Here is a 48,660-nt window from a genome sequence, read left to right as displayed (position 1 = left end):
CCCTGCGGGTTCCCCGAGCCGGGGAGTCGGCCCGGCCCCTGCGGGTTCACTGCACCTGGGCGCCGGTCCGGCTCGCGCGGGTTCACCGCACCGGGTCGTCGGCCCGGAACATGCCGAGAGCCCCGGCGCGGAACGTGCCGGGGCTCTCCGTGTGTGAACGGGGGTGCGTAAGGCTCAGTGACCGTACCCGTAGCCGCCGTGGTGGCCCTTGTGGTCGTCCTTGTTCTCGCACTCGTTGCCGAATGCGGGGTTCAGCAGGCCGATGACGTTGACCGTGTTGCCGCACAGGTTGATCGGGATGTGGACCGGCACCTGCAGGACGTTGCCCGACAGGACGCCCGGCGACCCGACGGCCTTGGCCTGGGCGCCCGCGTCGGCCAGGGCCAGACCGGCCCCGCTGACCACCACGGCCCCCGTGCCCAGCGCGACACCGGCTGCCTTCGCGATGCGAGACATCACGTTCTCCTTCTGACTCGGTGAGCAGGCGGCAGGTGGAGCCGCCGTGCTTCCCGTTCAACGCGCCCGCTCACGCCGGGTCACGGCGATCATGGCCGGATCACCCGTCCTGAAGGCACGTCAGGGCAGCCGGCGCACCGGAGAGCCGTCCAGGAACGCCCGGATGTCCTCGACGGCATGGCCGTAGTAGGTCGCGTAGTTGGCCTGCGAGACGTAGCCCAGGTGCGGGGTGGCGAGCAGACGCGGAGCGGTGCGCACGGGGTGGTCGTCGGGCAGGGGTTCGATGTCGAAGACGTCGACGCCGGCGCCCGCGATCCGGCCGCTGCGCAGGGCGTCGAGGAGGGCGTCCTGGTCGACGATCGCCGCGCGGGATGTGTTGACCAGGTAGGCGGTCGGCTTGAGCAGGGCGAGTTCCGCGGGGCCGAGCAGGCCGCGGGTGCGGTCGCTCAGCGCGAGGTGGACCGAGACGAAGTCGCTGCCGGCGAGCAGTTCCTCCTTGGACGAGGCGAGTTCCACGCCCACCTCCTCGGCCCGCTCCCGGGTGAGGTTCTGGCTCCAGGCACTCACCCGCATGCCGAAGGCGAGACCCACCTGGGCGACCCGGCTGCCGATCTTCCCCAGGCCGAGGAGCCCGAGCCGGCGGCCGTGCAGGTCGGCGCCGACCGTGCTCTGCCAGGGGCCGCCCGAGCGCAGGGCGTTGTTCTCCTCGACGATGCCGCGGGCGAGGCCGAGCAGCAGCGCCCAGGTCAGTTCGACGGGCGGGGTGGAGGAGCTGGCCGTGCCGCACACCGTGACGCCGTGGGCCTCGGCGGCTGCGTAGTCGATGACGGAGTTGCGCATGCCGGAGGCGACGAGCAGTTTCAGCCGGGGCAGCCGGGCGATCAGCGAGCCGGGGAACGGCACGCGCTCGCGCAGCGTCACGACGATGTCGAAGTCGGCCAGGGCGGCGGCCAGGGCGTCCTCGCCGTCGAAGTGCCGGTCGAACGAGACGACCTCCACGTCGTCGGCGACGGCCGACCAGTCGGCGACCTCGGTCGCCACCTTCTGGAAGTCGTCAAGCACAGCACAGCGCAGCCGCACGGCATGCCCCTTTCATGAACCGTGGTCAGGACTCCCATGATCGCGCCTCACAGGCGGCAGGGGAAAGCCTCGGCCCGATGCCCGGCCTGGCACCGGCTCGACGTGCGGCTCGCGCCCTCGCCAAGAACGACCGCGGCTGCTGAACTTGTGGCATGCAGGCCGTGTTGGTTGCGCTCATCGCAGTCCTGGGCACGCTCGGCGGCTCCGTCGTCACAGGGCTGCTTCAACGCCGTCATGCCGATCGGGCTGCCGAGCTCGCCCGTCGTGATCGTCAGCAACAAGAGCAGCGAGCGGCCATCTGCGGCCTGGCGGAGGCGCTTGTGGAGCTGCGCCGTCGGCAGATCTGGCGGTGGTCCACCAGACGCGATTACGGGACCGAGAACGACACGTACCGAGAGGCCAAGGACGCCTGCTTCGAGGCTCGCACGACGAGCAGGGCCTGCCTGCTCAGGCTCAGGCTCGCAGGTGTCCCGGAACAAGTCGTACTCCTGGCTGGTGATGCCTTCGAGGCTTCCATCGTCATCGAGGAGGCAGCAAGCCATGCGGAGCTGACGGCGAGGGCGGAAGTGTCGATGGCGGCCATGGACGCCTTCGTGGCCGCCGCAGCCGGCCATTGCGCTGCCATGTAGTCGGCCGTCCCTCCTGGGGAGACGAACATCAAAGGGAACCGGCCCGGAACGGCGCCCGGGGCTGGAGGGCGGCGCCCGGGGCTGGAGGGCGGCGCCCGGGGTTAGAGGGCGCCGCGGGGGCCGTTGCCGCGGGGGTCGTTCTCCTCGTACCAGCGTTCCTCCTCGCGTCGGCCCTCCTCGCTCATGGAGTACTTGAACGTGCCGACGAGCACGGCCAGCGTGAAGCCGCCGAAGGCCAGCATCAGCAGGAACGACACGATCGCGCTGACGACGGTGGTGATGACGCCCCAGGAGACGTAGAGGAGCGCGGTGACCGTCACCAGTTTGGCGATGAAGTGCCAGGGCTGTGGGATCCGGCGGTAGGGCTGGGGCAGCCTGGCCAGGAAGGACAGGCAGGCCGCCAGCACCTTGTCGTCGACCGGGCCCGGCCGCGGCTGTGCCGGCCGGGGGCGGCCCTGTGCGCGCGGGCCGCCTGGTCGTCGGTTGCGTCGGCGGGATGTCATGGCCTGCCTTCCCGGGCGTGACGGACGTCGCCGCCTTCGCGGAGGCCCGGGACCGCACGCCCCCGGAGCGAGGGAACGGGAGAGCGATCGTAGGGAAGGCCTGGTCCGGCCATGACCCGATGACCGGTCCACCCCACCACTTGCCCGAAACCGACCGGGACGGAGCCCATCGGGGCGAACCCGTGGCGTCTGCCGGGCAACGGTGGCCGGGTCGGAGGGCCGCGGGTCGTGTGCGGAACGGACCCGTCCCGCGCACTCGGCGAGGCGGGATCGGGTACCGGTCCGCCGGGAACCACGGGCTCGGAAGCCGTGCCCCCGGGCCTACCGGTCCGCCAGGAACCACGGGCTCGGAAGCCGTGCCCCCCCGGGTCAGTCCCCGGCCGGTGTCTCCCTGCGCCGGAGCACGATCAGGGTCGCCCCGCCGATCAGCACCAGGCCGATGGCGATGCCACCGATCAGGGGCGTCAGGCCCGAGCCGCCGGTCTCGGCGAGGTTGGTGTCCGTGGTCGAGCCCAGCGCGGCCGGGCTCGGTTCGGTCAGGGTCCGGGTGCCGGTGTCCGGCTCGGCGCCCTGGGTCTGGCAGTCCAGCATGCCGGTGAAGCGCCGGGTGAGACCGCCGGGGCCGTGGACGGTGAAGTCGTAGGCCTGGTCCTCCTGGAGGGGGACCGTGATCGTCCTGGTCTCGCCGGGGGCGATCGTGTGCTCCAGGCCGACCAGGTCGAACGTGAACGGCTCGTCGCCCTTGTTCGCCGCGATGACGTCGACGCCGCCCTCGACGCAGTTCCTCGCCGCGGACAGGGCCGGGATCGCGCCCTCCTTCGCCCAGGTCGCCCCGGCCGTCGCCGAGACCGTCGACTCGCTGGAGCCGGCCAGGATCTGCGTCTGGCTGCGGCTCTCGGAGGCGAAGGCGCGGCCGACCGGCACGGTCGTCGAGGCCTGCACGGTCAGTTCCGCCGAACCGGCCGCCGCGTCCTCGGGCACCTCGAAGAACACCTGCCCGCCGTCGGACGCGGAGGTGACCTCCTTGCCGCGCCCGTCGACGATGCGCACCCCGGTCGTGGCGGCGTCCGCGGGCGGGGTGAGCGTCGCGCCGGCCGCGTTGGTGCGCACCGTCACCGGGCCGATCCGCTCACCCGGACGGCCGGAGACCGCCGGCGGGTCGAGGACCAGCGAGGCCTGCGGCTCGGGCAGCGCGCGGGCGCTCTTGTGCAGGTAGTCGGCGAGTTGCTCGGCCTGCGGGTCGAGCGCGTCGACGGCCACGTCGTCCGAGTAGCGCCAGATCGCCACCTGCGTGCCGGCCGCCGCGTCCTGCTCGGTCAGCGCGCCGCGGACCCCCGCCTTGCGGGCGAGCGCCGCGAGGTCGTTGACCTGCGGGTAGGAGTTCTGCAGGATCCAGCGGATCTTGCCGGCGTCCTTGTTGACGCCCAGGGACGTGCCGCTCCAGGGCGTCTCGTGGTACTTGGCGTCCCGCTGCGTGGGGTTGTGGAGGTCGACGCAGTACGTCTGCAGGGTGCCGCCGCCGTCGACGGACATCTCGAACAGGCCCGCCGACACCTGCTGCTCGCCGGTGGCGCCGTGTATGACGGCGGTGCCGTACGTCTTGAGCCCGGCTATCGTCGCGGTCGCTCCGCCCTGGCCCGGCGTCGTCTCGTCGGCGGCCGCCCGGCCGGCACCGGCCAGCGCGCCCGCGGCGGCGAGCCCGGTCACCAGCGTCGTGGCGGCGACGCGGGCCGCCCCTCGCCTGCGTGTGAACACCGCCGACAGCGAAGCAAACACCACATCTCCTTCGAGCAGGACCCGGGTCGTGGGGGGACGGTCCCACCTGCAGATTTCGGAAGCCTCTCTGGCCCCGAGAGCCTCAAGAGCCATTCCGGCATCCTAGGGAGGCGGCGGAGCCCGCCCGCCGGTCAGACGGTCCGATGAGTATTCCGACTCGGAATCGTTATCGCCGAGACCCCTTGTGAGCAGGGGTTATCGACAGTTCCGCGCCGGTCGTTCGGGGGCGCACCCGTAGAAAGGCCGCAGTTCGGGCAGGGGTGCGGTGATTGACGTCACGTCAAGACAGGTGCGTTGTCCGTCTGTTGCGGGGCTCCGGGCCGAGCTTCGTCCGAATCGCTCGGCGGGGACTCCCAGTTGGGCTCCGGCTGGGAGGGCGACGCCGTCGTCTCCTGCTTGCCTCCGCGCCGGAAGGCGGAGGTGCCCCACGCCAGGTCGTGGCCGATCGCGACCGCGTCGATGTCCGCCGAGGTCCAGCTCTGCCCCTCGCGCACATCGGTGCGCACCTTGAGCCTCCCCTGCACGATCACGGGCTCGCCGACCGTCAGCGACGCCGCCGTGTTCGTCGCGAGCTGGCGGTTGGCCCACACCGTGAAGAAGTTGGTGTGCCCGTCCGTCCACGAGTTCTTCTCGCGGTCCCAGTAGCGCGCGGTGACCGCCAGCCGGAACCTCGCCGACGGCCCGGACGCCATCTCCCGGTACACCGGCTGCGTCGCCACCCTGCCGACCGCGCACACCATCGTCTCGTTCATCGCGTACCCCTCCCTCGCCCGGACTCGGCGCCGGGCCGACACGCGTACGGGCCCGCCCCGTACGGCTGTGTCTGCCAGACTGCCGCCGCCGGGCCGGGCCCGCTGAGCGCTGTGGACCACCCTCAGCCTGTGGACAACTCCGTCACCGGCACGGGTGACGCCGAGCGGCCGAAGACGGAGCCAGGGGTGTCCACCAGGCCCTCAAGCCCCCACCACCCTCCCGTACTGCTCCCGTACCTCCTGGTATCGCAGCAGTTCCGCCGCCACCGGATCCAGCACCCGTGCACGGCCGCACCCGGCCGCCGCCTCGCGCAACCGCCGCTCCGCCTCCAGGCCGTAGCGCCGGCCCGGGCCACGGGCCGCCATCCGGCAGCTCCACTCGATGAGCGGACCGCCGACGATGCCGATCACCATCAGCAGCACCGGCACGCCCAGGTTCGGCGCCATGAACCCGATGATCTGCCCCAGCAGCCACAGCCCGCCGAGGAACTGCAGGATCGTCATGGACGCCTGGGACAGCACGGCCACCGGCCACCACCCCGGCCGCGGCGGACGCCCGGCCGGCACCCCCGCGCGCACGGACAGCTCGTCCAGCGCCTCCGGCAGCCCCTGCGCGCCGCGGGCGGCCGCCTCGCGCACCGCCTGGGCCCACGGCGCGGGCAGTCCGGCCGAGGCCCGGTCGGCCACGGTCCGCACCGCCTGTTCGACCCGCTGCCGCGCGGTGGCCTCCTCGTCGGCCTGTGCGCGGGCGGGGATCCGGCCGGTGGCGGGCTCGCCGCGGTCCTGGTACCAGCGCCACAGCCGCAGCCAGGGCGTGCCGCAGGCGCGGTTGGCGTTGCGCAGCCAGGCGCGTTCGGCCGCCTCGCCCGCCGCCGTGGCCCCGACCGCGTCCGCGAGCCGGTCGGCGAACTCCTCCCGGGCCTGTTCGCTGAGCCCGGTCCGCCGCCGGGTGGCGTAGACGGGCCGGAGCCGGGCCGCGGCGAGGTCGACGTCGGCCGAGACGCGCCGGGCCGGGGCGCCGCGCTCGGAGACGAACTGGCCGAGCGCCTCGCGCAGTTCGCCGACGCCGTCACCGGTGAGCGCGGAGAGCGCCAGGACCGTCGTACCCGGCTCGCCGTACTCGCCGAGGGCGATGCCGTCCTCGTCGAGGAGTCGCCGCAGGTCGTCGAGGACCTGCTCGGCCGCCTCCCCGGGCAGCCGGTCGATCTGGTTGAGGACCACGAACATGACCTCGGCGTGGGCCGCCATCGGCCGCAGATAGCGCTCGTGGAGGAGGGCGTCGGCGTACTTCTCCGGGTCGACGACCCAGATGACCGCGTCGACCAGCGCCAGGATGCGGTCGACGTGCTCGCGGTGCTGTACGGCCGCGGAGTCGTGGTCGGGCAGGTCGACCAGGACGAGTCCGCGCAGCGGAGAATCGCCGTCCCCGGAGGGCAGGGGCCGCCGCCGCAGCCGGGGCGGGATGCCGAGCCGTTCGATGAGGCTCGCGGCCCCGTCGCTCCAACTGCACGCGATCGGCGCTGCGGTGGTGGGACGGCGTACTCCGGTCTCCGAGATGGTCACCCCGGCGAGCGCGTTGAACAGCTGGGACTTGCCGCTGCCGGTGGCGCCCGCGATGGCGACGACGGTGTGCTGCCCGGAGAGCCTGCGCCGGGCGGACGCCTCGTCGAGGACCCGGCCGGCCTCGGACAGGGTGCGGCTGTCCAGCCGGGTGCGGGAGAGGCCCACGAGCTCGCGCAGGGCTTCGAGCCGGGTGCGCAGGGGCGCGTCGTAGACCAGCGGGGTCACCGTGGCCGGGGCGATGGAACGGCTGTCCAGGGCGGGCAGCGCGGGTGCGTCGGCGGGTTCCGTGACCCGGCGGGCGATGAGCCCGTCGTCCCAGGGCTCCGGGGAGTCGGTACGGGCCGCGCGCTCGCCCTGCGAGGCGCCCGGGGACGGACGGGCGCCGGAGCGTGCCCGGTTCGCGCCGTCGTCGGGCTGGTCGGCGTGCTCGGTGGAGTCCCGGTCCGTGATGGCGGTCACCGGTCACCTCTCCTTCTGCAGTACGGACAGCGCGGCGATGAGTTCGGCCTGCGGCTCGGGGTGGACGTCGAGGGCGTCGAGGGGGGCGAGCCGGCGCTCGCGTTCGGTGTGCAGGACCCGGTCGACGTGCTCGGTGAGCAGCCGTCCGGCCCGGTCGCGCAGCCGCAGCGCGCCGTGGGCGCCGATCCGTTCGGCGAGCCCCTCCCCGGCCATGCGGCCCCGGCGGCCGCCGAGCAGGGAGGTGGCGACCAGGGCGGCGACCAGCTCGGGATCGGGCGCGAGGGCGCGGTCCAGTTCACGCACCTCCTCCTCGGCGTGCTCCTCCAGCTCGCGCCGCCAGCGCCGGACGGCGAGCCCGATGCGGTGCTCGGCGCTGTCCGCGGCCGGTTCGCGTGCGGCGAGTTCCGGGGCGGCCGAGGCCGGTTCGCGCCGCCAGGCGTCGTCCACGCGCTCGTCGGCGGCCGTGACGGCGCACAGCAGCAGCGCGCTGAGGCTCTCGACAAGGGCGTCGAGGAGTTCGGCGGCCGTGCAGTCCAGGGGGAAGGCCCGCCACCGCTTGAGCGCGTCCCCGGCGAGCACGGCACCGGACTGCAACCGGCCCCGCACGCGCGCGTGCTCGCTGTCGTACGCGCCCTCGACGGCCGAGGTGAGGCGGAGTGCGGCGGCGTACTGGGCGGCGGCGGCACCGGCCAGCTCGGGCATCCGCGACTTCAGCGAGTCGAGGACGCCGTACGCCGTTCGGGCCAGGACGTGCTGCCGGGCGGCTGGGTCCTGGGCCTGGTGGATGAGCCAGTTGCGCAGCTGCGCGACGGCCGTGGCCGGCAACAGCCCGCCGCCCCAGGCGGACTCGGGCAGCTCGGGCACGGTGAAGCGCGGCACCTCGCCGAGCCCCGCCTTGGTGAGCAGGGCCCCGTACTGCCGCGACACCTCGTTGACCACCTGGTGGGGCACCCGGTCGAGCACGGTCACGAGGGTGACGTCGTACTCCTTGGCGGTGCGCAGCATGTGCCAGGGGACGGCGTCGGCGTAGCGGGCGGCCGTGGTGACCATCACCCAGATGTCGGCGGCGCAGATGAGTTCGGCGGCCAGGACGCGGTTGTCGGCGACCAGGGAGTCGATGTCGGGCGCGTCGAGCAGGGCGAGGCCGGGCGGGAGGGTCTCGGCGGTCTCGACGCGGAGCACGCGCGCGGGGTTCTCGCCGGGGAGCAGCAGGTCGTCCGTGGCGTCCTGCTGGGGCACCCACACGCGGGTGAGGTCGGGCAGCACTCGCATCCCGCTGAACCAGTGGTGGTCCTCCGGATGGCAGACCAGCACGGGGGTCCGGGTCGTCGGCCGCAGCACGCCCGCCTCGCTGACGCGGCGCCCCACGAGGGAGTTCACGAGGGTGGACTTCCCGGCGCCGGTGGAGCCGCCGACGACGGCCAGAATCGGCGCTTCGGGCTCCCGCAGCCGGGGCACCAAGTAGTCGTCGAGCTGCGCGAGCAGTTCGTCGCGGTTGGCACGCGCGCGTGGGGCCCCCGCCAGGGGCAGCGGGAAGCGTGCGGCGGCGACACGGTCGCGCAGGGCGGAGAGTGCGTCGAGCAGCTGAGGCCGTACGTCCAAGGTCACCACATGTGAAGAATGCCCAATTTTAGGGGAATTCTGAAGCATATGAGCATGTCTGCGCGCCGACAGGACGTAAGGGACGGAAGGGACGAGTGGGGCGCGGGCACAGTCCAGGCATAACGAGTGCACAACACCCGATGCGCCGGACGCCAAAAGCGATGCACGATTCGTACCTGCCTGCGATTATCAGGACCGCTTCACCGAACCTCCACATCGAGCCACGGAGGCGAAGCAACAGGGACCAGGACGCGGGAGCCCTATCCTTGTCCCCGGCAACGTCACGGATCGGCCCACACCCGGGCACCCAGACAGAGGCCACCACACCCGGCCCCCGTAGCTCAGTGGATAGAGCAGGCGCCTTCTAAGCGCTTGGCCGCAGGTTCGAGTCCTGCCGGGGGCGCAAGTCTCCGCCCTCCCTTTGGGGAGGGCTTTTTGCTGGTCAGGGTGGGTGCCGGTTGACCCGTTGACCCGTCGAGGTGTTCGCAGGCCGCGAGGTCAGCCGGTGGACGGCCACTCGGGGTGTCGCGCCACGCCCGGCGGTGTCGCAGGGGCGGCCGGTCGCACGGGTTCGGAACCGGTGCTGAGCAGCGAGGGCGCACCCAGACATGTGTCAGGACCCGCGGAGGCGGATCTTCACTACGCTCGCGCTCGATTTCGGCTGCAGAGCGGTCGCGGCGCCGACCCGCGACCAAACGGACCTGCGCCCTTCCCACAGAGGTGACGATGATGACTTCCAAGGTGCTCCGCCAGGCCGCCGCCGCGGCCTCCGCTGCCGCGGCCCTCCTCATGCTCGGGGCCGTCGAGACCCAGGCCGCCACGGCGGCCGGCTCCTACGGCTGCCCGGACGGCGCCTTCTGTATCTATCCGCAGAACGCGGGCTTCAACAACAACGTCCCGTCGCACGTGTACTGGGCCCAGGGCGTGCACCGGCTGTACGACCAGTACGGCACCCACATGATCTACAACAACCAGACCGATGGGTGGAAGGTCGACATCTGCGCCAACTCCAACGGCACCGACTGCTGGACGATCAACCAGGGCTACGCCAATGAGATCGACCTGGGACCGGTCAACTCGGTGGTGCTCCACCCGTAACGCGGGTGCCCGCGGTCCCGGAGGCCCCGAGGGGGCCCTCCGGGACCATGGCTGACCTTGTCTGTTCCGTCAGCGTTCCGAGCAGACGGATGCCCCTGAATCATCGGGGAGGTAGGCCGCGCGTTCCTCGGCGGTGAGGTCGCGGCCGAAGACTCGGCAGATCTGCTCGATGGCCCGGGCGGGTTCAGGGGAGGTGGCCACGTCCCACTGACGCGCGGTTCCGTCTGAGCCGGCGGTGATGAGTGTGCGGCCGTCGGGACTGAGCGCCAGGGCATTCATGATGGTGTTGCCGTTGAGCGTGGTGCGGGTCTTGCCGGTGGCCGCCTCCCAGACGCGGACGGTTCCGTCGTCGCCGGTGGTGGCGAGTGTGTGGCCGTCAGGGCTGAAGGCCACACCGCTCACCCCCGCCGTGTGCTCAGTCAGAGTGATTCTGGATTCTCCTGTGGTTGCGTCCCACAGCAGAACGGTCGCATCGCCACTGCCCGTGGCGAGTGTGCGGCCGTCGGGGCTGAAGGCCACTGCCCGGACTGCGGCGTTGTGACCGGAGAGTGTGATGCGGGTCTTGCCGGTTTCTGCGTTCCACAGTCGTGTGGTGGAGTCGTCGCTGACGGTGGCTACGGTGCGGCTGTCGGGGCTGAAGGCCACCGCATTCACCTCGTCTCCGTGCCCTTTGAGTATGGTGCGGGTCTTTCCCGTGGCCGGGTTCCACAGGCGAGTGGTGGTGTCTGCGCCGGTGGTGGCGAGTGTGCGGCCGTCGGGACTGAAGGCCACCCCCCAGACTTGTCCGTCATGTCCCTTCAAGGTTCTGAGGGTCTCGCCGGTCTCTGTGTTCCACAGGCGTGTGGTGGAGTCGTCGCTGACGGTGGCTACGGTGCGGCTGTCGGGGCTGAAGGCCACCGCATTCACCTCGTTTCCGTGCCCTTTGAGTGTGGTGCGGGTCTTTCCTGTCGCCGTGCTCCACAGGCGGACGGTCTTGTCCGCGCCGGCGGTGGCGACTGTGCGGCCGTCCTGACTGAAGGCCAGGGCGAGAATGGCGTTGGCATGCCCTTCGAGGAAGGCACGGGACGAACCGGTGGTCGGGTTCCACAGTGCTACGTAGCGGTCGGTCGCGGTGGCGAGGGTCTTGCTGTCCGGGCTGAAGGCCAGCAGAAGTGCTGAACCATCGAGAGTCTTGCGAATTTCGCCGGTGCTCGCGTCCCGCAGGCGCACGTCCCAGTCATCGGCGGTGGCGAGTGTGCGGCCGTCCGGGCTGAAGACCACGGATGTCACCGCCTGGTCGTGTCCTTCGAGCGTGCCGCGAGCTTCGGCGGTGACCGGATGCCACAGGCGAACCGTGTTGTCGGCACCACCGGTGGCGATGGTGTCGCCCTCCGGGTGAAAGGCCACCGACGTCACTGCCTGTGTGTGCCCTTTGAGTGTGCCGCGCGCTTCGCCGGTGTCCGCATCCCAGAGCCGTGCGATGGAGTCGGCACCACCAGTGGCGATCGTGTCGCCGTCCGGGGAGAAGGCCACCGACCTCACCTGGTCCGTGTGTCCGTTCAGCGTGGTGCGCGTCTTGCCGGTGTTCAGGTCCCATATGCGGACCGTCTTGTCGGCGCTCGCCGTGGCGAGTGTGCGGCGGTCGGGACTGAAGGCCACCGCATTGACCGCATCACTGTGTCCTTCGAGTGTGGTGCGGACTTTGTTGGTGGCGGTGTCCCAGAGACGCACGGTTCGGTCGGCGCCGGCGCTGGCGAAGGTGCGGCGGTCCGGGCTGTATGCCACTGAGCGCACCTCGTTGGTGTGCCCGGACAGGCGACGATGAACGGGCAAGGCCCCGGCATACCGCAGGCTCTCCATGGCCTCGGACGTGTGGCTGGTGCGGTACGCCTTCACCGCCAGCAGCGCGGCAAGTTCGGGGTTCGTGCCGCTGAGCTCGAGGGACTGGTCGGCAAGCTGCCGCGACATCGCCGCTTCCCGCTCCGCGGCCACCGTCTGCCACTGCCAGATCGCACCCCCCGCTGCCACGAGCGCGAGCACCAGCAGACCGCCGAGCACCGCGTTGAGCCGCCTGCTCCGCCGAATGGCGGCCCTCTGCCGCTCCTTGCTGGCGGTGAGGAACTCGGCGATGTCCGCCGGAAGCCGCCGCTGATGGGACCACTCGACTCCTTCCGCCAGCGCGCTCCCGCCGAGCAGGTCCCCGGGATCCTTCTGGGCGGCCCAGCGGACCTGCCGCTCGCGGGTGAGGTCGAGCCACTCCTGGAAGCGGTGGTCCTGGTCGACCCACTGACGCAGTGCTCCCCAGTCGCGGATCAGCGCCTCGTGGATCAACTCGGCCACCGGTTCCCCCGGAAGGGCGCCGGGGTGTTGCGGAGCCTGGAGTGTCTGCGTCGTGATGATGCGTCGACGGGCGAGCGCGGCGATGACGGAGTCGACGGCCGCCTGCTCCCCGGTGTCACCCGGGTCGGCCGCCAAGTCGCGCAGCTCGTCGAGGGGGACCTGGGTGCGTACGGCGTAGATGTTGTGGCGCGGGTCAGCGGGATGCACCAAAGAGGTCAGAGCCCGGCGGGCGATGACCTGTTGCTCGGCGGACAGTTCGTCCAGGGCGCTGTCGCACCACGTGGTGACGCTGCCACTGACCCCTCCGATACGCCGGTACGCCTCGTGAGTGAGATAGCCGTCCTGCCGCCGGTGCCATAGCTGGCTGAGCGTCATCTCCAGCAGAGGCAGTACCGTGACCGGCGCCTCGCGGGTGACGGTCGCTTCAGGTGTGATGTCCAGGACGTCGCCGATGATCCGTTCGGGCAGTCCCGGCTGGAAGCGCAGTCCCACGTCCAGCGCGGGCAGGACGACGATGTCGTTCAGATCCTGCTGGCTGAGGGTGCCCGGCACGTTGAGCAGGCCGGGCGTCGCGGCTTCCAGCAGTCTGGGCGCCAGTGCCGCCAGCTGCGGATAGAAGTCGTCGCGCATGATCAGGATCATGGTGATCTTCGTGTACGCGTCGGCGGCCGAGGTGACCTCGTCGACGACGGCGAGCAGGTCCCGCAGCCGGCCGTCGGTGTTCTGCACCAGGAGCTCTTCGAACTGGTCGATGACGAGCACGACGCGCTCGCAGGACGGCTCCGCCGCCAGTCTGCGGTTGACCGCCGCGACGATGCCGTCCTGGCTCGCCCCGGTCAGCCCGGCCCGCTCGATCGCGGCGAGCATGTCCTGGCGAGGCCGGGCGAGCACCGGCAGCCACTGGTCGCTGCCGGGCAGTTCCCCCGCCGCCAGGGCGCGCAGCACACCCGCCTGGATCAACGAGGACTTGCCCGACCCGGACGGCCCGAGCAGCAGTGTGAGCCGCCGTCGCTGGGCCAGGTTCGTCAGGACCTGCCGTACCGCCTCCGACCGGCCCTGGAACCACCGGGCATGCTCGGCGGTGAACGGCTCCAGGCCCCGGTACGGGCACACTTCGCGCTCCGCCAGCTCCGGCAGGATCTCCCGCAGTACACGGGTGGGGGTCGCGTAGGCGATGCCCAGCCCCCGTTCGTACGCGTCGGGTGCGGTGATCTCGGTGAGCATGCCGATGACCAGGCCGGTCACCTCGTCGAGGACGGGTCCGCCGCTGAACCCGGTGGTGAGGTCGTTGGCGTCGGTCAGTTGGAGATGTGTTCCCCGGCCGTCGACGGCGGGCAGTAGATCGCCGGTCACACCGAAGCCGAAGTGTCCTTCCGGTGGGGCCTGCGCGGGGAACCCGAACGAGCGCACGTTGTGGCCCCGGCAGCCTTCAGCGGCTCCCAGCGGCAGGATCCGCACCCCGTCCGGCGGGTCGCCGAGCCGGATGAAGGCCACGTCCTCGTCGTCGACGGAACGCCACCACTCGGCCGGGACCGTGCCCTCCAGCCGGTCGGCGTCCGCCACATGCGGGACCGAGAGCCGGACCGTGCTGCCGGGACCGCCCCCGGCCGCTTCGACGACATGCGCACAAGTGACCAGCACCCCTTCGGCCACCCTGAAGCCTGTCCCGGCCACCCTGCCGTCGGGCCCGAGGATCCGGGCGACGGCGGTCGGCAGGTCCGAGGCCATGCCGCTATGGGGCGCACTGTCCGTACTGGTCATGAGGATCAAGCCTCACTTGCATCCTGGGGCGGGTGACCCGAGCCGTCGCCCTTCCAGGCCACCGTCACGTTCAGGTGGCAGCCGGCCTGGCTCTTGGTGATCACGGCCCCGGCCTCGCACGCGAGGTCGACACCGAACTCGATGGTGATCTCGTCGGGGCGGGCCTTACGCAGCTGTGCGAGGGCTGCGCGGGCGGCCTGGGTGACCGGCTCCAGGGCATCGCCCAGGGCGACCGGAAGGTCCCGCACGGCGTCACCGACCCGGCCGGCCTTCACCGGCCCACCGTCCGGCAGCCCCGGTTGCTCCACCAGTACGGAACCCCCGCCGTCCAGTGGTATCCGAGTCAGAGGTGCCACAACGCCTCCTCCACGGCTGACGTGCTTGCGTCGGCGTGTGCGCTACGCCTTGTTCGGCACCGCCCGCAACGCCCCGTTTCGGTTCTTGGCCGCGCCGGAGCCGCGCCCGGCGAATCCGGCGCCGTGACCGTGGTGGGTTCTACGCATGGTGCAGTTCCGCCGCGGAGCGGCCGATGCGCACATGGCCTTCCGGCGGACGCAGAGCGCTGACCTCCGTCCAGTCCTTGGCGAAGCTGCCCGGGGGTATGACGGTGACGTCTTCGATGGTGTTGTGGTCGTCGATGGAGCAGACGACTCCGCGTCCTTTGGACTTGCCGTAGAAGAGGATGCGATCGCCGCTCACGGCGGTGATCTGCGTCCAGTCGTTGGCGAAGCTGCCCGGGGGTATGACGGTGACGTCTTCGATGGTGTTGTCGTCGTCGATGGAGCAGACGACTCCGCCGGCCCTGGTGGCGCTGTAGAACAGAATGCGATCGCCGCTCAGACCGGCGATCTCCGTCCAGTCCTTGGCGAAGCTGCCCGGTGGGATGACGGTGACGTCTTCGATGTTGTTGCCGTCGTCGATCGAGCAGACGACTCCGCGTCCTTTGGACTTGCCGTAGAAGAGGATGCGATCGCCGCTCAGCGCGGTGACCTCTGTCCAGTCGTTGGCGAAGCTGCCCGGGGGTATGACGGTGACGTCTTCGATGGTGTTGTCGTCGTCGACGGAGCAGACGACTCCGCCGCCCCTGGTCGCGCTGTAGAACAGAATGCGATCGCCGCTCAGACCCGTGAAGGCCGTCCAGTCCTTGGCGAAGCTGCCCGCGGGTATGACCGTCACGTCCCCCAGATGGTTTGTTTCGTCAATAGCGGCGACAACTCCGCGTCCTTTGGCCGCGCCGTAGAAGAGTATGCGATCCGACATTGTCGGTCCTCCGTTCCGCTTCTTTCAATAGTGATTCGACCCGGGCGTCGAATTCCTGATTCCGCCGCCCGAGATGCTGGTGCAATTCCTCTCACGACGTTACTCTCACCCCGCCTGACCTGCACTCTGTGCGTGGTGTAATCGACAGGATTCCGACTCGTATCCGAATCAATTGTTGAGGGGGAAATGAATATCCGGTCGACTTCAGGGCCAGTGGGGGCGGGGTAAAGCCCCGTACGGAACACCGGCGAGCGGTCTTTTGCCTTACGGTTCACCGCAGGGACCGTCGTCGTTCTCCCCGGGGGAGGTCCGCACGCGGGGCCCTCGTCGAGGCGTCGGGATCACCACTGGGCCGTCCCTGAGTCGTGCGACGCTGCCCGAGGTCGGGCGAAGGCGGCCGACGGCGGCGGCCGTCCGGCCGTCGGCATCCGGGAAACACCAGGTCACAGCCCCGGGCCCAGACGCGTTTCCGCCCAGGGGTAGCGGTACGGCAAGATGGGGTGTATCTGCCCACTGCCAGTTTCAAGCTGCCGGACGGTTTCTCTTGGCTGAGTTCATTTACACCATGCGCAAGGCGCGCAAAGCGCACGGCGACAAGGTGATCCTCGACGACGTGACGACGAGCTTCCTGCCGGGGGCGAAGATCGGCGTCGTCGGCCCGAACGGCGCCGGCAAGTCGACGATCCTGAAGATCATGGCCGGCATCGAGCAGCCGTCCAACGGTGACGCCTTCCTCACGCCCGGTTACACGGTCGGCATCCTGCTGCAGGAGCCGCCGCTGAACGAGGAGAAGACCGTCCTGGAGAACGTCCAGGAGGGTGTCGCCGAGATCAAGGGCAAGCTCGACCGGTTCAACGAGATCGCCGAGCAGATGGCGACCGACTACTCCGACGAGCTCATGGACGAGATGGGCAAGCTCCAGGAGCAGCTCGACCACGCCAACGCCTGGGACCTCGACGCCCAGCTGGAGCAGGCCATGGACGCTCTGGGCTGCCCGCCCGGCGACTGGGCCGTCACCAACCTCTCCGGTGGTGAGCGCCGCCGCGTCGCGCTGTGCAAGCTGCTGCTGGAGCAGCCCGACCTGCTGCTGCTCGACGAGCCCACCAACCACCTCGACGCCGAGTCGGTGAACTGGCTGGAGCAGCACCTGGCCAAGTACCCGGGCACCGTCGTCGCGGTCACCCACGACCGGTACTTCCTCGACAACGTCGCCCAGTGGATCTGCGAGGTCGACCGCGGTCGCCTCTACCCCTACGAGGGCAACTACTCCAAGTACCTGGAGACCAAGGCCGCCCGCCTCAAGGTCGAGGGGCAGAAGGACGCCAAGCGGCAGAAGCGGCTCAAGGAAGAGCTGGAGTGGGTGCGGTCCAACGCCAAGGGGCGGCAGGCCAAGTCCAAGGCGCGTCTGGCCCGCTACGAGGAGATGGCGGCCGAGGCCGACAAGATGCGGAAGCTGGACTTCGAGGAGATCCAGATCCCGCCGGGCCCCCGCCTGGGCAACGTCGTCGTCGAGGTCAACAACCTCACCAAGGGCTTCGGCGACAAGCTGCTCATCGACGACCTCTCGTTCACGCTCCCGCGCAACGGGATCGTCGGCATCATCGGCCCGAACGGCGCCGGCAAGACCACGCTGTTCAAGATGATCCAGGGCATCGAGGAGCCCGACTCCGGCTCGATCAAGGTCGGCGAGACCGTCAAGATCTCGTACGTGGACCAGAGCCGCGAGAACATCGACCCCAAGAAGACCCTGTGGGCCGTCGTCTCCGACGAGCTGGACTACATCAACGTGGGACAGGTCGAGATGCCCTCCCGCGCGTACGTGTCCGCCTTCGGGTTCAAGGGGCCGGACCAGCAGAAGCCGGCCGGCGTGCTCTCCGGCGGTGAGCGCAACCGCCTGAACCTCGCGCTCACCCTCAAGCAGGGCGGCAACCTGCTGCTCCTCGACGAGCCGACCAACGACCTCGACGTCGAGACCCTCTCCAGCCTGGAGAACGCGCTGCTGGAGTTCCCCGGCTGCGCCGTGGTCGTCTCCCACGACCGGTGGTTCCTGGACCGCATCGCCACGCACATCCTCGCCTACGAGGGCGAGTCCAAGTGGTTCTGGTTCGAGGGCAACTTCGAGTCCTACGAGAAGAACAAGGTCGAGCGGCTCGGCCCGGACGCCTCCCGTCCGCACCGCGCCACCTACAAGAAGCTGACCCGGGGCTGATCTTGCGGCACATCTACCGCTGCCCGCTGCGCTGGGCGGACATGGACGCGTACGGCCACGTCAACAACGTGGTGTTCCTCCGCTACCTGGAGGAGGCCCGTATCGACTTCCTGTTCCGCCCGGAGAAGGACTTCAAGCAGGGGTCCGTGGTGGCTCGCCATGAGATCGACTACAAGCGGCAGCTCGTCCACCGGCACCACCCGGTGGACATCGAGCTGTGGGTCACGGAGATCAGGGCGGCGTCCTTCACCCTCACCTACGTGGTGAAGGACGACGACCAGGTCTATGTGCAGGCCTCGACGGTCATCGTGCCGTTCGACTTCGAGGCGCAGCGCCCGCGCCGGCTCACCGCGGAGGAGCGGGAGTTCCTGCGCGAGTACATGGACGACGTGGACGACGACGTGGAGGGCGACGAGGAGGGGGCCGTCGCCGCATGACGGTGCTCCACCTCGCCGACGAGGGGGAGGCGGCGGATCTCGCGGCCTTCCTCTCCCGGCTGCTCCACTACGACCGCGGGGCCGCGGTGCGCCTGCAGGCCGCGGGCACCGCGCTCGCCGTCTTCGGGCGGCCGCCCTCCTTCGAGGTGCTGGCCGTCCGCGCGGTACGGCTGGCGAAGCCGTACGAGAACGGGCTCGACGTCACGCTCGACGTGACCGTGTCGGCCGGTGAGCTGCTGGAGTCGGTGGACGAGAAGGGCGCCACGGCCGTCGTGCCGGGCGCGGTGACCGGGCCGCCCTGGGCCGGTGTGCTGCCGCCGCGCGGCGGCTGGCGCCCCGAGCCGGGGCTGCCCGCGCCGGACGCGCTGCGGGCCCTGGTGGCCGCCGTGGTCGCCGAGTTCCGCTCCCGCACGCAGGAGTTGCCCGCGGAGCGGCGCACCCGCGCCGAGCTGGACCGGATCGGCCGGGACATCTGGTCCCGCACGGTCGGCGAGACCCGGCTGCCCGTCCGGGCCGTGCACGCGGCGCAGTCGCTCGGTTTCCTGCGGCCCGGTCAGCCGCCCGCCCTGCTCTCCTCGGGCGCCTGGCTCCGGCTGCGCACGCCCTACGGGTCGATAGCCGTACGCCGGGCCGGCCTCGGGGCGCTGGACGTCAGCGTCCGCTGACCGGCTCCCGCCGCGGGTGCCGGTCCGGTCAGCCCGGGGTGTTCACCATCGACGCCGCCGCGTACGTCAGGTAGTTCCACAGCGTGTGCTCGTGCTCCTCGGACAGGCCGAGCTCCTCCACGGCGACGCGCATGTGCTTCAGCCAGGCGTCGTGCGCCGCGCGGTCGACCGTGAAGGGGGCGTGCCGCATCCGCAGGCGGGGGTGGCCGCGGTTCTCGCTGTACGTCGTGGGGCCGCCCCAGTACTGGATGAGGAAGAGCGTGAGGCGCTCCTCGGCCGGGCCCAGGTCCTCCTCGGGGTACATGGGCCGCAGCAGCGGGTCCTCGGCGACTCCCTCGTAGAAACGGTGGACGAGCCGACGGAAGGTCTCCTCCCCGCCGACCTGCTCGTAGAAGGTCTGCTCCTGAAGCGTGCCGCGCCGAATCTCTTTCACGCCGTCCATGGTCTCAGACGCGCCGGCATAGGACTCCAGACCTAGGACCCGCCCGAAGATCCCCGCCTTACTGTGGAGACATGGGCGGCCACGCATCCGGCAGGGAACTGGACACACTCGCCGCCGCCGCGCGGGCGGCGCTGGTGCGGCGGATCGAGGCGAGCGGAGCCTGGGCCGCCGACCCGGTGTGGCGGGAGGCGTTCGCGGCGGTGCCACGGCATCTGTTCGTGCCGTACTACTACGTCGGCGTCACCGGGGGCTTCGAACGCCGCTGGGGGGAGAGCCCGGAGCGCGGGGCCCGCGAGCGGTGGCTGCGCGGCGCCTACGAGGACACTCCGCTGGCGACCCGGCTGCGGGACGGTGAGCTGCTGTCGTCCAGCAGCCAGCCGTCGTTGATGGCGGACATGCTGGTCGCGCTGGACGTGCGGGACGGGCACCGTGTCCTGGAGATCGGCGCCGGGACCGGGTACAACGCCGCGCTGCTCGCGCACCGGCTGGGCGACGACCGGGTCACCACGGTCGACCTCGACCCGGAGATCACCGAGTCGGCCCGCCGGCATCTGGCCGCGGCCGGGTACCACCCGGTCGTCGTCACCGGTGACGGGGCCCGGGGCGTGCCCGAGCGGGCGCCCTTCGACCGGATCATCGCCACCTGCGCCCTCAGCACCGTGCCGCGGGCCTGGCTCGCGCAGAGCCGTCCCGGCGGCCGGGTCCTCATGCCGCTGGCCACCGGCCTGATCGTGCTCACGGTCGGCGGCGACGGGAACGCCGAGGGGCGCTTCCTGCACACGCCCGCCTACTTCGTGCCGCTGCGCGGCGCGAGCCGGCCCGGGGGCGAACCGCTCCAGCTGGGCGGGGTGCCGCACCGGGCCAGGGAGGACGACCTGTTCCGCTTCCTGCTGGCCCTGACCCGCGGCACGCTCGACCCGCAGGAGGCGCACGCGCTGTGGGAGCAGGAGGGCAGGCCGCAGCGCGAGCGCTACGGCATCACGGTCAGCGGGGACCGGGAATGGGCCTGGCTGGACGACCCGGAGGGCCCCTACGCCTGGCCCCTCCCGTCCTGACGGCACGCCCCGGGGCCCGACTTGACGCCCGGCCGCCTGCCGATGCCCGGCCCCGCGCCCGGCTGAACCCCCTGGGCCCGCGCACCGCTTGCCGGCGCGCCCGACTCGATGCCTGACCCGGCGCCTGGCCTGATACCCGGATGAAGCTCCGGCCCCGCGCACGGCTTGCCGGCCGGCCCGGGGCTCGGCCACCCGCCCGGCCCCATGAGCCGGCCGGGCGGGGTCAGCCGCGGCGGATGGTGATTGTCGTCCAGGCGCCGACGTGTACGCGGTCGCCGTCCTGCAGGGGTACCGGGACGAACGGCTGGATCGGCTCCTCGGAGCCGTTGACCGTCGTGCCGTTCGTCGAGTTCTGGTCGACGACCGCCCAGCTGCCGTCCGGCTGCTGCACCAGCACCGCGTGCTGGTGCGAGACGCCCGGGTCCTCCGGCGGCGTCGACAGGTCGATGTCGGGGGTGTCGCCGGTGGAGTGCCGGCGGCGGCCGATCGTGATCTGGTTGCCGGTGAGCGTGCGCTGCTGCTCGGGCGAGTACGCGGGCAGGTTCAGACCCGCGGCCTCGGGGCCGGAGCGCTGCATCATCGCCATGAAGTACTCGCGGTCCGGGCCGATCGTCGCGGTCCAGGCCGCCGGGCCCTGGGGCTGCTGCGGGAAGCCGCCGGGTCCGGGCGGGGCCTGGGTCGCGCCCGGCTGCGGGTAGCCGTAGCCGCCGCCCTGACCGGGGCCGCCCGGGCCGCCGGACGGCGGGGAGATCACCCAGTCGTCCTCACCGCCGCCGAAGGACGGACCGCCCTGCTGCGGCGGCCGCCGGGTCTCCTGCGGGAAACCGGGCGGGGCCGGCGGGCCGGACTGGTGGTAGGCCTGCGGGGCTCCGGGGCCACCGGGACCGCCGTGGCCACCCGGGCCGGGCGGCGGCGGGACCGGACGGGACGGGTCGGGACCGAATCCGGGCGGGCCGGAGGGGCCGCCGGGACCACCGGGGCCGGGGTGGCCGCCGGGTCCGGGAGGACCGCCGGGGCCGCCCTGGCCGGGCCGGCCGGACGGGTCGCCGAAGGGCGGGATCGGCTCGGCCGGCCGGTTCATCTGCGAGGGCCGGGAGCTCTGGTAGTCGAACCCGTCACCGCCGCCGTACGACGGACCGCCCGGGCCGGGCCGGCCCGGCGGCTGGAAGCGCATGCCCGGGCCGCCGGGCGCCGGCGGGGGCGGGGCCGCCGGGGTGTACGAGGTCGCCGTGTTCGTCAGGAAGTTCCACCGGCACTCCTCGCAGAACGGCGCGCCGCCCTCACGGGGCGTGCGGCACTGCGGGCAGAGCTCCGGCTCGGCGTTCGGCACGGCGGACAGGTGCGGCGGGCGGCCGCCGGGGTGGCCACCCGGGCCGCCGGGACCGGCGGGGGGCGGGAAGCCGTAGCCGCCGCCGGGCGGGGGCGGCGGGGGAGGCGGAGGCACGGCACCCGCCATGCGGTGACCGCAGACCTCGCACCAGTCGTCGGAACCCGACTGGTGTCCGTTCGGGCAGGTCGGCATGTCGGCGCGTCCCTCCTTCGATCTCTTCTAGGTCACTTCTTCACGCGAACGGTCTTGGTGGACCGGGTTTCGAGCGTCATCTCGTCCGCCTCCTCGACCTTCGCCTTCAGTCGCACAGTACCGGTCGCGGCATCGACCACGTCCACCACCTTCGCAAGCAGTTTCGCAGTATCGGCGTTCCCCGAGGCACTCGCGAGCTGAACGGCCCGGCCCAGTTTGGCCGTTGCTCCGTCGATATCTCCCGACTTGCGCAGATCCAGCCCTTGTTGGATGACCTGTGCCAGTTCGGCCTGCCCGGTGTAGTGGGCCACCTGCGGGTTGATCGACGTCGAGGCGACCATGTCGTCGGTCCACACGGCCCGCACCAGGCCCTGCGCGCCGAGGTTCTGGACGCTGCCGTCGGGCTGCGGAACGACCAGCGAGATCCGGGCCGCCAGCATCTCCTGGCCGAGGTTCGCGGGCGGCACCTCCACGCAGACGTGGTAGTCACGGGACTCGTCCCCCCAGGAACCCAGGGGGTAGTCGCCCGCGCGCGGGCCCGCCTCGGTGCGGCGGCCGGTCAGCTCCTCGACGGTGGGGGCGACCTGCTTGACGAACCTCACAGTCGTGCCGACCGGGGTCCACAGCCGCAGGGAGACGTCCGCGACCTCCTTGCCCATCGCCGTCTCCATCATCCGCGTGAAGTCGGCGGCGAGCCCGGCCGGATCGGCGACGATGTCGGCCGTGCCGAGCAGGGCGGAGGCGATCGCTGTGACTTCTTTCACTTCCCAGTCGGTGCCCACGCCGCGCGCGTCACAGGTGAAACGCCCGGCGCACGCGTCGAGCGCTGCCTTCAGGTCCTCGGGCGACTCGTGCTCGTTGCGGCCGTCGGTGAGCAGGATGCCGTGCCGGATGGCGACGTCCGCCGAGGACAGCAGCCGGTCGGCCAGGCGCAGCCAGGTGCCGATCGCCGTACCGCCGCCCGCGCTCAGCGAGCGCAGCGCCTGCTTGGCCTGGGCCCGGGTGGTGGCGTCGGCGACCGCGACCCGGCCGCCGCCCGGGTAGACCTCCTTGGCCACGTGCGTCCCGCCGATCACGGCGAAGTGCACGCCGTCGCGCAGGGTGTCGATCGCGGCGGACGTGGCGTCCCGGGCGTTGCGCATCTTGGTCGGCGGGTAGTCCATCGACCCCGAGCAGTCGACCATGATCGCCACGGCGGCGGACGGGCCCTGCCCGGGTGCGTAGAGCTGGGGCGCCGCGACCGCGCTGCCGATCGTGCCGCCGCCGGTCGCCGTCACCGTGACGATGGCGTTGACCTCGCCGGACCCCTCCGGCAGGTACTCGTTCTGGTACACGTCCACCGAGAACCGGGGCACGTTCGACTTCGAGAAATTGGCCATGCCTGCTTCGATCCCCCTTCAAAGCCCCCGCCGAGGCAGGGTGATGACGGTAGGCGGACCGGTCCCCTCCGGTCCGCCGAGGCGTCCCCGTACGTGGCCTCAGGCCGATCCTGCCCCCTGCGGGACGGCGGGGAACGGCACGAGCGCCACTGTTACGTTGTCGTGGCCCCCGCCGTCCAGGGCGTGGCCGACGAGCACCCGGGCGCTGTGCAGCGGATGCGTGGCCGCGTCGAGCGGGACGACCCGGGCCATCTCCTCGGCCGCCTCCGCGTAGTTCCACAGGCCGTCCGTGCAGACCACGACCACGCCCGGGCGGTCCGGCTTGAACGCGGCGGTGTGCGGTTCCAGTTCGTAGGCGTCGGCGCCGAGCCAGCCGGTGATCGCGTGGGCGCGTTCGTCGGCGTAGGCCTCGGCCTCGTTCATCAGGCCCGCGGCGACCATCTGCGCGGCCCAGGAGTCGTCCTCGGTGAGCCGGGCCGGGGGAGCGCTCCGGTCGACCGGGACCCAGTAGGCGCGGCTGTCGCCGACCCAGCCGACGATGAGCAGGCCCGACGTCACCACCGCGCCGACGATGGTGCACGCGGGCGCGTTCTGGTGCGGGGCGTGCTCGCGGGCCGTGGCGGGCTCCTCGGCCAGCGAGTTGACCGCGCGGGACGCGGCGACGATCGCGTCGTGCATCGCCTGCTGCGGGTGCGTGCCCCGGGGCAGGGCGGCCAGCAGGGACTGGCTCGCCGCCTGCGACGCCGCCAGCGAGGCGTCGTCCGGGCGGGTCGCCGAGGAGACGCCGTCGCAGACGATCGCCACGGAGGCGGGGGAGCCGTCGGGCAGCGCGGTGCTGCCGATGGCGAACGCGTCCTCGTTGCGGTGGTGGCGCAGGCCGCGGTCGCTGACCGCGGCCACCGGGCCGGACTCCTGCTCCATGTGGTCCCGTTCGCGCGGCTGGGCGTGGCCGCAGTTCTCGCAGTAGCCGTCGTCGTCCACGCGGCCGGCTCGGCAGGCCACGCAGACCTTGCCGCCGGCGTCCGCGGCCGGCGCCGCGGGGTCGGCGGACACCCGTGGGTCCGGTGCCTGGAGGAGGTACTCGTCGGGCTGGGTCGGCCCGGCCCCGGCCGGAACGGCGTGACCGCCCGGCTCCGGCCGCCGGTCGAAGCGGACGCCCGCGGCCGGGGCCGGCGGGGCGCTCGGGGGCGGGGGCGTGCCCGGTGGCAGCGTGGTGCCGCCCGGGGCCGCGCCCGGGAGGTGCGTCGGCGGGTGCGCCGGTCCCGGGGCGTCCGGGCCGTCCGGCCCGGGGGCGGGCCAGGCCTGGCCGGCGGGGGGCGCCGCCTGGGCCTCGGGATACGCACCGGCCGGCGCGCCCTGTGCGGGCACCGAGCCGTTCATGGCGATGGTCGGGTTGTCCTGCGGCCGTTCCGGCACGGCGGACAGGTCGTATCCGCACGCGCCGCAGAAACGGTCACCCGATTCGAGGGGTTCCTCGCAACTCGGGCAGGCGGACAACTGGGGCATCTGCGACATCAACTACACCCATGTCCGGGGGCGGTAACGATTGGCACGTTCCACCAGGTCGATCCTCTCCTCGCCGCCGCGCGCCAGCCGGGCCAGCGTGCGGTACGAACGCTCCAGGCCGAAGCGCAGGCCCCGTTCGTCCAGGCCGCTGCCGAGCAGCGTCCGTCCTCCGGCGGCGGGAGGGGCGGAACCCTGGCCCCCGGAGAGTACCCAGTCCAGGGCGCAACCGAGGACTTCGGCCGACAGCTGCTCGCGGCGCGCCGGATCCAGACCGTACGCCTCCAGCGCCTCGACCTGCGCGGCGGCGGCCGTCAGGTCCTCCAGGAACGGCACGTCCGTCGCCGTCGCCGTGCGCTGCCGCAGCCGGGCCCGGACGGCCGCCACGCGCGCAGCCGTGTAGTGGATGGACGACTCCGGCACCGACTCCAGCGTCCGTACGGCGCCGCGCCGGTCCCCGGTCGCCAGCTGCACCCGGGCCAGCCCGAACGCGGCGCTCACATGGCTCGGGTCGGTCGACCACACCAGCCGGTAGTACTCGGCGGCGTTGTCCAGCTGGCCCAGCACCTCCGCGCACAGGCCGAGCGCCAGCTTGGGCGCGATCTCGCCCGGGAAGGCGTCGTAGACGGCATCGAAGGCCAGCGCGGCGCCCTCGTCGTCGCCCGTGACCAGGGCGGCCACGCCCCGGTACCAGACCACCCGCCAGTCGTCGGGCCGCTCGCCCTCCAGGGCGACCAGCGTCTGCAGGGCGGAGCCCGGATCGCCCGTCTCCAGCCAGGCCCGGGTCTGCCGCAGCCGGGTCTCGGTCGACGGGGCCGGGGCGGCCGCGAGGGCGCCGAGCAGCTCGGCCGGGGCCGAGGTCATCAGGCCCGCCAGGAAACCGGCGTTGGGGTCGGTCGGGTCGACGCGCGGGACGGGCAGGGCGAGGGCGGCGGCGGGGGCGTCGACGGGTTTGACGAGGCCGGGCGCGGCGGGGCCGGCCGCCGGGGGCGGGCTGTGCGTGAGGGCCGCGCCGGGTGCGCCGCCGTACGGGGCGGCCCCCGGGGAGAGCGGGGCAGCGGCGGACGCCGTGGACAGGGCCGCCGCGGGCGGGGCGGGAGGTGCGGCGGTGGAGCCGCGCCGCGTCCGTACCGCCCGGGCCCCCAGCCGGGACACCTCACCGGCCGGCTTCGGGAACAACTCCGTGTCCGTGACGCGCAGTTCCGGCCCGAACAGGGTGGACAGCGCCGGGCGGGCGCGGCCCGTCTGGAGGGAGACGACCTCGCGCAGCACGCCCGTCAGCTGCTCGGTCATCTCCTGCGCCGAGGCGAAGCGGCGGGCCGGGTCGGGGTCCGTCGCGCGCACCAGCAGCCGGTAGAACGACTCGTACTGCCGGAAGACCTCGATGTGGTCGGGGTCGGGCAGGGAGTCGACGTAGACGTTCGTGTAGCCCTGGAAGTCGAAGGTCAGCACGGCGAGGGTGCGCGCGACCGTGTACAGGTCGCTCGCCACCGACGGGCCGGCCTCGGCCACCTCCGGGGCCTGGTAGCCGACCGTGCCGTAGATGGCCGACTCCTCGTCGTCCATCCGGCGCACGGCGCCCATGTCGATCAGCTTCAGCTGGTCCTCGGTCTGGATCGCGTTGTCGACCTTGAAGTCGCAGTAGAGCAGATTGCGGCTGTGCAGGTGGCCCAGCGCCTCCAGCGCCTCGATGCCGTACGCGCAGGCCTGCTCCACCGGCAGCGGGTCGCGTCTGCCCTGCGCCGTGCGGCGGGCGTTGGCGATCTCCTTGAGGGACTTGCCGCCGACGTACTCCATGACGATGTAGCCGTCGAGCGAGCCCGTGCGCTGGTCCAGGTGCTCCACGAAGTTGTAGATCCGCACGATGTTGGCGTGCTCGATCTCCGCGAGGAAGCGCCGCTCGGAGATCGCCGCCGCCATCGCGTCCTGGTCGCCCGTGTCCAGCAGGCCCTTGAGGACCACCCACCGGTCGGAGACCGCCCGGTCGACGGCGAGGTAGATCCAGCCGAGCCCGCCGTGCGCCAGGCAGCCGACCACCTCGTACTGGCCGTGCACCACGTCCCCGGCCTTGAGCTTCGGCACGAACGAGTACGGGTGGCCGCACTTGGTGCAGAAGCCCTCCGTGCGCCCCGGCCGGTCGCCGCGTGCCCGGCCCACCGGCGCGCCGCAGTCCGAGCGCGAGCAGAACCGCTTCCGCTCGGGCACCTCGGGGTGGTCCAGGACCATCTCGCGCGGATCGGGCCGGGGGATCGGGGGCACCTGCACCAGCCCGGCGCCCAGCCGGCCCCGGGACGACGAACCGGCCGCGGAACCCGAGCTGCGCACCGACACCGAGCGGCCCGTCGACCTGCCCGACGAGGCGCGCGTCAGACGTCCCGACACCGACCGGCGCGACTTCGACGACTGCGACGACGTACGGGAACTGCGGCCGCTGGAGCGGGAGCCGGCGCTGCCGGAGCCGCGCGAGCCGCCCCTGCCGCCGGCGGTGATGCCGGTGGGGGGCGAACCGACCATGCCGTCCGGCGCGACGACCGGCGCCAGCCCGCAGGTGTCGCAGTACAGCTCGCCGCCGCCCACGTCCTCGTACACGCCCTCGCAGGTGGGGCGCTGGCAGCCGCCCGCGGGGCCGGACGGCTCGTGCGGTGCCTGACTCATGGACTCCCCCTCGTCGCTCATGCGCCCGGCCCCCTCCGGTCGTCCTCGGGCCCGCCCTGGTCCGGCACCCGCGGGCCGCCGAGCAGCTCGGCGGCCGCATGCTGGTAGCGCAGCACGGCCTGCTCGGCGGCGCGCAGGTCGCAGGGGGCGCTCCACAGCATGCGGCGCGCCTTCTCGTACCGCTCCACCAGCAGCGCGTCCTCCGCGAAGCCGTGCCGGGCGACCTTGGCCTTGTACGCGTCGAGCCGGCCGCGCAGTTCGGCGCGGACCGCCAGGGGAGCCGTGACGGCCGTCAACGACTCGCGGGCGCGCAGCAGTTCGTCCTCGGCCTTCTGCTCCAGCGACTCCAGCAGCGGGGACAGGCGGTGCCACTGGCCCTGCCTGCGGTACTCCGCGGCCGTCGCCAGCTGCTCCTGCAGCGCCGTGGGCGGGCCGCTGACGACCGGCACCTCCGTCGCGGCGATCTTCGCCAGGACCTCGCCGCGCGCGGTGCGCGCCTCGGCGAGCGTGCGGTCCGCCCGGCTGAGGACGTCCCGCAGCGCGACGATCCGCTTCTCCGCGTCCTGGCGGACCGTCAGCACGGCGTCGATCTCCCGCCGCACGTCCTCCAGGGCGCGCGCCTCGCGGTCGTACACCGTGGTGTCCGGCCGGCCGCCGCCCGGGGCCGAACTGCCCTCGGCGGGCTGCCAGAACGCCAGCGGATCCGAGATCACCTGCTCGCGCAGCTTCGTCAGCGTGCGGGTGATGCGCTCCAGGTCGTCGCCGGCCGGATGCTCGCCGGGCCGCACCCCGACCGAGTGGGCGAGCCGGCGGGTGCGCTGGAGTTCGGCCGCCAGCAGGTCGATCCGGGCCGGCAGCGCCGACCAGACCGCGTCCGCCGCGACCACCATGTCCAGGCTCGTCGCGTACAGCTCGTTCATCCGGTCGACGAGCGTGGCGAGCGAGTAGCGCTCACTGAGCCTGCCCGGACTGCCGTGCGGCGTCGGGGCGTTGGCCGTCGCCGCGGCACTGCCCGCGATCGTGACGGCTTCACCGCTGAGGAGTTCCGTCAGCTCCGCCAGGTCCTCGCGGCTGGACCAGCGGCGCCGGGCCCGGATGTCCCGGGCAGAGCGCAGCGCGTCGGAGTACGCGTCGAAGTACGTCCACAGCAGCGTGATAGACGCCTCCGTGGACGCCCAGCGCTCCCGCGTCACGCCGGTGAGCTCGGCACCCTCCAGGAGTCTGCGGCCCGCGTGGTCCTGCAGGGCGAGGAGCGAGGTCTCGATCGCCTCGTGCTCCGCGCCGAGCCGCGCCAGCGCACGGTCCACCTCGTCCCGGTCCATCACCGGCCCGGTGGGTCCCGTGACGCCCATCGATCACCTCTCGCTGCCTGTGTGCCGGTCGGGGAGTTGGGGCTTGTTCATTCGTCGGTCCCGGCCACCCTCAGCCGGTGCGGAGGTACTGCGGTGCCGGGGGTTCCGACTTCTTCGCATCCTTGCCCAGTGTCGCGGACAGCCATTTCCCGTACGACGCCTGCCAGCCGTTCGCGGTGTCCTTGCGGTAGTCCACCAGGATTTGGTTGACCCGGCGTACCAGATCGTCCGCGTCCTTCTTCATCGCCACGCCGTAGTACTCGGCAGTGAAGGCGTCGCCCTTGAGCTGGACCGTCGGATCCTGGGCCGCCTGGCTCGCCGCGAGGGCGCCGTCGGTGACGACCGCGTCGACCTCGCCGAGCTGGAGGCGTACCAGGCAGTCGAGTTGGTTCGGGACGGTGGTGGAGATGTCGGTCGTCGCGGGGAGTTCGCCGCTCTTCTGGTCCGCCTCCAGCGTGGAGTACGCCGTCGAACCGGCCGCCGTGCAGATCCTCTTGTGCGCGAGCGTGTCGTCGTAGCCCGTGACGGGGCTGGACTTGGGGGCGAGGACCTGCTGGCCCGTCTTGAAGTAGGGCGCGGAGAAGGCGACGTCCGCGATGCGCGCGCAGTTGATCGTCATCGTGCGCACGACCATGTCCACGCGGCCGTCCTGGATCGCCGGGATGCGCTGGTCGGTGGGGATCGCCTTGAACTGGACGGCCTTCGGGTCGCCCAGTATGTCCTCGGCGATGCGGTGGACCAGGTCGATGTCGAAGCCTTCGAGCTCCGCCTTCTTGCCGCTGTTGGGGTTGCGGTAGCCCCAGCGGTAGCTGTTCTGGTCGACGCCGACGATCAGCTTGCGCCTCTCGCCCTTGCGGTTCTTGATCTCCTGGATGGTGGGGCCGTCGGCGGAGGAGGGGGAGAGGGTCTGCTTCTCGGGGTCCTCGCAGTCCTCGTCCGCCGTGGATCCGGTGGTGGCCGTGGAGGTGGCGGCGGTGCTGGTGGCGGTCTTCTCGGTCCCGCCGGTCCGCGTGGACACCGCGGACTTCGGGAGGCAGAGCGCGAGGAGCGCCACCAGGACGCAGACGACCGCCATCGCGGTCACTCCGCCCCAGCCCCTGAGACTGCTGCGCATCGTGCCTCCTCCTTTCGCCGGTGGCCCGTTCACCGGTACTCCGAGAGCCTGCGGCCGATGCCGAGCACCGCGCCCGCGGCGCCCAGGACCGCCAGGACCGCGGCGCCCGCCGGGAGGCCCGTCAGCGCGTCCCGGCCGTCGCCCGCCGCGTGCCGGAACTCCGTCTCCTCGTGCACCAGCGCCGCGCGCAGGTTCGCGTCGACGCTGTCGAAGCACTCGCCGGTCGCGCCCTTGGCGCCGATGACCAGGTCGAGCGCCTGCTGGTAGTTGCCGTTCTCGTCCTGCTCGCGGGCCGCGGCGTGGCGCCGCTGCCACTCCTTCATGTTGCCCACGGCCGTGGTGACGGGGCGTTCGCCCGCGGCGTCGTCGGCGAGCTTCCCGGCGGCCTCCAGACGGGCGCCCAGGGCCTTGATGTCCGCGCCGAAGTCGTGGTCGTAGGCGTCGTACGTCCGGTCGCCGACCTTCTTCGTCTCCGCGCCCCGGGCCACCAGGGTGAGGTTCTCGTTGCCCCGGGCCTTGAGGGAGGCGATGCGGGCGTCGTGCAGCACGTTCAGGGAGCGGACGCCGTGGTCGTAGGAGTCGTCCAGGGCGGCCCGGGCGACGCTGTGGCCGACGACCAGCCAGAGCAGGACGACCGTGGCGGTGGCCGTGGCGGCGACCAGGCCGTGGTTGAGGACCCGGTTCGTGCGGCGGTACGTGCGGTGCTGGGACCAGGCGAGGGCGGCGAGGGCGAGGACGCCGAGCGCGATGGCCGCCCAGGGGTAGGGGCGGGCGTCCGCGTAGTCCGCCTCCAGGCGCTGGTTCTCCTTCTCGTAGAGGTCCTCCGCCGCCGGGAGCATGTGCTGCTGCATCTTCTCGTTGGCGTAGCGCAGATAGGCGCCGCCGACGGGGAAGCCCTGGCGGTTGTAGGTGCGGGCGCGTTCGATCAGGCCCTTGTACTCGGGCAGGAGCCGGTTGAGTTCGGCGATCGTCGCGGTGGAGGGGGAGCCGGGGTCGGCGTTGGCGGCCGCGTTGACGAGCTTCTCGGCGGCCGTGCGGATGTCCTTCTCGTAGCGGTCGCGGGTGGTGGCCGATTCCTGGCCGCCGGCGAGGAAGCCGCTGGAGGCCGCGGTGTTGGCGTCCGCGAGGGAGCGGTAGATGTCGGCCGCGTCGGAGGTGAGGGGCTGGCTGCTGGTGAGGACGTCGTCGGCGGCGGACGCGCGGTCGGTCATCTGCCAGGCCGTGACGGACCCGAAGGCGACGACGAGCAGGGCCAGCAGGGCGCCGATGATGCGCAGACGGCCCGGTTCCGTCGTGGCGGCGGCGCGGAGCCGGTCCAGGCCCTCGGCGAAGGCCGTACGGCGGGGGGACTGGGGGGAGGGCCGCGGTGCCGCCGGGCTGCCCGGGGGGCGGGCCGGGGCCGGCGGGGACGCCTGGGCCGGTACGGCCGGCAGGATGGGCAGGCCGGAGCCCGCCGGTGGCGGTGTGCTGCTCCTCGGCGTGTACGTCACTGTGACCTCCCCCATGGTCATCCGTCGCCGCAAGTATCGCCGCCGGGACCGGCATGCGCACCGGGCTTGCCTCGATCTTGATCGGATCGCAGCGCGGAACACCACCCCTGCCCAGGTACACGTTCGGGGTGGTTGTTCGGTTCCCGGGGTGGTGGGGTGCGCGCGGCGCCCGGCCACCGGAGGGTGCGGGTCCGCTCAGACGCCGTAGTGCCGCCGCAGCCGTTCCTGCGCCTCCTCTCCCACGGCGAAGCGGTCCAGGCCCAGCAGCGCCGCCCCCAGGACCGGGCGCGCCGTCACCACCCGGGGGACCGCCTTGGGGGCGCGCTCCGTGAGCAAGTGGCGGATGAGGTCGTCCAGTTGAGGGTGCCGGGCCGCCAGGACCCCGCCGCCCAGGAGGACCGGTGTCTCCTCGGACAGCAGGTCGAGGCGGGTCAGGGCCACCACCGCCATGGCGACGACCTCCTCGGCCTGGCGCGCCACGATCGCGCGCGCGGCCGGGTCGCCGTCGGCGGCCGTCGCGAAGAGGACCGGCGTCAACTCATGGCGCCTGGACGGCGGTACGTGCTCCAGGTGCAGTGCCTCGACGAGGGCGTACATGGAGGACAGGCCGAAGTGGGCGGGCAGGGTGCGGGCCAGGGCCGTGGGGGCGCCGCGGCCGTCCTCCGCCCGGCAGGCGTGCCACATGGCCTCCTCGGACAGGCCCCAGCCGCCGCCCCAGTCCCCCGAGACCCGGCCCAGCGCGGGGAAGCGGGCCGTGCGGCCGTCGGGGCGCATGCCGACGCAGTTGATGCCGGCGCCGCAGACGACGGCCACGCCGCGCGGTTCGGTGACGCCGGCCCGCAGGATGGCGAACGTGTCGTTGCGGACCGTCACCGTGTCGGCCCAGCCGCGGTCCCGCAGCGCGGCCGCCAGTCGCTCCTCCTCCACGGGGAAGTCGGCGTTGGCGAGACAGGCCGAGAGGTGGGTGACCGAGGTGAGTCCGGCGGCCGTGAGGGCCTCGGTGACGGGCGCGGCCAGCTCCCGCATCGCCGTGTCCAGGCCGACGGCCGGGGGACGGAAGCCGCCCCCGCGTGCCGTGGCCAGGACGTCTCCCCCGGCCGTCACGATCGCCACGTCCGTCTTGCTGTTGCCCGCGTCGATCGCGAGGACACGTGCGGTCAGGCCCACGCCAGGTGCTCCCGGTTGTGTGCGATCAGTCGGTCGGTGAGCGTCTCGGCGTACTCGTACTGGGCGATGAGCGGGTGGGAGAGCAGGGCGCGGAAGACGCGGTGGCGGCCGCCGTGCAGGGCGGCTTCCAGGGCCAGGTGCTCATAGGCCGTGACGCCGGACATCAGGCCCGCGTAGAGGGGGTCGACGGGCGGCACGGGCAGGGGGGCCGCGCCCTTGGTGCCCACGGCCGCCTGGACCTCGATCACGGCGTCGTCGGGCAGGAACGGGAGCGTGCCGTCGTTGTACGTGTTCACCACCTGGTACGGCGAGCCGCCGCCGCCCAGCAGGGCCGCGGCCAGGTCCACCGCCGCCTCCGAGTAGTAGGCCCCGCCCCGCCGGGCGAGCAGCTCCGGCTTCTCGTCCAGGGCCGGGTCGGCGTACATCGCCAGCAGACGCCGTTCCATGTCGGCCACTTCGGCCGCCCGGGAGGGCTTGGTGCGCAGCTCCCGTACGACCTCGTCGTGGGCGTAGAAGTAGCGCAGGTAGTAGGACGGGACCACGCCCAGGGTGTCGAGCAGGGGGCGGGGCAGGCGCAGGTCCGCCGCGATGGTGTCGCCGTGGTCCGTCAGCAGCCGGGGCAGGACGTCCTCGCCCCCGGGGCCGCCCAGGCGGACGCCCGTCTCCCAGGTGAGGTGGTTGAGGCCCACGTGGTCCAGGTGGAGCCCGGACGGCTCCAGGGCGAGCAGGGCCGCGAACTTGCGCTGGAGGCCGATCGCCACGTTGCACAGGCCGACCGCCTTGTGGCCCTCTTGGAGCAGGGCGCGGGTGACGATGCCGACCGGGTTGGTGAAGTCGATGATCCAGGCGTGGGGGTTGGCACGGCGTACGCGGTCCGCGATGTCCAGGACGACCGGAACCGTGCGCAGCGCCTTGGCCAGGCCGCCGGCGCCCGTGGTCTCCTGGCCCACGCAGCCGCACTCCAGGGGCCAGGTCTCGTCCTGCTGCCGGGCCGCCTGCCCGCCCACGCGCAGCTGCAGCAGGACCGCGTCCGCGCCGTCGACCGCCGCGTCGAGGTCGGTCGTGGTGGTGATGCGGCCGGGGTGGCCCTGGCGGGCGAGGATGCGGCGGGACAGGCCCCCGACGAGGTCGAGGCGGTCCTGCGCCGGGTCGGTCAGGACCAGTTCCTCGACGGGCAGGGTGTCCCTCAGGCGGGCGAAGCCGTCCACGAGTTCGGGGGTGTAGGTCGAGCCTCCGCCGACCACGGTGAGTTTCATACGTGTTCTAACCCTTTACTCCGGTGAGCGTGACACCCTCGACGAACGCCTTCTGGGCGAAGAAGAACACGAGGATCACGGGGGCCATGACCAGAACGGTGGCGGCCATGGTGAGGTTCCAGTCGGTGTGGTGGGCGCCCTTGAACGACTCCAGGCCGTAGGAGAGCGTCCAGGCGCCCGGGTTCTCCGAGGCGTAGATCTGCGGGCCGAAGTAGTCGTTCCACGCGTAGAAGAACTGGAAGAGGGCCACCGCGGCCACGCCCGGTCTGGCCATCGGGAGCACGACCCTGAGCAGGGTGCGCAGTTCGCCGCAGCCGTCCACCCTGGCCGCGTCCACGTACTCGTCGGGGATCGTCGTGAGGAACTGGCGCAGCAGGAAGACGGAGAACGCGTCGCCGAACGCCATGGGGATGATCAGGGGCCACAGTGTGCCGGACAGGTCCAGCTGCCTGGCCCAGAACAGGTACATCGGGATGACGACCACCTGCGGCGGCAGCATCATCATCGAGATGACCAGCATCAGGGCGAACTTGCGGCCGCGGAAGCGGAACTTGGCCAGGGCGTAGGCGACGGGGATCGAGGAGACGACCGTGAGGACCGTGCCGAGGCCCGCGTAGAGCAGGGTGTTCCGCCACCACGTGAGGAAGCCGGGGGTGTCGAAGACCTTGGCGTAGTTGCCCCACTCCCAGGTGTGCGGGACCAGGTCGCGGCTGAGCGCCTGGCTGTCGCTCATCAGGGAGGTCAGGAGGACGAAGACGAAGGGCAGCGTGAAGAACAGGGCCGCCGCGATGCCGAGGGAGTGGACGGCGATCCATTCCAGCAGGGCCCTGCGGTGGGCCGTGCGTCGCGCGGGAGTGGGCGGCGCCTTCTTCAGGTCCAGGGGCTTGTCGAGTACCTGCGTCATCGGTCACCTGCCTGGATCAGGCCGCCCCTGCGGCGCATCAGAAGGGCCGTGAAGGCCATGGAGAGGGCGAACAGGACCAGGGCGACCACACAGGCGGAGCCGTAGTCGAAGCGCTGGAAGCCCAGGTTGTAGACGAGTTGGGGGAGGGTGAGGGTGGACTTGTCCGGGTAGCCCGGCTCGAACTGGGTTCCCGCGCCCTGGATCACGCCCGAGGCGACCTTCCCGGCGATCAGGGGCTGGGTGTAGTACTGCATCGTCTGGATCACGCCCGTGACCACCGCGAACATGACGATCGGGGAGATGTTCGGCAGGGTGACGTAACGGAAGCGCTGCCAGGGGGACGTGCCGTCCAGCTCCGCCGCCTCGTACTGCTCCCTCGGCACGTCCAGCAGGGCCGCCATGAAGATGACCATGAGGTCGCCGATGCCCCACAGGGCCAGCAGGGTCAGGGCCGGTTTGGACCAGGTGGGGTCGTTGAACCAGCCCGGTGCCGGCAGGCCCGCCCGCTCCAGGATCGAGTTGACGGGACCGGTGCCGGGGTTGAGGAGGAAGGCGAAGGCCATCGTGGCCGCGACGGGCGGGGCCAGATAGGGCAGGTAGAACAGGGTGCGGAAGACGCCCGTGGCCGTCTTGATCCTGGTGATCAGCAGACCCACGCCCAGGCCGAAGGCGACCCGGAGCGCGACCATCACGACGACCAGCCAGAGGGTGTTGCGCAGGGCGGGCCAGAAGAGCGGGTAGTGCTCGAAGACGTACGCCCAGTTCTTCGTGCCCACCCACACCGGCGGCTTGAAGCCGTCGTAGCGCATGAAGGAGAAGTAGACGGTGGACAGCAGGGGATAGGCGAAGAAGACCGAGAAGCCGATCAGCCAGGGGGACAGGAACGCCAGGGTGCGCAGGGTGGAGCGGCGCCGTTTCGCCCGCAACGTGAGAGTGCTCATGGGCTACTTCGCCTGCGCGATGTCCGTGTCGATCTGCGCGGCCGTCTTCTGCAGGCCGGCCTTGAGGTCGGTGGCCTTGCCGCTCTCGTAGTCGTAGCCGAACTGCTGGATCGTGGTGAGGTAGACGCCGCCGTTGACGGAGGCGGGGGCGGTCGTGGAGTTCGGGTTCGCGGCGATCTCCAGGAACGTCTTGAAGCGCGGGTCGTACTTCAGCTTGGGGGACTTCAGCGCTGCCAGGGTCGAGGGCACGTTGTGGATCGCGTTGGAGAAGTTCACCACCGCGTCCGTGCCGGTGGTCATGTACTTCACCAGCTCCCAGGCCGCGTTCTGCTTCTTGCTGGTCGCGGCGATGCCGGCGATCGTGCCGGTGATGTAGCCCTTGCCGTACTCGTCGGCCTGGTCGTCGGGGACGGGCAGGGGGGCCACGCCGATCTCGAACTTCGGCTTGGTGTCCAGCGCCATGCCCAGGCGCCACTCGCCGTCCAGCTGCATGGCGACCTGGCCGGTGTGGAAGGGGTGCCTGGGGCCCCATTCGTCGCCCAGCTTGGAGCGGTAGGTCTCCAGCTTGCGGTAGCCGCCGAGGGTGTCGACCAGCTTCTTCTGCATCCGGAAGGCCTTCTCGAAGGCCGGGTCCTTGCCGACGTTCGACTTGCCGTCCTTGTCGAAGTACGTGGGGGAGAACTGGCCGAGGTAGTGCTCGGTGGTGGTCTCCCAGCCGTGGTAGTTCGGCATGAAGCCGAGCTGCTTGTAGGTGTCGCCCTGAGGGATCGTCAGTTTCCTGGCGACCCGCTCGAACTCCGACCAGGTCTTCGGCGGGGCGGTGACGCCGGCCTTCTCGAAGGCCGTCTTGTTGTAGTAGAGCCCGTAGGCGTCGCCCAGCAGCGGCACCGCGCAGCGGTTGCCCTCGAACCGGGTGTACTCGTTCATCGCCTTCGGGAACGTCTTCGCCGGGTCGACGCCGGACTTCTCGAAGAACGGGTCGAGGTCCACCAGGGCGCCCGAGGAGCAGAACTTTCCGACACTGTTCGTGGTGAACGACGAGATCACGTCCGGGGCCTTGTCGCCGCCGGCGCGCAGGGCCTGGTTGATCTTGTCGTCCGTCATGTTGCCGACGACCTCGACGTGGAGGTTGGGGTGCGCCTTCTCGAAGCCGGCGACCAGGTCCTCGACGGCCTTCACCTCCGAGGGCGCGCTCCACGCGTGCCAGAAGGTGAGGGTCGTCTCCTTCGAGGCGTCGTCGCTCGCGCCGGCGCCGGACTGGCCGGTGCAGGCGGTGGCGAGGAGGGCGAGGGAGGCGGAGGCGGCGAGGGCGAGGACCGCTTTCCGGGGCATTCCGGGCATGGCGAAGCTCCCTGAGGTACGGGGGAAGGAAGGTACGGGGAAGGAAGGGGAGGGCGGAGGCGGGGCTGAGACGGGGCAGAGACGGGGTGGGGTCAGTGGGAGGTGTCGAAGACCTCGTCGCGTGTCGTCGCGAGCGCGCTCTCCAGCGCGCCGCGCAGCACGGGGTGTTCGCGCACGTCGCCCACGACCAGGCGCGGGCGGGACGCGGCCAGTTCCTCCAGCTCGGCCTGGACGAGCGCGCGCAGCGGCTCGCCGCCCGAGGTCAGGGCCGAGCCGCCCAGGACGACGAGCTCGGGGTCGAGGACCGAGACGAGGGAGGCCAGACCGGTGGCGAGGCGGGTCGCGTAGGTCCGCAGGAGGCCGCGGTGGGCGTCGTCGTCGGCCTGTGCCGCCCGGGCCAGCAGCCGCGCGGCGGCCTCGGCGTACGGGCCCGCGGGGATGTCGTCGATGCCGAGCTCCCGGGCCAGGCGCGGGACCGCCTGGGAGCCGGCCAGCTCCTGGTAGCCGCCGCTGTTGGCCTTGGTGACCTGGCGGACCAGGGGCGCGCCCGGAACCGGCAGGAAGCCGACCTCGCCGGCGCCGCCCGTCCAGCCGCGGTGCAGCCGGCCGCCGAGGACCAGGGCGGCGCCCAGGCCCTCCTCGTTCCACAGCAGCACGAAGTCGGCGTGGCCCCGGGCCGCGCCCAGGCGCTGCTCGGCGAGCGCGACCAGGTTGACGTCGTTCTCGTACTCGAACGGCATCGGCAGCGCGGCGGCGAGTTCGTCCAGGAGGGTGGGGGAGTGCCAGCCGGGCAGGTGGGAGGCGTAGCGCAGGCGGCCCGTGGTGGGGTCGAAGGCGCCGGGGGTGCCGATGACCAGGCGGTGGATGTCGTCCCGGGCCAGGCCCGCCGCCTTCACCGCGCCGTCCAGGGCGTCGGTGACCTGCTGGACGACCGGGGTGCCGGTGCGCCGGCCGGGGGTGGGCAGCTCGAAGCGGCCGACCGTGCGGCCGGTGATGTCGGCGACCGCGGCGAGGATCCGCTGGGGGGTGACGTCGAGCCCGGCCGCGTGCCCGGCCGCCGGGTTGACCTCGTAGAGCTGGGCGCTCGGGCCCGGGCGGCCCTCGGTGGTGCCGGTGGCTAGGACCAGGCCCGCCGCCTCCAGACGGGCCAGCAGCTGGGAGGCGGTCGGCTTGGACAGGCCGGTGAGCTTGCCGATCCGCGTGCGGGACAGCGGTCCGTGCTCCAGGAGCAGGTCCAGGGCGGCCCGGTCGTTCATGGCGCGCAGGACGCGCGGGGTGCCCGGCGTTCCGGCGAATCCTGCCATGCGTGTCCACACCTGCCCTTCGGCTGCTCAGCTTCTCAGTGATCGGGGAGGGAAGTCCACCGATCATTGTTAGGAAACTTACCTATCGGATGCGAGGACCGTAGGGCGCCGCACGGCCCGCGTCAAGGGGCCGGGTGAGCGGGGCGGGGAAAACGACGGAGGGCCCCCGGCTGTGCCGGGGGCCCTCCGTGCCGTGCTGGTCGCTACTTGGTGACGTTCGGCGGGGTCAGGGGCGTCGCCGCCTGGGACTGCGGCGAGCTGGTGCTGGCGTACGCCGAGGGCGCGGCCATGCCCGCCGTCGGGTCCGCGGGCGTCTCCTCCACCGGGGCCGTGGCGCCGCCGACGATCCGGATGTCCGCCGCGTCGAAGGCCCGCTTCACGCGCCAGCGCAGCTCCCGCTCCACGGTCAGGGACTTGCCCGGCATCGTCTTGGCCGAGAGCCGCACGACCATCGAGTCCAGCAGGACGCTGTCCAGGCCGAGGACCTCGATCGGGCCCCACAGCAGCTCGTTCCAGGGCTCCTCGGCGCCCATCTTCTCCGCGACCTCGTCCAGCGTGGACTTGACCTTGTCCAGGTCCTCGGAGGCGGCGACCGTGACGTCGACATTGGCCGTCGCCCAGCCCTGGGAGAGGTTGCCGATGCGCTTGACCTCGCCGTTGCGGACGTACCAGATCTCGCCGTCGTCGCCGCGCAGCTTGGTCACGCGCAGGCCCACCTCGATCACCTCGCCGGAGGCGACGCCCGCGTCGATCGTGTCGCCGACGCCGTACTGGTCCTCCAGGATCATGAAGACGCCCGAGAGGAAGTCGGTGACCAGGTTGCGGGCGCCGAAGCCGATCGCCACGCCCGCGACACCGGCGGAGGCCAGCAGCGGGGCCAGGTTGATGTTGAACGCGGACAGGATCATCAGGGCCGCGGTGCCCATGATGAGGAAGCTGGCCACCGAGCGCAGCACCGAGCCGATCGCCTGCGAGCGCTGGCGGCGGCGTTCGACATTGACCAGCAGGCCGCCCAGCGGGCTGCCGTCCGAGCTCTGTGCCGTGCGGCTCATCCGGTCTATGAGCTTGGTGATCGCCCGCCGTACCGCGACCCGCAGCACGGCCGCTATCACCAGGACCAGCAGGACCTGCAGGCCGATGGCGAGCCAGGTCGACCAGTTCTGCTCGACCCAGCCCGCGGCGTTCGTGGCGCTCTCCTGGGCGTCCTGGAGCGAGGGCACTCTCGGGGACTGCGTATCCGACGGGATCGGCGAGGGTGACGGGCCGGCGGCCGACAGGACGACGTCCGCAACGGACAAGGACACGGCAGGTACCTCCAGGTGCAGCGGTCTGCCCCGGCGCGGTGGTTCAGGGGGGTCAAGGTCACGGCTGGGTCACCGAAGGGGCAGAACCACCACACTAACGGGGCATTGTGTGTGCCTTTGACGAATGTGTGAAGGAGAGACCGGACTCACCTGCGCTTGAACAGGCCATGATCCGGGGGATCCTCCAGATGTGGTCGAAAACACTCCCAGCCCGTTACCGGGACATGGTGGCGCGTCCACCAGGCATGAGGGGAGACTGACTACGAATCGTCCCGGCGCGAGCCACGCGCCGCCGGCGTCCAAGGAGGCATCCGTGCCGCATGTCCTGGTCCTCAACGCGTCGTACGAGCCGCTAGGCGTCGTACCGCTCCGCCGCGCGCTCGTCCTCGTCCTCGAGAACAAGGCCGTCTGCCTCGAGGAGTCCGGCGCCTATCTGCACAGCGCGACCGTCACAGTCCCCGCACCCAGCGTGGTCCGGCTCAAGCGATTCGTCCGGGTTCCCTATCGGGGGCCCGTTCCTCTCACCCGCCGGGCGCTGTTCGCCCGCGACGGGGGCCGGTGCATGTACTGCGGTGGCGTCGCAACCAGCGTCGACCACGTCATCCCGCGCAGCCGCGGGGGCAAGCACGTCTGGGACAACGTGGTGGCGTCCTGCCGCCGCTGCAACCACGTGAAGGCCGACCGCCACCTGGTCGAGATCGGCTGGCGGCTGCGCCACAAACCCGCCCCGCCCACCGGCCTGGCCTGGCGCATCATCGGGACCGGCCACAGGGACCCGCGCTGGCTGCCGTACTTGCAGCCGTACGGCGCGGACGACGCCTTGGCCCGGATCGACGGCATTTCCGCCTGACGACGATCCGGGCCTTCGTGTAGGCGCGCGGCACCCCGCCGGGCCCGGGGGACCCCCGTCCCCCCGGGTTCCGGCGTGCCTCCGCTCACGCGTACCGCAGCTCCCCGGGGCGCACCGAGCGGCGCAGCAGGGGCAGGGAGCCCGCCGCGGCCAGCAGGCAGGCGGCGTAGGCCACGACGGGCACCAGGGCGATCGCCCAGGGCACCGGGCGGCCGGCCAGCAGGGCGTACCAGGCGCCGATGCCCGTCCCGCCCAGACCCGCGAGCAGCAGCGCGGGGGCCAGCGGCAGCGCGGTCTCCAGCAGCAGGGCCCGGCCGAGCACCGCACGCGGGACCCCGGCGGCCACCTGCGCGGCCAGACTCCGGCGGCGGGTGGCCACCGACTCGGCGGTGCCGACGGCCAGGGCGGACAGCGTGACGGCGACGGCGACCGCGACGGCCGCGCCGGTGAGGTCGAGGCCGGCCAGGTAATAGGACGTGTCGAGGTCCTTCCTGGCGCGCACCACGTCCACGAGGACCTGCCGGATGCCCAGGAAGCCGGTCCCGGCGACCGTCACCAGCAGCACGGCCGCGTGGGCGCGGGCGGCGGCCCAGGGGTCGTCGCGCAGCCGCTCGGCGGCGATCAGGGTGGCCGCCGACCGGGCCCGGACCGCGAGGAGCCGGCCGGTGGCCGCGGCGACGGCTCCCGAGAGCCACACCGCGCCCGCGCCGACCGCGACGGCCGCGCCCAGCACCGGCAGCAGCGCACCGCCGCCGGCCCGGCCGCCCGCGGTGGTGGACGCGCCGGACACGGTGAGCACGCCCACCAGGCCGATGAGGCACAGCCCGGCCAGGAACAGCAGGCCCGGGCCCCGTCCGCCGCGCGGTCCGGCCCGGCGGACCCGGCCGAGCGGGTCGGCCAGCACCCGGCGCAGCGCGAGCCCGCCCGCCGCCGTGCCCAGCAGCGGCACGGCGAGGGCGACCAGGGCGATCCCGGCCCAGGCCGGCGCGCTGGGCCGCTCCCACCAGCGCAGCAGCAGCGGCACCGAGCAGCAGACGGCGACCGCCGAGCCCGGCAGGCAGGCCAGGCCGGTCTCCAGCGCGGCGATCCGCCGCACCTGCCAGGGCGTCGCCCCGGCCAGCCGCAGCCGGGCCAGCCGCCGGTCCCGGTGCACCGCCCCGACGCGGGCGCACTGCCCGAGGAGGCCGAGCACCGGCACGAGCAGGAGCAGCAGGCCGACGACCACACCGGACCGCGTGCCGGGCTGGTCCAGCAGGCCGTGGGCGACGGGCACGCGGTGGGTGCCGCGCAGGGAGGCCAGGACGGCGGCGGTGAGAGCGAACCCCGTCGCCAGGGCCGCGCCGGCCGCCGTCAGCGCGATCCGCCACCACTCGCCGCGGCCGGACCCCCGGGTGAGCTCCCAGGCCAGGCGCAGATCGGAGCGCAGGCGTCTCATGCCGTCACCCCCAGCGCCGCCGCGGCGCCGTCCCGCAGCCGGACCTCACGGTCCGCGTACGCCGCCACCTGCGCGTCGTGCGTGATGAGCAGGACCGCCGTGCCCGCCTCGCGGGCCGTGTGCACCAGGGCCGTCATGACCTGCTCGCTCGCGAGGGAGTCCAGGGCCCCCGTCGGCTCGTCGGCGAAGACCACTCGCGGGCTCGTGACCAGGGCCCGGGCCAGCGCCACCCGCTGGGCCTGGCCGCCGCTCAGCTCGCCCGGGCGCATCCCGTCCTGTCCGCGCACCCCGAAGCGCTCAAGCCACGCACCGGCCCGGGTCCGGGCGCCGGCCCGGTCGGTACCGGCCAGCAGCAGGGGCAGGGCGACGTTGTCCAGGACCGTCAGCTCGGGGACGAGCTGGCCGAACTGGAACACCACGCCGAACTCGGTACGCCGCAGCGCGCTCAGCCGCTGCTCGGACAGCTCCTCCAGCCGCCGGCCGTCGTACGTCACCGAGCCCTCGTCCGGCCGGACGATCCCGGCCAGGCAGTGCAGCAGCGTCGACTTCCCGCTGCCGCTCGGGCCGGTCACGGCGAGGATCTCCCCGGCGTGCAGTTCGACCGACGCGCCGCGCAGGGCGGGTGTGCTGCCGTGTGCCTTGACGAGGCCACGGGCCGTGAGGAGGGGGACGGGTCTGCTCATGGTGCATCGACCTCCGCGGTCAGGGTGGTGAGCCGGGCCGCCGTGGTGTTCATCCAACGGAGATCGGCGTCGAGGTGGTTGAGGGCGTAGTCCGCCGAGAGCACGGTCGCCAGGTCGGTGCCCGGGGCCGCCTTGAGGGCCGTCAGCTCCCGCATCCGCTCCATGTGGGCGGCGCGCTGGGCGCTCAGGTACCCGGCCGGGTCGCCGCCGGAGAGGATCGCGACCACGACCTTGGCGAAGATCTCGTTGGCCACGAAGGGCGCGGGCGGCGCGATCTCGGCGGCCCAGCGGGACAGCTCGCGCGTCCCCTCGCCGGTCGGGCGGTAGACGGTCCGTTCCGGGCCGCCGTCGGAGTCGGTGCCGTCGACCTCGGCGAGACCGTCGCGGACGAGGCGCTGCAGGGTCGTGTAGACCTGCCCGTAGGCCAGTGGACGGGCCTGCGGGAAGCGTTCGTCGTGGCGTCGCTTGAGGTCGTAACCGTGGCTCGGACCCGTGGCGAGCAGGCCCAGCAGGATGTGGCGGGTGCTCATGGCGATCATTATGTACTCAGTACATGTACTGAGTGAATAGTCGCCCGCAAAAAGATCGCGCGGGGTCCCTCGGGGATTACTCCGTGACCGCGTACACCTCCGCCGACCACAGGGAGTAGCCATACGGGGTGGCTCGCTTCTCGCCCTGGATGCGGACGTGGCGCACGTTCCGTTCGTCCATGCGGATGCTCTCGTGGCCGCCCCGGCTGTCGCGTACCGTCGCCGCCGTGCGCCAGCGGCGGCCGTCGAGGGAGACCTGGACGCGGTAGGCCGCGGGGTGGGCGTCCTGCCAGCGCAGTTCGAGCCGGCCGAGATGGGCCGGGCGGGGCAGTTCGACCTGCCACCAGGCGCCGTCGTCGGCCGGGGACGACCAGCGGGTGTCCGGGTCGCCGTCGTTCGCCGCCGACGCCGGGAAGTCCGGCGTCTCGTCGGCCGCGGAGCGGGCCGTTCCGGTGCGGGCCAGGTCGGGTCCGCCGGTGGGCGGGAACGCCCGGACCGTGAGGGTGCGGGCCGCGCCCGCGAAGCGGAGCCGGACCTCGTGGGAGCGGGTGGGGGCGCCGCGCTCCACGGTCACCTCGACCGGCACCTCCACGGTCGTGCCGCGCGGCACGACCGACTCGGCCCGCGGCACCCGTACGCGCACACCCGGCGGCGCCTCGACGGTGAGCCGGCCGCGGGTGTCGGCCGGCCGCGGGGTGTCCAGCCGGGCCGTCAGCCGCTCGGTACGGCCCCTCTCCACGTCCACGCGGTCCCGGTCCAGGCCGAGGGAGGCCTCGGGGGAGTCCGCGAACCAGGGGACGAGATGGCGCACGCGGGAGGGGGAGGGGCCGTCGACGCGCACGGCGTCCACCGGCTGCCCGGCCCGCGCCCCGCCCGGCAGCCGCACCTCGGTCGCCCCCGAGGGGTCCAGCCGGCCCGCCTCCCGCCAGCCCCGCCCCGGCACCCGCGCCTCGACCCGGCCCCGCGTGCCCGGCTCGGCCAGCACGGTCAGGGCGGTCAGCGGACGGGCGGGCGCGAAGCGCCGGGTGTGGCCGTCGCCGGGGTTGCGCGGCGGCTCGTGATCGATGCCCGACCAGGCCGTGTACGACTTCTGCGCCCGCTGCAGGAACGTGTCCAGGACGTCCGTGCCGACCTCGACGCGGGCCGACTGCAGGCCGTCCCGCAGCGCCCCGAGCCTCCGGTACGCCGTCCAGGCCGCCGCCGCGTCCCCGGCGCTCTGCGCGTCCAGCATGCCGAGCGCGGCCGTGCCCGCCTCGCCGTACCGTGACAGCTGCTCCGACCAGGGCGCGACCTCCGCCGCCAGGCCCGTGCCCGCCAGCCGGCCGGGCAGCTCGCGCAGCACCGTGAAGGCCTGCCGCAGCCGCCGCACGGCGTCGTCGCCGCCCGCGCCGCCCGCCGCGCGGGAGCGCCAGTACGCCTCGGTCAGCGGCCGCAGGTACGCCGACTCCTCGTCGTCCAGCACCGACGACGCGTCGTTCCCGGCGAGCGCCGCCAGGGCCTGTTCGCGGCGCCGGTCCCCGCCCGCCAGGTCGGCGATCGCGGCCCGCCAGGACTCCCCGGGGCGGTAGCCGCGCGGGTTCCAGGCGTAGTCGGCGGCGGTGAACAGCGGGATGCGGGACGCCTCCGGCTGCTGCATGGCGTTGGCGAGCAGCGCGGCCGAGCCGGTCGCGACGGCCGGCTCGCGGCCCTGGTACGGGCCGAGGAACAGGCGGCCGGGCGCGTAGTCGTTGACCGGGTAGTTGTCCATCGTGATCAGTGGATGCCCGAACGCCTCGCGCGCCGCCGCCAGTTCACGGCCCGTGATGGTGCGGGGCACCACCCCGACGCCCGTCCACGCCACCTCGACGCCCTCGGCCAGCGCGTGCGCCAGGGCGCGCCGGTAGTCCGTCGCGCCGTCCTCGTAGTACTCCGTGGGCATCAGCGACAGCCTCGCGGCGCCGGGGTGGCGTCGCTCCAGGTGCCGGGCGACCGCGTTCGCCACCCGCGCCTGCGCCCGGGCGGCCGCCCCGGGCCCGGAGCCGAACCGCTCGGCGTCCGCCTCGCAGTGCCACTCGCTGTAGCTGACGTCCTGGAACTGGAGCTGGAAGGCCCGGAACCCCAGCGCCCACATCGCGTCCAGCTTCCGCGTCAGGGCGCGGACGTCGTCGTCGGAGGAGAAGCACATCGCCTGGCCCGGGGCCACGGCCCAGCCGGGCGTGACGTGGTTGCGGCGCGCCCGCTCGGCCAGTTCCCGGAACGCCGCCCGCTGCGCCGCCGGGTACGGCTCACGCCAGCGGGCCTGCCGGTAGAGGTCGTCGCCCGGGGCGTACAGGTAGCGGTTCTGCTTGGTGCGCCCCAGGAAGTCGAGCTGCGCCAGGCGCTGGCGGTGCGTCCAGGCGGTGCCGTAGAAGCCCTCGGTGACCCCGCGGACGGCGGTGCCGGGCCAGTCGCGCACGACGGCCGCCGCGATCGTGCCGTCCGGGCGCACGAGCCGGCGCAGGGTCTGCACGGCGTGGAACAGGCCGTCCGCGCCGGTGCCGGTGAGGGTGACGCCGCCCGCGCCCACGGTCAGTTCGTAGCCGCCGGAGGGCAGGGCGTGCCGGTCGCCCGGGCGGGCGGGTTCCGTCCGCGCGCGCACGACCAGGGCGCCCGGCTCGGCGGTGTCCGTGATCCGGCGCGCCCCGGCGTGCCGCAGGAGCGCGCGCAGCGCGTCGAGGGCGTACGGGTCGGCGTGTGCATCAAAAACCAGCGCGACCCGGTCCGGCACGGCGACGGGGGCGCCGTTCGCGCGCAGGGACTGCGGGCGCGGCCAGACGGACGGGCCCGACTCGGTGACGCCGGGGGCCGGCGCGGCGGCCGTTCCCGGCGGGGGCGGAGCCGCCACCGCGGCGGGCGCGGCCCCCAGGCTTCCGGCCGCGACGGCGACCGCGAGAGCCGCCGCCCGCTTCCCGTGCCGCAGTCCCACAGGCCCCCTCCAGGTGTGTTCGACCGGCGGAACGAGCCCACCACCCGCCCGCCGAGGGTGTCAACGAGAGTGGCCGATGTGACGGCTTTTGCCGGAATATGGAAGGAGTGGAGGGGAGCGGAATGTGAGCAGGAGCACGATGTGCGGCGCAGGGCGTCTGCCCGCGCGCCGACTGGGTAGGGCTGCGATAACCCGCAAGCCGTACCCGAAAAGGAGGCCCCCGTGGCTGCGATGACGTTCCTTCCGCTCCCGGCCCCGTCCAAACCCGTGGCGGACGACCCGTCCGCCGAACCCGACGCGCCCCGCCACCACGACCCGCAGTACTGCGTCTTCAGCTCCGAGAGCGCCTGCACCGAGCCGCCGCTGACCAGCGAGCCCCCGCTGCCCGACGCCGAGCCCCTCACCAGCGAGCCGCCGCTCGCCGAGGCCGCCCCCCTGACCAGCGAGCCCCCCGCCTTCGTCCCGGACCACTCGAGGCTCTAGATGACCGCTCCCCGGCCGGCCGAACCGCTCTCCGAGGACCTGTCCCGCCTCGCCGTCCTGCACGGCGTCGCCCCTTCCTACAGCCCCTCCCCGGACCGCACGGTCGCGGCTTCGGCCACCGCGGTCACCCTCGCCCTGGCCGCTCTCGGCGTGGACGCGAGCACGCCCGGCGCCGTCCGCGCCGCGCTCGCCGCCCGGGAGCGCGAGCTGGGCGCGCGGCTGCTGCCGCCGACCGTCGTCGCCTGGGGAGCGAACCCGCCGGCCGCCCTGGCCGCCCTGCCGGAGGGGACCCGGCTGCGCGTCGAGACCGAGCAGGGCGAGACCCGCGCCTCGGCCGAACAGCTCCCGCCCGGCGTCCACCGGCTGACCGTCACCGCACCGGACGGCCGCACCGCCCACGCCCACCTGATCGTCGCGCCGGAGCGCCTGCCCACTCCGCCCGGCCGCTCGTACGGACTCCTCGTCCAGCTCTACTCGCTGCTGTCCCGCCGCTCCTGGGGCATGGGCGACCTCGGCGACCTGGCCGAACTGGCCGGCTGGGCCGGGCGGTCGCTCGGCGCCGGGTTCGTCCAGGTCAACCCGTTGCACGCGGCCGTGCCGGGCGCCCCCACCGATCCCTCCCCCTACCGCCCCTCCTCACGCCGCTTCCCCGACCCGGTGCACCTGCGGATCGAGGACGTCCCCGAGGCCGCCCACGTCGAGGACCCCGACCGGCTGCGCGACCTGCGGGAGAAGGCGGCCCGGCTGCGCGAGGCGGTGCTGCACAAGGGGGCGCTCATCGACCGGGACGCCGTCTGGGAGCTCAAGCGGGAGGCGCTCGAACTGCTCTGCGAGGTCCCCCTCGGCCCCGGCAGGCGCGCCGCCTACTGCGACTTCCTCGCCGAGCAGGGCCAGGCCCTGGAGGACCACGCCACCTGGTGCGCGCTCGCCGAGGTGCACGGCTCGGACTGGCACCGCTGGCCCAGTGGCCTGCGCGACCCCCGCTCGGCCGAGACGACGCGCGCCCGCAACGGCCTGCTGGACCGGGTCGACTTCTTCTCCCGGCTCGCCTGGCTCACCGACACCCAGCTCACCGCCGCCCAGCGCGCCGGACGCGAGGCCGGCATGCCGGTCGGGATCGTCCACGACCTGGCCGTGGGCGTGCACCCCGCGGGAGCCGACGCCTGGGCGCAGCAGGAGTACTTCGCGGCCGGCATGTCGGTCGGCGCCCCGCCGGACGCCTTCAACGCCCGCGGCCAGGACTGGGGCCTGCCCCCCTGGCGCCCCGACCGCCTGGCCGGCTCCGGCTACGCGCCCTTCCGCGACCTGCTGCGCGCCCTGTTCCGCTACGCCGGGGCCCTGCGCATCGACCACGTCATGGGCCTGTTCCGCCTGTGGTGGGTCCCCCAGGGCCACCCGCCCACCGAGGGCACCTACGTCCGCTACGACGCCGAGGCCATGCTCGCCGTCCTGGTCCTGGAGGCGTCCCGGGCCGGAGCGCCGGTGATCGGCGAGGATCTCGGCACCGTCGAGCCCGGGGTGCGCGAGGCGCTGCGCGAGCGCGGGGTGCTCGGCACGTCCGTGCTGTGGTTCGAGCGGGACTGGGAGGGCGACGGCCGCCCTCTCGCCCCCGAGAGCTGGCGCGCCGACTGCCTGGCCACCGCCACCACGCACGACCTGCCCTCCACGGCGGCCCGGCTCACCGGCGAGCACGTGGAACTGCGCGACAGCCTCGGCCTGCTGACCCGTCCGCTGGCCGAGGAGCGCGCCGAGGCCGCCGCCGACACGGCCGAGTGGCTCGCGCTGCTCTCCGAGCTCGGCCTGCTGCACGGCACCGGCGGCGGTGCCGACACCTCCTCGGAGGAGGCCGAGATCCAGGCCGTCCACCGCTTCCTGCTGCGCACCCCTGCCCGCATGGTCGGTGTCTGGCTCCCGGACGGGGTCGGCGACCGCCGCCCGCAGAACCTGCCGGGGACGTGGGACCAGTACCCGAACTGGCGCCTGCCGATCGCGGACGCCGAGGGCCGTCCGGTGGCGCTGGAGGAGCTCGCGGCCTCGCCGCGGCTGCACGCGCTGATGGAGGTGCTCAAGGAGGCCGGACCCTGAGGCGGGGTCTCTTACGGCACCCCGGGCGCGCGGGCCCGGGGGGCGTTGGATACTTTGACACCGTGGACAAGAAGAACGCCCTGCGCGCCGGCGCCCTGGCAGCCGGAACGACGCTGATGATGCTGCTCATGTCGTCCCCCGCCTCCGCGCTCACCCGCGACGACGGTGACGACCCCGGCACGGGCCTGAGCGTCATCGAGACGCTGGGCCTCTTCGTCGTGGCCCCGATCGTGCTGTACCTGGTCATCGCCGGACTGGTGATGGTCGGCGACAAGTCGCACAAGAAGAAGGACCCGACGAGCTCCAACATCACCACCAAGGCCGACGCGAAGACCGAAGTCAAGGCCTGATC

Annotated in this window: 39 protein-coding genes and 1 tRNA gene; 11 read left to right on the top strand and 29 right to left on the bottom strand. The window is 72.8% G+C overall.

Translation table 11 applies throughout. The features are described 5' to 3' along the window. Positions 1–174: 174 nt before the first annotated feature. Positions 175–456, bottom strand: a complete 282-nt coding sequence (locus CHR28_RS22900; RefSeq protein ID WP_094055555.1) for a chaplin — start codon at positions 454–456, stop codon at positions 175–177. Positions 457–576: 120 nt separating this feature from the next. Beyond that, a complete protein-coding gene (locus CHR28_RS22895; RefSeq protein WP_094055554.1) occupies positions 577–1,536 on the bottom strand; it encodes a D-2-hydroxyacid dehydrogenase family protein in 960 nt (319 codons plus the stop codon). Between the two features lie 152 nt (positions 1,537–1,688). On the opposite strand from CHR28_RS22895, the gene CHR28_RS22890 reads away from it, so the two are divergent. Beyond that, positions 1,689–2,165, top strand: a complete 477-nt coding sequence (locus tag CHR28_RS22890; RefSeq protein WP_094055553.1) for a hypothetical protein — start codon at positions 1,689–1,691, stop codon at positions 2,163–2,165. Between the two features lie 101 nt (positions 2,166–2,266). On the opposite strand, the gene CHR28_RS22885 is transcribed toward CHR28_RS22890, so the two are convergent. The 5 genes from CHR28_RS22885 to CHR28_RS22865 form a co-directional block, all read right to left on the bottom strand. Further along, on the bottom strand, positions 2,267–2,668 hold the full coding sequence (locus CHR28_RS22885) for a copper transporter family protein (protein WP_143655875.1): 402 nt from the start codon (positions 2,666–2,668) through the stop codon (positions 2,267–2,269). 369 nt (positions 2,669–3,037) lie between these two features. Then, positions 3,038–4,444, bottom strand: a complete 1,407-nt coding sequence (locus CHR28_RS22880) for a Cys-Gln thioester bond-forming surface protein (protein WP_094055551.1) — start codon at positions 4,442–4,444, stop codon at positions 3,038–3,040. A gap of 275 nt (positions 4,445–4,719) precedes the next feature. Then, positions 4,720–5,196: a single-stranded DNA-binding protein gene (locus CHR28_RS22875; RefSeq protein ID WP_094055550.1), complete on the bottom strand. Its 477-nt coding sequence runs from the start codon at positions 5,194–5,196 to the stop codon at positions 4,720–4,722. A gap of 201 nt (positions 5,197–5,397) precedes the next feature. Then, positions 5,398–7,218: a YfjP family GTPase gene (locus CHR28_RS22870; protein ID WP_094055549.1), complete on the bottom strand. Its 1,821-nt coding sequence runs from the start codon at positions 7,216–7,218 to the stop codon at positions 5,398–5,400. 3 nt (positions 7,219–7,221) lie between these two features. Continuing rightward, positions 7,222–8,829 carry a dynamin family protein gene (locus tag CHR28_RS22865; RefSeq protein ID WP_094055548.1) on the bottom strand — a complete coding sequence of 536 codons (1,608 nt, stop codon included), beginning with the start codon at positions 8,827–8,829 and terminating at the stop codon, positions 7,222–7,224. 321 nt (positions 8,830–9,150) lie between these two features. On the opposite strand from CHR28_RS22865, the gene CHR28_RS22860 reads away from it, so the two are divergent. Next, a tRNA-Arg gene (locus tag CHR28_RS22860) sits at positions 9,151–9,223 on the top strand. A gap of 323 nt (positions 9,224–9,546) precedes the next feature. Next, entirely contained in the window at positions 9,547–9,918 is a 372-nt protein-coding gene (locus CHR28_RS22855; protein ID WP_143655873.1) for a hypothetical protein, read from the top strand. Between the two features lie 69 nt (positions 9,919–9,987). Here the strand turns inward: CHR28_RS22855 and CHR28_RS22850 are convergent, their stop codons facing one another. From CHR28_RS22850 to CHR28_RS22840, 3 genes are all read right to left on the bottom strand, one after another. Next, positions 9,988–13,998: an nSTAND1 domain-containing NTPase gene (locus tag CHR28_RS22850; RefSeq protein ID WP_094055546.1), complete on the bottom strand. Its 4,011-nt coding sequence runs from the start codon at positions 13,996–13,998 to the stop codon at positions 9,988–9,990. Between the two features lie 5 nt (positions 13,999–14,003). Next, on the bottom strand, positions 14,004–14,354 hold the full coding sequence (locus tag CHR28_RS22845; protein ID WP_094055545.1) for a CU044_2847 family protein: 351 nt from the start codon (positions 14,352–14,354) through the stop codon (positions 14,004–14,006). Between the two features lie 139 nt (positions 14,355–14,493). Next, a complete protein-coding gene (locus CHR28_RS22840) occupies positions 14,494–15,174 on the bottom strand; it encodes a hypothetical protein (RefSeq protein ID WP_094055544.1) in 681 nt (226 codons plus the stop codon). A 628-nt stretch (positions 15,175–15,802) separates the two neighbouring features. Here CHR28_RS22840 and ettA point away from each other — a divergent pair. The 3 genes from ettA to CHR28_RS22825 are packed head-to-tail and all read left to right on the top strand — an operon-like array spanning position 15,803 to position 18,569. Next, a complete protein-coding gene (gene ettA, locus CHR28_RS22835; RefSeq protein WP_094055543.1) occupies positions 15,803–17,467 on the top strand; it encodes an energy-dependent translational throttle protein EttA in 1,665 nt (554 codons plus the stop codon). A 2-nt stretch (positions 17,468–17,469) separates the two neighbouring features. Further along, entirely contained in the window at positions 17,470–17,904 is a 435-nt protein-coding gene (locus CHR28_RS22830) for an acyl-CoA thioesterase (protein WP_094055542.1), read from the top strand. Then, entirely contained in the window at positions 17,901–18,569 is a 669-nt protein-coding gene (locus tag CHR28_RS22825) for a hypothetical protein (protein WP_094055541.1), read from the top strand. The genes CHR28_RS22830 and CHR28_RS22825 overlap by 4 nt, the downstream gene beginning before the upstream one ends. A gap of 28 nt (positions 18,570–18,597) precedes the next feature. Here CHR28_RS22825 and CHR28_RS22820 read toward each other — a convergent pair whose 3' ends face one another. Beyond that, positions 18,598–19,011, bottom strand: coding sequence for a globin (locus tag CHR28_RS22820; protein WP_094055540.1), 414 nt, complete (start codon positions 19,009–19,011; stop codon positions 18,598–18,600). A gap of 71 nt (positions 19,012–19,082) precedes the next feature. Here CHR28_RS22820 and CHR28_RS22815 point away from each other — a divergent pair, with 71 nt between their 5' ends. Continuing rightward, entirely contained in the window at positions 19,083–20,066 is a 984-nt protein-coding gene (locus tag CHR28_RS22815) for a methyltransferase domain-containing protein (protein WP_094055539.1), read from the top strand. Between the two features lie 223 nt (positions 20,067–20,289). On the opposite strand, the gene CHR28_RS22810 is transcribed toward CHR28_RS22815, so the two are convergent. The 14 genes from CHR28_RS22810 to CHR28_RS22745 all read right to left on the bottom strand — a co-directional run bounded on the left by CHR28_RS22810 (position 20,290) and on the right by CHR28_RS22745 (position 39,298). After that, a complete protein-coding gene (locus CHR28_RS22810; RefSeq protein WP_094055538.1) occupies positions 20,290–21,588 on the bottom strand; it encodes an FHA domain-containing protein in 1,299 nt (432 codons plus the stop codon). 32 nt (positions 21,589–21,620) lie between these two features. Next, on the bottom strand, positions 21,621–22,967 hold the full coding sequence (locus CHR28_RS22805) for a vWA domain-containing protein (protein WP_094055537.1): 1,347 nt from the start codon (positions 22,965–22,967) through the stop codon (positions 21,621–21,623). A 99-nt stretch (positions 22,968–23,066) separates the two neighbouring features. Continuing rightward, positions 23,067–24,482, bottom strand: a complete 1,416-nt coding sequence (locus CHR28_RS22800; RefSeq protein ID WP_094055568.1) for a PP2C family serine/threonine-protein phosphatase — start codon at positions 24,480–24,482, stop codon at positions 23,067–23,069. A gap of 3 nt (positions 24,483–24,485) precedes the next feature. Then, a complete protein-coding gene (locus CHR28_RS22795; RefSeq protein WP_094055567.1) occupies positions 24,486–27,125 on the bottom strand; it encodes a serine/threonine-protein kinase in 2,640 nt (879 codons plus the stop codon). 17 nt (positions 27,126–27,142) lie between these two features. Continuing rightward, on the bottom strand, positions 27,143–28,477 hold the full coding sequence (locus tag CHR28_RS22790; protein ID WP_094055536.1) for a hypothetical protein: 1,335 nt from the start codon (positions 28,475–28,477) through the stop codon (positions 27,143–27,145). 70 nt (positions 28,478–28,547) lie between these two features. Then, entirely contained in the window at positions 28,548–29,591 is a 1,044-nt protein-coding gene (locus tag CHR28_RS22785; RefSeq protein WP_179272528.1) for a glutamate ABC transporter substrate-binding protein, read from the bottom strand. 29 nt (positions 29,592–29,620) lie between these two features. Continuing rightward, complete coding sequence (locus CHR28_RS22780; protein ID WP_256984347.1) at positions 29,621–31,096, bottom strand: hypothetical protein; 1,476 nt, start codon at positions 31,094–31,096, stop codon at positions 29,621–29,623. A 180-nt stretch (positions 31,097–31,276) separates the two neighbouring features. Further along, a complete protein-coding gene (locus CHR28_RS22775; RefSeq protein ID WP_094055534.1) occupies positions 31,277–32,248 on the bottom strand; it encodes an N-acetylglucosamine kinase in 972 nt (323 codons plus the stop codon). Then, positions 32,239–33,504, bottom strand: coding sequence for a family 4 glycosyl hydrolase (locus tag CHR28_RS22770; RefSeq protein WP_094055533.1), 1,266 nt, complete (start codon positions 33,502–33,504; stop codon positions 32,239–32,241). Before CHR28_RS22770 ends, CHR28_RS22775 begins: the two co-directional genes overlap by 10 nt. Before the next feature lie 7 nt (positions 33,505–33,511). Beyond that, on the bottom strand, positions 33,512–34,408 hold the full coding sequence (locus CHR28_RS22765; RefSeq protein ID WP_094055532.1) for a carbohydrate ABC transporter permease: 897 nt from the start codon (positions 34,406–34,408) through the stop codon (positions 33,512–33,514). Then, the gene (locus CHR28_RS22760) at positions 34,405–35,349 is read right to left on the bottom strand and encodes a carbohydrate ABC transporter permease (protein ID WP_094055531.1); all 945 of its coding nucleotides are present in this window, start codon (positions 35,347–35,349) and stop codon (positions 34,405–34,407) included. The genes CHR28_RS22765 and CHR28_RS22760 overlap by 4 nt, the downstream gene beginning before the upstream one ends. 3 nt (positions 35,350–35,352) lie before the next feature. Continuing rightward, a complete protein-coding gene (locus CHR28_RS22755; RefSeq protein ID WP_094055530.1) occupies positions 35,353–36,690 on the bottom strand; it encodes an ABC transporter substrate-binding protein in 1,338 nt (445 codons plus the stop codon). Between the two features lie 92 nt (positions 36,691–36,782). Next, entirely contained in the window at positions 36,783–37,994 is a 1,212-nt protein-coding gene (locus CHR28_RS22750) for an ROK family transcriptional regulator (protein ID WP_094055529.1), read from the bottom strand. Between the two features lie 203 nt (positions 37,995–38,197). Next, a complete protein-coding gene (locus CHR28_RS22745; RefSeq protein WP_094055528.1) occupies positions 38,198–39,298 on the bottom strand; it encodes a mechanosensitive ion channel family protein in 1,101 nt (366 codons plus the stop codon). A 313-nt stretch (positions 39,299–39,611) separates the two neighbouring features. Between CHR28_RS22745 and CHR28_RS22740 the strand changes: the two genes are divergently transcribed. Then, complete coding sequence (locus CHR28_RS22740) at positions 39,612–40,148, top strand: HNH endonuclease (RefSeq protein WP_030237121.1); 537 nt, start codon at positions 39,612–39,614, stop codon at positions 40,146–40,148. An 85-nt stretch (positions 40,149–40,233) separates the two neighbouring features. Here CHR28_RS22740 and CHR28_RS22735 read toward each other — a convergent pair whose 3' ends face one another. From CHR28_RS22735 to CHR28_RS22720, 4 genes are all read right to left on the bottom strand, one after another. Beyond that, positions 40,234–41,583, bottom strand: coding sequence for an FtsX-like permease family protein (locus tag CHR28_RS22735; protein WP_094055527.1), 1,350 nt, complete (start codon positions 41,581–41,583; stop codon positions 40,234–40,236). Then, positions 41,580–42,266: an ABC transporter ATP-binding protein gene (locus CHR28_RS22730; protein ID WP_094055526.1), complete on the bottom strand. Its 687-nt coding sequence runs from the start codon at positions 42,264–42,266 to the stop codon at positions 41,580–41,582. Before CHR28_RS22730 ends, CHR28_RS22735 begins: the two co-directional genes overlap by 4 nt. Then, on the bottom strand, positions 42,263–42,796 hold the full coding sequence (locus CHR28_RS22725) for a PadR family transcriptional regulator (protein ID WP_094055565.1): 534 nt from the start codon (positions 42,794–42,796) through the stop codon (positions 42,263–42,265). Before CHR28_RS22725 ends, CHR28_RS22730 begins: the two co-directional genes overlap by 4 nt. A 76-nt stretch (positions 42,797–42,872) precedes the next feature. Continuing rightward, complete coding sequence (locus tag CHR28_RS22720; protein ID WP_094055525.1) at positions 42,873–45,740, bottom strand: beta-N-acetylglucosaminidase domain-containing protein; 2,868 nt, start codon at positions 45,738–45,740, stop codon at positions 42,873–42,875. A 222-nt stretch (positions 45,741–45,962) separates the two neighbouring features. Here CHR28_RS22720 and CHR28_RS22715 point away from each other — a divergent pair, with 222 nt between their 5' ends. From CHR28_RS22715 to CHR28_RS22705, 3 genes are all read left to right on the top strand, one after another. Next, positions 45,963–46,223, top strand: coding sequence for a hypothetical protein (locus CHR28_RS22715; protein ID WP_094055524.1), 261 nt, complete (start codon positions 45,963–45,965; stop codon positions 46,221–46,223). Next, positions 46,224–48,308 carry a 4-alpha-glucanotransferase gene (gene malQ / locus CHR28_RS22710; RefSeq protein WP_094055523.1) on the top strand — a complete coding sequence of 695 codons (2,085 nt, stop codon included), beginning with the start codon at positions 46,224–46,226 and terminating at the stop codon, positions 48,306–48,308. Positions 48,309–48,370: 62 nt separating this feature from the next. Then, positions 48,371–48,658, top strand: a complete 288-nt coding sequence (locus CHR28_RS22705) for a hypothetical protein (protein WP_094055522.1) — start codon at positions 48,371–48,373, stop codon at positions 48,656–48,658. Positions 48,659–48,660: the final 2 nt, after the last annotated feature.

The organism is Streptomyces sp. XY006 (assembly GCF_002237655.1).
Lineage (GTDB): Bacteria > Actinomycetota > Actinomycetes > Streptomycetales > Streptomycetaceae > Streptomyces > Streptomyces levis.
The sequence above is the reverse complement of the archived record's forward strand: the minus strand, read 5'-3'. Positions and strand labels throughout refer to the sequence as shown.

Bases quoted from the DNA above. Each gene is read 5' to 3' on its own strand.
- CHR28_RS22885 (WP_143655875.1), bottom strand. From the start codon at position 2,668: ATGACATCCCGCCGACGCAACCGACGACCAGGCGGCCCGCGCGCACAG.
- CHR28_RS22855 (WP_143655873.1), top strand. From the start codon at position 9,547: ATGATGACTTCCAAGGTGCTCCGCCAGGCCGCCGCCGCGGCCTCCGCT.
- CHR28_RS22800 (WP_094055568.1), bottom strand. From the start codon at position 24,482: ATGTCGCAGATGCCCCAGTTGTCCGCCTGCCCGAGTTGCGAGGAACCC.
- CHR28_RS22825 (WP_094055541.1), top strand. From the start codon at position 17,901: ATGACGGTGCTCCACCTCGCCGACGAGGGGGAGGCGGCGGATCTCGCG.
- CHR28_RS22780 (WP_256984347.1), bottom strand. From the start codon at position 31,096: ATGGGGGAGGTCACAGTGACGTACACGCCGAGGAGCAGCACACCGCCA.
- CHR28_RS22820 (WP_094055540.1), bottom strand. From the start codon at position 19,011: ATGGACGGCGTGAAAGAGATTCGGCGCGGCACGCTTCAGGAGCAGACC.
- CHR28_RS22730 (WP_094055526.1), bottom strand. From the start codon at position 42,266: ATGAGCAGACCCGTCCCCCTCCTCACGGCCCGTGGCCTCGTCAAGGCA.
- CHR28_RS22760 (WP_094055531.1), bottom strand. From the start codon at position 35,349: ATGAGCACTCTCACGTTGCGGGCGAAACGGCGCCGCTCCACCCTGCGC.
- CHR28_RS22815 (WP_094055539.1), top strand. From the start codon at position 19,083: ATGGGCGGCCACGCATCCGGCAGGGAACTGGACACACTCGCCGCCGCC.
- CHR28_RS22795 (WP_094055567.1), bottom strand. From the start codon at position 27,125: ATGAGTCAGGCACCGCACGAGCCGTCCGGCCCCGCGGGCGGCTGCCAG.
- CHR28_RS22770 (WP_094055533.1), bottom strand. From the start codon at position 33,504: ATGAAACTCACCGTGGTCGGCGGAGGCTCGACCTACACCCCCGAACTC.
- CHR28_RS22850 (WP_094055546.1), bottom strand. From the start codon at position 13,998: ATGACCAGTACGGACAGTGCGCCCCATAGCGGCATGGCCTCGGACCTG.
- CHR28_RS22735 (WP_094055527.1), bottom strand. From the start codon at position 41,583: ATGAGACGCCTGCGCTCCGATCTGCGCCTGGCCTGGGAGCTCACCCGG.
- CHR28_RS22785 (WP_179272528.1), bottom strand. From the start codon at position 29,591: ATGCGCAGCAGTCTCAGGGGCTGGGGCGGAGTGACCGCGATGGCGGTC.
- CHR28_RS22810 (WP_094055538.1), bottom strand. From the start codon at position 21,588: ATGCCGACCTGCCCGAACGGACACCAGTCGGGTTCCGACGACTGGTGC.
- CHR28_RS22890 (WP_094055553.1), top strand. From the start codon at position 1,689: ATGCAGGCCGTGTTGGTTGCGCTCATCGCAGTCCTGGGCACGCTCGGC.
- CHR28_RS22725 (WP_094055565.1), bottom strand. From the start codon at position 42,796: ATGAGCACCCGCCACATCCTGCTGGGCCTGCTCGCCACGGGTCCGAGC.
- malQ (WP_094055523.1), top strand. From the start codon at position 46,224: ATGACCGCTCCCCGGCCGGCCGAACCGCTCTCCGAGGACCTGTCCCGC.
- CHR28_RS22765 (WP_094055532.1), bottom strand. From the start codon at position 34,408: ATGACGCAGGTACTCGACAAGCCCCTGGACCTGAAGAAGGCGCCGCCC.
- CHR28_RS22790 (WP_094055536.1), bottom strand. From the start codon at position 28,477: ATGGGCGTCACGGGACCCACCGGGCCGGTGATGGACCGGGACGAGGTG.
- CHR28_RS22805 (WP_094055537.1), bottom strand. From the start codon at position 22,967: ATGGCCAATTTCTCGAAGTCGAACGTGCCCCGGTTCTCGGTGGACGTG.
- CHR28_RS22750 (WP_094055529.1), bottom strand. From the start codon at position 37,994: ATGGCAGGATTCGCCGGAACGCCGGGCACCCCGCGCGTCCTGCGCGCC.
- CHR28_RS22875 (WP_094055550.1), bottom strand. From the start codon at position 5,196: ATGAACGAGACGATGGTGTGCGCGGTCGGCAGGGTGGCGACGCAGCCG.
- CHR28_RS22900 (WP_094055555.1), bottom strand. From the start codon at position 456: ATGTCTCGCATCGCGAAGGCAGCCGGTGTCGCGCTGGGCACGGGGGCC.
- CHR28_RS22755 (WP_094055530.1), bottom strand. From the start codon at position 36,690: ATGCCCGGAATGCCCCGGAAAGCGGTCCTCGCCCTCGCCGCCTCCGCC.